The following is a 55,876-nucleotide window of genomic DNA, read 5'->3' as shown; positions in this document are numbered from 1 at the left end:
GAGTGAGGCGGTGGGGGTCAATGAAGGGCTGGAGCAGTATCGCCACCTCAACCCCGATCTGGTGATCCTCGATCTCGGTCTGCCTGACGGCGATGGCATTCAGGTGTTGCAGGCCATTCGCGAACACCACCCCAATCCGGTGCTGGTGTTGTCGGCCCGCGATTCGGAGCAGGAGAAGGTGCGGCTGCTGGATGCCGGCGCCAACGACTACATGAGCAAGCCGTTCGGCATCGGCGAGATGATGGCTCGCATTCGCGTGCTCTTGCGCCAACGAGCTGGCGTCAGCAGCGGCGAGCGGCGCCACTTCCCCCAATGCGGCCTGACGCTGGATATCAGCAGCCACAAGGTGACCATGAAGGAGGAGGAGATCCCCCTCTCCCGCAAGGAGTTCGCCCTGTTGCAGGCGCTGGTGTGCCACCCCGGCAAGCTGGTGATGCAGACCCAGCTGCTCAATGACATCTGGGGGCCGAGCCACAAGGAGGACACCCACTACCTGCGCATCGTTATCGCCAGCCTGCGCAAAAAGCTGGGGGATAACCCCCAGCAACCAACGCTTATCGAGACCGAATCCGGTATTGGCTACCGCTTTATCGGCAACTGACGTTTCACGTGGAACGACGCCCGCAGCAAATCAGCGCCAACAGACCACAGCCACTCAGCAACAGGCCGAGATCCTGCAATCCGGCCGCCACCGCCAACCCCAGACTGAGCAGCAGGTAGTAGCCAAGCCCGAACAGGGCGCCAGCGCTGCCCGCTACTTCGCGATAGGCCAGCAGCGCCTGACTCAGCACATTGGGGATAGCCAGCCCGAAGGCCACCACCACACCCATCATGGGCAACAGGAACCAGAGGCTGGCCTGAGTCGCCCATACCAGCAGCCCGGCAACCAGCGCCAGAGCGCAAGCCAATCTGACCAGAGATGACGGCAGCCACCCCCTCCCCAGCAGATGCTTGTTGAGCAAGCTGCCGAGCAGAGTCGCCAGCGCCAGCAAGATCCCCGAATAGCCAAACTCGCCGGTGCTCAATCCCAATCCGGCAAACAGGAATGGGGCCAGACTGTAGTAGCCAAACAGCATAGTGTTGAACAGGGCGACCAGCATGGTACTGCGCCAGAGCCCGCCATCCTTCATCATCCGGCACGCCAGCGGCCAGAGTGCGACTTGCCGGGTGGTGGCCGGGCGGGTTTCCGGCAGCTGCCAGCAGGCAACCAGCAGCAAGCCTACCGCCAGGACCAGCAGACCGCTGAACACCCCGAGATAGCCGAACCTGCTCACCAGCTGGCCGCCACTGAGCAACCCCAGCACCGGACTGAGTGAGAGCGCAATGCCCATCACCGAGAAGACCCGCGCCAGATCGCTGCCCTGATAGCTGTCGCGCAGCATGGTCTGGGTCACCACAGATCCCGCCGCGGCGCCAAAAGCCGAGATGACCCGGGCCAGCAGCAGGGTTTCAAACTGGTTGGCCAGCAGCGCCAGCAAGGTGCCGACACCATAGGTGAACAGACCCGCCAGCATGGTGGGACGCCGCCCAATCAGATCGCAGAGCCGTCCCCAGCAGACCACGCCCACCGCAAACGCCAGAAAATAGACCGACATGGTCTGGGATGCCTGCCCCTCGCTCACCCGAAACTGGGTGGCGATGTGGGTCAGTACCGGGCTGTAGATGGTCTCCACAATTTGGGGAAACATCATCAACCCCACCACCAGCCAGAGCGGTGGCAACTTGTTGTTCATGACAAACCTCCTTCACAAGAGGTCGCCATTCTAGAGAGATGCCGATTGTCTGATTACAATAAGCAGGACTATAAACATCAAAAATCGGACATATGGCCTTTATTCTTCCCGATCACCCTTTTGACCCCGACCAGCTGACCGGCAGCGTGATCGGCATTGCCTCCGCCCTCGGCTGGCACGACTCTGGCCTGCATCAACATCAACGCCATCAGCTGCTGTTCGCTCAATCCGGCTGCATGACCATGGAGCTGGAAGGTCGGGTCTGCCTGCTGCCACCCACCCGCGCGGCCTGGCTGCCAGCAGGCACAGCCCACAGGATCTTGATGCGTGGCGTGGTGGCCTACCGCTCTCTCTACTTCCAGCCGCACCCCGAGTTGCCCGGCACGGTGGAGGTGCTGGCGGTCAATCCGCTGCTGCACGAACTGATCGAACGGATGGCGCTCTGGCCGTGGGACAAACCGCAAGAGCAGCAGCAACGGACGGTGGCACTGTTTATGGAGGAGTTGGAGCAGGCACCGCGGGAGTCGTGGCAGTTGCCGCTGCCAACCGATCCCAGACTGGGCGGCTGGCTACAGCAGTTGAAACGGGGGGATGCCCTGCCCGATCGGCTCAACCGGCTGGCCGAACGGGTGGGTGCCAGTGACAAGACCATTGGCCGCATCTTTATGCGGGAGACCGGCATGAGCTATCAGGCGTGGCGCCAGCAGTGGCGGCTGTTGCGCGCCATGGAGCTGCTGGCAGAAAGCGAGTCCATCAGCCGGATTGCCGCTGCGCTGGAGTTCTCCAGCGACAGCGCCTTTATCAGCTTCTTCAAACAACATACGGGACAGACCCCCCTGCGCTACCTCAGCTCTCGGGGTGAGTCGCCACAGCCTGACTCGCCTCCACCACCAGGGTATCCAGCGCCAGCGGCTTGAGATTGTGCAGCGCATCCTGCACCACGGCATGGGATGCCTGTTGCAACTCGCTCTGCACATCCTGCTCCAGCTGGGCACTCTCCAGCTCGGGCCGCGGGTTTTCGTTGGCCATCACGTTCAGGCTCAGGGCACTCACAATCAGGGTGGCGATCAGGCTTTTCATCTGGTTTGCTCCGGTATGGTTGAGATGACCAGATAGCTATTCCAATAGTTGTGCCAATCCTCACGCAATTCATAACATGATGATTTTATTTAAATTAACTATATATCGATACCAAATTGAGTCGCAAAATGCATCCCGCTCGGTCATTTTTAAACCAACAGTTGGTGCTTTTAACCACGCTTGATTTTTGCACCATGTTCCACGTGGAACGTCCCATCTTTTTGATCGACACCCGCTTTTAAACTGAGCTATGGTGCTACATCCCCGTAACTCAATTCTGGATCTGTCACTGAATGGAATTTTCCTTGTTCGGCGAGAAATTCACTCGCCACGCCGGTATTACCCAACTCATGGATGACCTCAATCAGGGGCTGACCAATCCGGACGCCATCATGCTGGGTGGCGGCAATCCGGCCCCCATCCCCGCTATGCTGGAACGCTTTCAGGCCGAGGCCAAGAGCCTGCTCGACAACGGCGAGCTGGTCAAAGCGATGGCCAACTACGATGGTCCGCAAGGCAAAGACAGGTTCACCAGGGCGCTGGCCGGACTGCTCAGCAAGGAGCTGGGCTGGGATATCTCGGCCCGCAATATCGCTCTGACCAACGGCAGCCAGAATGCCTTCTTCTACCTGTTCAACCTGCTGGCCGGTGAATTTGCCGATGGCCGCAAGAAGAAGGTGCTGTTCCCGCTCGCCCCCGAATACATCGGCTATGCCGACTCGGCGCTGGCCGACGACTACTTCGTGGCCTACAAGCCCACCATTGAGAAGCTGCCCGACGGCCAGTTCAAGTACCATGTGGACTTCGAGAGCCTGCAGGTGGGTGACGATATCGGGGTGATCTGCGTCTCCCGCCCGACCAATCCCACCGGCAACGTGCTGACCGACGAAGAGATCGAACACCTCGATCAGATCGCCCGCGACAAGGGGATTCCGCTGCTGATCGACAACGCCTACGGCGTGCCCTTCCCGGGCATCATCTTCAGCGAGGCCAAGCCGTTCTGGAACGCCAATACCATCCTCTGCATGAGCCTCTCCAAGCTCGGCCTGCCGGGCACCCGCTGCGGCATCGTCATCGCCGACGAGAAGATCATTCAGGCCATCACCAACCTGAGCGGCATCATCAATCTGGCACCGGGCAGTCTGGGCCCCGCCATCACCATCCCGATGATCGAGAGCGGCGAGATCATCGCCCTCAGCGAACAGGTGGTGAAGCCCTTCTATCAGCAGAAGGCGGAGCTGGCGGTGCAGCTGCTGCGCGAAGCGATCCCCGACCCGCGCTTCCATATCCACAAGCCTGAAGGGGCTCTCTTCCTCTGGCTCTGGTTTGAAGGCTTGCCGATCCACTGTCAGGAGCTGTACGAGCGGCTGAAGGCGAAGAACCTGCTGATCGTGCCGGGTCACTACTTCTTCCCCGGCATCGATGACCCCGAGTGGCGCCACAGCCAGGAGTGCATCCGCCTCAACTACTCCCAGAGCGAGGAGCTGGTGCGCCGCGGCATCGCCATTCTGGCCGACGAGATAAACGCCCTCTACGCTGGTTAATCCAATCCAGCGATACAAAAACAGAAAGGCCTGCAGATGCAGGCCTTTGTTGTTTATCGCGATCCGGTTTGCTTAGCCGGGCAGCGCCAGCTGCTCGGGTTTGCCGATGGGGATGGCTCGGGGCTTGAGCGCCTCCGGCAGTTCGCGCGCCAGATCGATGGTCAGCAGACCATGCTCCAGCTTGGCACCCTGCACCTCCACGTGCTGGCTCAGCTTGAAGGCGAGCTCGAAGTCGCGCTCGGCAATCCCCTGATGGAGGAACTGACGCTCACCGGCCGCAGCCCCTTTGCGCCCCTTCACCTTGAGGGTGCCGTTTTCGGTCTCCAGCTCCAGCTCTTCGCGCTCGAAGCCAGCCACGGCGACCGTAATGCGATAGCCATCCTGATCGCGCTTTTCAATGTTGTACGGGGGGTAAGCGGCGGTCTTCTGCTCGAACAGACCTTCCAGCTCACGGGCCATCCGCTCGAAGCCGACGGCATTGGAATAGAGATGAGAAAAATCGAGGTTACGCATAATCCTATCCTTCTAATAAGCAACAGGTTCAACTCTCCACAGGCCCGTTATCGGCACCCGGGAAATTTTAAAATTTCAGTGAATTCAGGCTATCAGCCGTTGATCTCGATCTTGCGCGGCTTCATCGCCTCGGGCACTTCACGCACCAGCTCGATGTGCAGCAAGCCGTTTTTCAGGTCGGCCCCTTTCACCCGCACATAGTCGGCCAGCTGGAAGCGGCGCTCAAAACCACGCTCGGCGATCCCCTGATAGAGATAGTTGCGCCCGGTATCGGCCTGCTTGTTGCCCTTCACCGTCAACAAATTTTCCTGGAAGCTCAGCTCCAGCTCTTCCTGGGTAAAGCCCGCTACTGCCATGCTGATGCGGTAGTCGTTGTCACCCAACTGCTCGATGTTGTAGGGGGGATAACCGGCATTGCCATTGCTGGCCGCAGATTCGATGAGATTGGCCAGACGATCGAAACCGATGGCAGAACGATAGAGCGGAGAAAAGTCGATAGAACGCATAGTATTACCCTCTTATGAGCGATAACGGATTGTTTGCCCTCCTTATGGACGGGCGCCTGGTCGAAACCTCTGTCGAGCGTTCCGGCCTTGTTACCTATATAGGGGCTCACTTTTTCCTTTCAAGGGGATTTTTTCAAATTTTTTAAATGGCCGCACCGGCCTGTAGAACATCAACCTGTTGGCCCGATAGTGATGATAATCGACCCGTGGGCCACTGATGGAAATGCGCTCCTCACCCCATAATTGGTTGCATATCCACCAGCCAACATGGAGCCATCTCATGAAGATTACCCAGGTTCGCAACGCCACCTTGCTGCTCGACTATGCCGGCACCCGCTTTCTGATCGACCCCATGCTCTCGGCCAAGGGAGACTTCCCCGGCTTTGAGGGCACCGCCAACAGCCATCTGCGCAATCCGCTGGTCGATCTGCCGCTACCGATCGATGAGCTGGTCGATGTGGATGCCGTTATCGTCACCCACGACCATCCCGACCACTGGGATGACGCAGCCAGAGCCCTGCTCCCCAAGCATCTGCCGCTCTTGGTGCAACATCAGAAAGATGCCGATGCCATTCGTGCCAGTGGCTTTGAGGATGTGCGGCTGCTGAGCGACCAGCCCGAGTTTGCCGGCATTCGCCTGCAGCAGACCGGTGGCCAGCACGGCAGCGATCAACTGATGGCGGTACTGAGCGAGCGAATGGGAGAGGTATGCGGCGTGGTCTTCTCCCACCCCGATGAACAGAGCCTCTATCTGGCCGGTGATACCATCTGGCATCCCCGGGTCGAGCAAGCCCTGCAACAGCATCAGCCCGAGGTCATCATCCTCAACTGTGGCGATGCACAGGTGCTTGGACTCGGTTCCATCATCATGGGCAAGGAGGATGTCACCGCCGTTTATCAGGCCGCACCGCAAGCCACGCTGATCGCCAGCCATATGGAGGCGGTCAATCACGCCGTGCTGTCACGCCAGGAGCTGCGCGACTATCTGGCGGAACGGGGCATGACGGATCGGGTACGGGTGCCAGAAGATGGCGAGGCGATATCACTGTGACCCGCAGGAGGGCCATGCCGAACAGCGCGCATGGCCCTTCGGCTTTCACTGCCAAACGCTTATGATGAGAGGTCTGCGCGTAGAGAGGAGCCAACACCATGACCACCCCGATCGTTGCCGTGGTGACCTTCGATCACTTCAGCCTTTTTCACTGCGCCGTCCCCTGCCTCATCTTCGGAGACATCCTGCCGGGCCAGCCGCTGTTCGAGCTCAAGATCTGCTGCGGCGATGGCAACCGCCACGCACACTCGGCACAAGGCTTCACCATTCAGGCCTCCTATGGGCTGGAGGTGCTGGCCGAGGCGGAGATCATCGTCATCCCCTTCTGGCACGACCCGGCAGCACGGCCACCCGCAGCGCTGCTCGATGCCCTGATTGCCGCCAGAGCCAGAGGTGCCAGGCTGGTCGGGCTCTGTCTTGGCACCTATGTGCTCGCCTACGCCGGACTACTTAATGGTCGCAAAGCATCGACCCACTGGGAGTACGAACAGGATTTCTGTCGCCGCTTTCCTTGCGTGCAGCTCGATACCAACGCCCTCTATGTGGATGACGAGGGGCTGGTCACCTCGGCAGGTACCGCCGCCGGACTGGACTGCTGCCTCTATCTGGTACGCCAGTACCACGGCTCGGCCATCGCCAACAAGGTGGCGCGGCGGCTGGTGATCCCGCCTCACCGGGAAGGGGGCCAAGCCCAGTTTATCGAACAGCCGGTGCCCGCCTCCACCCGCGATGTCAGGATGAACCAGTTGCTCGATCACCTGCGTGCCCATCTGGCCGAACCCCACACCCTGGATTCTCTGGCGGCCCACACCCTGATGAGCCGCCGCACCTTTACCCGCCGTTTTCATCAGGCTACCGGCCTCTCGGTGGGTGAATGGCTGCTGGCGGAGCGGCTCAGGCGCAGTCAGGAGCTGCTGGAGGTAAGCGGCCATTCAATCGATCGCATTGCCGAGCTGGTTGGCTTCAAGAGTGCCACCTCTTTGCGCAACCACTTCCGCGGCCGCTTTGCCATCTCCCCCAGCGAGTGGCGACGATCTTTTCGTGGCCAAAACCCCTGATACCAAAGCACGATGTTTCACGTGGAACGTGCAACTTCTTTCGCCCAAAAACAAAAAGCCGCTCACAGGGAGCGGCTTTTTTTATATCGAGCTGACAGCGTCGATTAGACGTCGAGGTTGGCTACGCGCAGGGCATTGGTCTCGATAAAGTCACGACGGGGCTCAACGGCATCACCCATCAGGGTGGAGAAGAGCTGGTCAGCACCGACGGCGTCGTCGATGGTGACGCGCAGCATGCGACGAGCTTCCGGATCCATGGTGGTTTCCCACAGCTGGTCAGGGTTCATCTCACCCAGCCCTTTATAGCGCTGGATGTAGATGCCGCGTTTGCCTTCACCCATCAGCCACTCGACGGCTTCGACGAAGTTGGCAACCGGTTTGACCTTCTCGCCACGCTTGATGAAACCACCTTCCTCGATCAGGTTGGCGATCTCCTTGCCCAGCGAGACCAGTTGACGGTACTCACCGGACTGCAGGAAGTCGTAGCTGAGCGGATATTCGCGGTCGACACCGTGCTGACGTACCACGGCGTGCGGCACGTACAGGCTGCGCTCTTCATCACGACGAACCTGGATCTGGTACTGGATACCGTGGTTGCTCTCGTTGAGCACGGCTTCCATACCCTGACACCAAGCCAGCAGATCGCTCTCGCTGTTCAGCAGCGCTTCGTTCAACTCCGGCTGATAGATCAGCTGGGTCAGCACGGCTTCCGGCGCACGACGAGACATGCGGGTGATCAGGTGAGTCACCGAGCGGTGCTGGTTGACCAGACGCTCCAGCGCCTCGCCACCGATGGCCGGAGCAGACTCGTTGACGTGCAGGGTAGCACCGTCCAGCGCCATGGCGGTCTGGTACTGCAGCAGCGCGTCTTCGTCTTTCAGGTACTGCTCCTGCTTGCCCTTCTTCACTTTGTAGAGCGGCGGCTGGGCGATGTAGACGTAGCCACGTTCGATGATTTCCGGCATCTGACGATAGAAGAAGGTCAGCAGCAGGGTTCGGATGTGCGCACCATCGACGTCCGCATCGGTCATGATGATGATGTTGTGATAACGCAGCTTGTCCGGATTGTACTCGTCGCGACCGATACCGCAGCCCAGTGCGGTGATCAGGGTGCCCACCTCTTGCGAGGAGATCATCTTGTCGAAACGGGCCTTCTCTACGTTCAGGATCTTGCCCTTGAGCGGCAGGATGGCCTGGTTCTTCCGGTTGCGACCCTGCTTGGCGGAACCGCCAGCAGAGTCCCCTTCCACTATGTAGAGTTCGGAGAGAGCCGGGTCTTTTTCCTGACAGTCAGCCAGCTTGCCGGGCAGACCGGCGATATCCAGCGCGCCTTTACGGCGGGTCAGTTCGCGGGCTTTGCGGGCCGCTTCACGGGCACGGGCCGCATCGATGATCTTGTTGACCACGATCTTGGCATCGCTCGGGTTTTCCAGCAGGAAGTCCGCCAGCTTCTCACCCATCGCCTGTTCAACGGCGGTCTTCACTTCGGAAGAGACCAGCTTGTCCTTGGTCTGGGAGGAGAACTTGGGATCCGGCACCTTGACGGAGATAACGGCAATCAGACCTTCACGCACGTCGTCGCCACTGGCGGCAGACTTGGCCTTCTTGCTGTAGTCCTCTTTGTCCATATAGGAGTTCAGAGTACGGGTCAGCGCGGTACGGAAGCCAACGAGGTGAGTACCACCATCCCGCTGCGGGATGTTGTTGGTGAAGCAGTAAACCCCTTCCTGATAGGCGTCGTTCCACTGCATCGCCACTTCAACACCAATCCCATCCTGCTCGGTGGTGAAATGGAACACCTTCGGGTGGATCGGGGTCTTGTTCTGGTTCAGGTATTCAACGAACGCCTTGATGCCACCCTCGTAGCAGAAATGCGCCTCACGGCCGTCACGCTCATCCATCAGACGGATGGAAACACCGGAGTTGAGGAAGGAGAGCTCGCGCAGGCGCTTGGCCAGAATCTCGTAGTGGAACAGGGTGTCGCTGAAGATGGTCGGGCTCGGCCAGAAGCGAACTTCAGTACCGGTGCCGGTGCTATCGCCAATCTGCTTGAGCGGCGCTTGCGGCTCACCCAGATGATAGGTCTGCTCGTAGACGTGGCCGTTACGACGAATGGTCAGCAGCAGCTTGTCAGAGAGGGCGTTAACAACGGAGACGCCGACGCCGTGCAGACCACCGGAAACCTTGTAGGAGTTGTCATCAAACTTACCGCCTGCGTGCAGCACGGTCATGATGACTTCGGCAGCGGAGCGGCCCTCTTCCGGGTGAATATCGACCGGAATACCACGGCCGTTATCGCGCACGGAGACGGAGCCATCGGAATGGATCTTGACCTGAATATCGGAGCAGTAGCCAGCGAGCGCCTCGTCAATGGAGTTATCAACGACCTCGAACACCATGTGGTGCAGACCCGAGCCATCATCCGTATCGCCGATATACATCCCCGGGCGCTTGCGGACCGCATCCAGGCCCTTCAGCACCTTGATATTCGAGGAGTCGTAAGTATTTTCACTCATAGCTTACTCTCTGCCTTCTCTAACGTTTCGGAGATTTTACCCTGTTCCACGTGGAACAACTTACAGTCATTCGCATCCATCATGTCTGCGAGCTGACCGGTGTCGATGGCGGTGATAAACACCTGGGACGCACACTGCTTCAGCCTTGCGGCCAGCAAGCGGCGCTTGTCGACATCCAGTTCAGAGGCAAAATCGTCAATTAAAAAAATACAGCCACGGCTGCTATGTTGATTCAAATAGAGCCCTTGGGCCAGTCGCATGGCGCAGACCAGCAACTTCAGCTGACCCCGGGACAAAATATCCTGAGCGGGTACCCCGTTCGCCTTGAGGCGCACATCGGCTTTCTGTGGACCGACACCGGTATAGCCCAGCGCCCGATCCCGCTCAAACCCCGCCTCCAGCAAATCGCCGAGGGGAGTATCTTTCTCCCAGCCCCGGTAAAAGCCGAGACTGATATCGAATTCCGGCAGAAAATCCGCCGTCATCTCCTTGATCAGGGGCGTAATGGCCTGACAATAACTGGCGCGAAACTCGGCCAGCTCACCACCCAGCCGCACCAGCTCCTGATCCCAGAACGCCAGCTGGCGGTACTGGGTGCTCTGGCGCAGTAGCGCATTGCGCTGTTTCAGCAGCCGCCGCACTCGTCCCCAGAGGGCAAAGAAGGTCGGCTCCTGATGGAAAACACCCCAATCGAGCCAGGCGCGGCGAGCCTGAGGCCCGCCCGTCAGCAGGTTGAAGCCATCGGGATGGATCAACTGCACCGGCAACAGCTCCGCCAAATCGGCCAGCCGCTGGGCCTGTGCCCCGGCAATCTTGAGCTGGGTCTCGCCACTCTTGTCTTTGGCAAGACCGATCGGTACCTGACGCCCCTCCAGCTCGCACTGGGCAAACAGGGTAAATGCCCTCTCCCCCTGGCGGATGACCCGCCCGGTCAAATGAGTGCGAAAGGAGCGCCCCAGACCAAGGTAGTGAATGGCTTCCAGCACGCTGGTCTTGCCGCTGCCATTGCACCCGACCAGAATGTTGAGGCCGGGCGACAGCTTGAGACTGGCTTGCTGGATATTGCGAAAGTCGCTGAGCTGGAGTTTGACCAGGGACACGACTAGATCCGCATCGGCATCACCACGTACTGAGCATCCTGATGTTCAAAATCCTCAATAATGGCACTGCTGATGGAATCGCTCAGGCTAATCCGAATTTGGTCACATTTTAACGTATTCAGCACGTCCAGCACATAAGAGACGTTAAAGCCGATCTCCATCTCGCCAGCGGCATATTGTACGTCAAGCAGCTCTTCGGCTTCTTCCTGTTCCGGGTTGTTGGCGGTGATGCGCAGCAGGTTTTCCTGCAGATTGAGACGCACCCCACGGAATTTCTCGTTGGAGAGGATGGCGGCGCGGGCAAACGCCTGACGCAGATCCTCACGGCCGGCGATCAGGGCCTTGTCGCTGTTGCGCGGAATGACGCGGCGCCAGTCCGGGAAGCGGCCATCCACCAACTTGGAGGTGAAGATGAAGCCGTCCAGCGCAGCCCGCAGGTTGCTGCGACCGATCTGCAGACGTACCGGCTTGTCTTCCGCTTCCAGCAGACGCACCAGCTCCAATACCCCTTTGCGCGGCAGGATAACCTGATGATCGGGCAGCGATTCCCCTACTACCTCACGGCGGCAGGTGGCCAGACGGTGACCGTCGGTCGCCACGGTGCGCAGACCGTGACCTTCGCTCTCGAACAGCATGCCGTTCAGGTAGTAACGCACATCCTGGCTGGCCATGGAGAACTGGGTCGCATCGATCAGCTTCTTCAGCTCCAGCTGGCTGATATCGAACTCGAGCACGGATTCCCAATCCTCGATGTTCGGATACTCGGTCGCCGGCAGGGTCGAGAGGTTGAAGCGGGAGCGACCGGACCGGATGATCAGGCGCTCGCCTTCGGTATTGAGACGGATCTCGGCGCCTTCCGGCAGACCACGGCAGATATCCAGCAGCTTGCGCGCCGGTACTGTGGTGCGGCCATCTTCGCTGGCCCCGTTCAGATAGACCTGACCGATCATCTCTACTTCGAGATCGGTACCGGTCAGTGACAACAGACCGTTGCTGACATCAAGCAGCACGTTGCCGAGGATCGGCAGGGTCGGTCGGCCGCCGAGGGCGCCGGACACCAGTTGCAGAGGACGTAACAGGGCCTCACGGCTAATTTCGAGCTGCATCTGTGCTCTCCGTTATGATTAGGAGGAAAAGATTCGGATCAGGTTGGAATATTCGCGCTGCATCTGTCCACTCGATTCCGTTATCAGGAAGAAAGGGTACGGATCAGGTTGGAATAGTCCTCCTTGATGTCGTGACTCTCCTCCTTCAGCTGCTCGATCTTGCGGCAGGCATGAAGAACGGTAGTGTGGTCACGGCCACCAAAGGCATCACCTATCTCCGGCAAACTGTGGTTGGTCAGCTCCTTGGCCAGTGCCATCGCCAGCTGGCGCGGACGGGCAACGGAGCGGGAACGACGCTTGGAGAGCAGATCCGCCAGCTTGATCTTGTAGTACTCCGCCACCGTCTTCTGGATATTGTCGATGGTGACCAGCTTCTCCTGCAGTGCCAACAGGTCGCGCAGCGCTTCGCGCACGAAATCGATGTTGATGGCACGGCCGGTGAAGTTGGCGTTGGCGATCACCCGGTTGAGGGCGCCTTCCAGTTCACGGACGTTGGATCGCAGACGTTTGGCAATGAAGAAGGCCACTTCGTCCGGCAGATGGATCTGGTTCTCGTCTGCCTTGCGCATCAGGATCGCGACGCGGGTCTCCAGCTCCGGCGGTTCGATCGCCACGGTCAGGCCCCAGCCGAAGCGGGACTTGAGGCGATCCTCGACACCGTTGATCTCCTTCGGATAGCGATCCGAGGTCAGGATGATCTGCTGGTTACCTTCCAGCAAGGCATTGAAGGTATGGAAGAACTCCTCCTGGGAGCGCTCCTTGTTGGCGAAAAACTGGATGTCATCGATGAGCAGGGCATCGACGCTGCGGTAGTAACGCTTGAACTCTTCAATGGCGTTGTTTTGCAGCGCTTTCACCATGTCCTGAACAAACCGCTCGGAGTGCATATAGATGACTTTGGCATCTTTTTTACTCTCCTTGATGGCATTGCCAACGGCGTGCAGCAGGTGGGTTTTACCCAGGCCGGTGCCGCCATAGAGGAACAGCGGGTTGTAAGCACCACCCGGATTGTCCGCTACCTGACGGGCAGCCGCACGCGCCAACTGGTTGGACTTACCCTCGACGAAATTCTCGAAGGTATAGTTCACGTTGGTGTTGCTCTTGTGGTTCGGCTCGGGCTTGGCTTCAGCCTTGCTTTCCCAGCTCTTCTGCAAGTTATTCACAGGCGCGGCACCCTGTACCGGCGCTCTGGCGACAGCAACAGGATGGGGACGATTGCCTATATCAAAACGCAGGGCGGGGCCGTCGACCCCGCAGAGTTCGTTGATGATGCCGTTAACCCGGATGAGATACTTGTCTCGTACCCAGTCCAGAACAAAGCGATTCGGTGCATACAGGGTCAGAGTATTGTCACTCAACTCCGCTTGAAGCGGCCGGATCCACATGCTGAATTCTGCCGAGGGCAACTCATCTTGCAGCCGGTTAAGGCACTGCTGCCATAGCGAAGCAGTCACTCTAAACTCCTGTCGATTGATTAACTAAAGACCGGCTATTCTACGTTTTTAGCCGCCGGATCTCCAGCCATCGCCCGGTGGATCCAGCAAATAAGATCCTTGACTTTCAAGGATCCAGCGCCTTTGGATCGGATTTCATCCCCAAAGTTACCCACAGCTTGATCCACTGCTGCAACTGGCGGATCTCGTGCTGCACTCCTGTTATTTCATATAACCAAATGTCATTTATTTTTTAAATTTTATTCCAATAACATCAGCGCCAAAGCAGTTATTACAACTACAAATACAAGACATTGAGAGAGAGAAACCCCATGAAAACTTCCATCAAGCTTATTTCCGGCGCAGCCATCCTGTTAGCTACCCTGTCCGGTCAGGCCATCGCCCAGGAGACCATCAAGGTCGGCATGTCTGGCAAATATTTCCCGTTCACCTTCGTCAAACAGGACAAGCTGCAAGGCTTTGAAGTGGATATGTGGAACCAGATCGGCGAGCGTACCGGCTACAAGGTCGAATTCGTGACCGCCAGCTTCTCCGGCCTGTTCGGCATGCTGGAAACCGGCCGCATCGATACCATCTCCAACCAGATCACCATCACCGACGAGCGCAAGGCGAAGTACGACTTCTCCCAGCCTTACGTCTATGACGGCGCCCAGATTGTGGTACGCAAGGGCAACAGCACCATCCACGGCATCAAGGATCTGGAAGGCAAGAAGGTGGCCGTGAACCTGGGTTCCAACTTCGAAGAGCTGCTGCGCAAGAATGACCCGAACAAGAAGATCGATATCCGCACCTATGACTCCGCCTTCGAGCAGGATGTCGCCCTGGGTCGCATCGACGCCTTCGTGATGGACCGCGTCTCCACCGCACAGCTGATCAAGGAGTCCAAGCTGCCGCTGCAACAGGCTGGCGCACCGTTCGAGACTATCGAGAACGCCCTGCCCTTCCTGAAGACCCCGGAGAAACAGGCGCTGCTGAAGAAGGTCGACGAGGCCCTGACCGCCATGCGCAAGGATGGCTCCCTGCGTCAGATCTCCGAGAAATGGTTCGCTTCCGACATCACCGACAAATAAATGATGGAATTTGACCTCGAATACACGCTGGGGCTGTTTCCCATCCTGCTCAAATACCTGGGCACCACGATGGAGATGGCCCTGTGGGGATTCGTGCTGGCACTCGTACTCTCGCTGGCCCTGGCGATAGTACGGGTGTTTCGCATCCCTGCGATTCACTGGCTGGCGATGCTCTATATCTCGTTCTTTCGGGGTACACCGCTACTCGTTCAGCTGTTCCTGCTCTACTACGGACTGCCGCAACTGTTCCCGATCTTCGTGGGAATGGATGCCTTTACTGCCGCCATCGTCGGTCTGACCCTGCACTTCGCCGCCTATATGGCCGAGTCGATCCGCGCAGCTATCCTCGGCATTCACAAAAGCCAGATGGAAGCGGCGCTCAGTATCGGCATGAGCCGTTATCAGGCGATGCAGCGGATCATCCTGCCGCAGGCGGCCCGTATCGCCACTCCGTCGCTGATGAACTACTTCATCGACATGATCAAGAGCACCTCGCTGGCCTTCACCCTGGGGGTGGCCGAGATCATGGGCAAGGCGCAGATGGAAGCCTCCTCCTCCTTCAAGTTCTTCGAGAGCTTTATGGCGGTGGCGCTGATCTACTGGGTGGTGGTGATCTTCTTTACCCGCTTGCAGCATCTGCTGGAAGTCCGTCTCAACCGTGCCTATTAAAGGAGGGCGTTCATGATCAAGCTAACCGGCCTCTCCAAGGCATATCACGGCAATCAGGTGCTCAACGGTATCGATCTGGAGGTAAAAAAGGGGGAAATTGTCGTCATCATCGGCCCCTCCGGCACCGGCAAGTCTACTCTGTTGCGCTGCCTGAACCTGCTGGAGACCCCGGATGCGGGCACCCTGGCCATCGACGATCTCGAGCTGAATCTGGCCAAGGCCAGCGAACAGCAGGCGATCGAGCTGCGCAAACGGGCCTCCTTCGTGTTCCAGAACTACGCCCTTTTTGCCAACAAAACAGCGCTCGACAACATCGCCGAAGGGCTGATCACCGTCTGGAAGCAGCCAAAAGCGGAGGCCCGCGCCACAGCGCTCGGCATCCTCAAGGACATTGGCCTCGCCGACAAGCAGGATGCCTATCCGGCCTCCCTCTCCGGCGGCCAGCAGCAACGGGTCGGCATTGGCCGCGCCATGGCGGCCCACTCCAAGGTGATCCTGTTTGACGAGCCCACCTCGGCCCTCGATCCCGAGTGGGTCGACGAGGTTTTGGGACTGATGAAAGAGTTGGCCCGCCAGCACCAGACCATGGTGGTGGTGACTCATGAGATTGAATTTGCTCGTGATGTTGCCGATCGGGTGATCTTCATGGAAGGGGGGCGGATCGTCGAGCAGGGCCCGCCGGATCAGATATTGGTCGATCCCAAGGATCCCCGTACCCGGGAGTTCTTGCGGAAAGTCCTTAAATAGCTCTCTCTTTGGCGGCCTGGCCGCCTTTTTTATTGAGGGATCCCTTGTTTAACCCCGGGTTGCCAGTATAATCCGGAGCCCTTGATCCTCTGGATCCTCACGCTCGGCAGTGGCCTTTTCAAGACCATGGCAGGATGAGAGGGAACGGCGGATTGACTAAAAGCCGAACTCTGTTTAGAATTCGGCCTCTTTTGCTAGTCGTCACACGCTATAGCTGGCGCGTCGGCTAAGTGTGACAATCAAAACTGTACAGAAATACGGAATCGAATCATGAAACGTACTTTTCAACCGTCCAACCTGAAGCGCAAGCGCTCTCACGGTTTCCGCGCCCGCATGGCAACTGCCAACGGTCGTAAAGTTCTGGCCGCTCGTCGTGCCAAGGGTCGTGCCCGTCTGGTAGTTTAATGCCTACCCAGCACACCTTCTCTCGGGAGTTACGTCTGTTAACTCCCGAACACTTCAAACGCGTTTTCGCCGAGCCTGTCCGGGCTGCTTCCCCGCAAATTACGCTTCTCGCCTGCCCCAATTCACTCGAACACTCTCGTCTTGGTCTCGCTGTGCCCAAAAAAGCACTCAAGCGTGCCGTCTGGCGTAACCGTGTCAAACGGGTGGTCCGGGAAAGTTTCCGCCTCAAACAACATCAGCTGCCCGCTATCGACATCGTGGTGATCGCCAAAGCCGGTGTGAAAGAGATGGATAACGAGGAACTGTTCAAGTTACTGGAAAAGCTATGGCGCACTCTGTCACGCCGTTGCAATGGGTAGCTATCAAACTGATACGCCTGTATCAGCTAATCATTAGCCCTCTGCTCGGGCCGCGCTGCCGTTTTACTCCAACTTGTTCCCAATTTGCGATAGAAGCCATCCGACTTCACGGTTTCATAAAAGGCGTTTGGTTAGCTAGCAAACGTCTATTAAAATGCCATCCCTTATCCGAGGGTGGTTATGACCCGGTTCCGCAACCAAAGCGAAGAAACTGAAGACTATGGAATCACAACGCAATCTACTCCTGATCGGTTTGCTGTTCGTGAGCTTTCTGCTCTGGCAACAGTGGGAGTCTGACAAGGCTCCGAAGCCGGCCCCGACTACCGTGGCCCAAACCGAACATTTCGTACCTGAAGCCGGTCAGACCGGTGATATTCCTCAGGTTTCCGAGCAAGCCAACGCGACTGCCGCACGCAAGCTGATCACCGTCTCCTCTGACGTGCTCAAGCTGACCCTGGATACCCAGGGTGGTGACGTCGTGTCTGCCGAACTGCTGTCTCACAAACTGGAAGAGGGCAAGGACCAACCGTTCGTGCTGCTGACCAGCAAGCCTGAGCACCTCTATATCGCCCAGAGCGGTCTGGTGGGTCGCAACGGTCCGGACAGTCAGGCCGAAGGTCGTCCTACCTATGAAGCCGCCCAGACCAGCTATCAGCTGGCCGATGGTCAGGATCAAGTCGTCGTTCCGATGACCTGGACCGACAGCAAGGGCGTGGTCTTCACCAAGGAGTTCATCCTCAAGCGTGGCGACTATGCCGTTGGCGTTGATTACAAGATCGACAACAAATCTGCCGAGCCGGTTCAGGTGCAGTTCTATGGTCAGCTGAAGCAGACCGTAGCAACGCCGAAGGATCAGGAAGGTCATGCCATGGTAGCCAGCGCTTACCGTGGTGGTGCCTTCTCCACTGAAGATACCCGCTACAAGAAGTACACCTTCGACGAGATGAAGGATGCCGACCTGAACAAGACCACCAAGGGTGGTTGGGTCGCCATGCTGCAACACTACTTCGTCTCTGCCTGGGCACCAAATGCCGACGATACCAACAGCTTCTACAGCCGTGTGATCCCGGGTAAAGGCCAGGCCATCATCGGTTACAAGGCGCCGCTGGTTGACGTGGCTGCCGGCCAACAGGCTGAAGTGACCAGCAAGCTGTGGGTCGGTCCCAAGCTGCAAGACCAGATGGCCAAGGTGGCTAACCACCTCGACCTGACTGTCGACTACGGCTGGCTGTGGTTCATCGCCCAACCGCTGCACTGGCTGCTGACCGTATTCCACGGTTTCGTCCAGAACTGGGGTCTGGCCATCATCATGCTGACCCTGCTGGTGCGCGGCATCATGTTCCCGCTGACCAAGGCCCAGTACACCTCCATGGCCAAGATGCGCATGCTGCAACCCAAGATTGCGGCTCTGCGTGAGCGCTTCGGCGATGACCGCCAGAAGATGTCTCAGGGCATGATGGAGCTGTACAAGAAGGAGAAGGTCAACCCGCTGGGTGGCTGCCTGCCGATCCTGGTTCAGATGCCGATCTTCATCGCCCTTTACTGGGCACTGATGGAGTCTGTTGAGCTGCGCCACGCGCCGTTCGCCCTGTGGATCACCGACCTGTCAGTGAAGGACCCCTTCTTCGTGCTGCCAATCCTCATGGGTGCCTCCATGTGGTATCTGCAGAAGATGAGCCCGACCACCGTAACCGATCCGATGCAGCAGAAAGTGATGCAGTTCATGCCGATCATCTTCACTTTCATGTTCCTCTGGTTCCCGGCTGGCCTGACTCTCTACTGGCTGGTGAGCAACGTCATCTCCATCATCCAGCAGACCATCATCTATCGTCAGCTGGAGAAGAAAGGACTGCATTCACGCAGCTAATCTTCCCGTGATGACAAAAGAGGCGGCCTTCGGGCCGCCTTTTTTATTACAATGTCTCCCACTACGTTTTCCTATCAGCGAACAAACGAGCCAAGCAAGATGACAACAGATACGATCGTGGCCCAGGCCACCGCGCCAGGCCGTGGTGGCGTCGGCATAGTCCGGGTCTCCGGCCCCGCCGCCGAACAGGTCGCCGGGATAGTGCTCGGCAAGCTCCCGCGGGTGCGCTACGCCGAATATCTGCCGTTCAAGGATGAGCAAGGCCAGGTACTGGATCAGGGCATCGCCCTGCTGTTCAAAGCTCCCAACAGCTTCACCGGCGAGGATGTGCTGGAGCTGCAGGGCCACGGCGGCCCCGTCATCATGGACATGCTGATCCGCCGCATTCTGAAAATCGATGGCATCCGCCCTGCCCGCCCCGGCGAGTTCAGCGAGCGCGCCTTCATCAACGACAAGCTGGATCTGGCCCAGGCCGAAGCCATCGCCGATCTGATCGAAGCATCCAGCGAGCAGGCCGCCCGCAGCGCCATGCACTCCCTGCAGGGGCAGTTCTCCAGCAAAATTCAGCAACTGGTGGAGAGCCTGATCCGGCTGCGCATCTATGTGGAAGCGGCCATCGACTTCCCGGACGAGGAGATCGACTTCCTCTCCGATGGCAAGGTGGCGGGCGACCTCTACGCCATCATGTCCGAACTGGACGACGTGCGCGGGGAAGCCAAACAGGGCGCCCTGCTGCGGGAAGGGATGAAGGTGGTGATAGCCGGTCGTCCCAACGCCGGCAAATCGAGCCTGCTCAACGCCCTCGCAGGCCGTGAGTCGGCCATCGTCACCGAGATTGCCGGTACCACCCGCGACGTGCTGCGCGAGCACATCCATCTTGATGGCATGCCGCTGCACATCATCGACACTGCCGGTCTGCGCGACACCCAGGACAAGGTGGAGCAGATCGGTATCGAACGCGCCTGGGCCGAGATCGAACAGGCCGACCGGGTGCTGTTTATGGTGGATGGCACAACCACAGACGCGGTTGACCCGCGGGAGATCTGGCCGGAATTTGTTGATCGGTTGCCAAAAAACATCGGTCTCACCGTCATTCGCAACAAGGCCGACCTGACAGGCGAGGATCTGGCTCCGAGTCAGGAGCTGGGCCACGCCGTCTACCGCATCTCCGCCAAGACCGAGCTGGGACTGCCTGCCCTGCGCGAGCACCTGAAAGCCTGCATGGGCTTCCAGGGCAACACCGAAGGGGGCTTTATGGCCCGTCGCCGCCATCTGGATGCGCTGGAGCGTGCTGCCGAGCGGCTGCTGGTGGCCAAAGAGCAGCTGGAAGTGTTCGTGGCCGGCGAGCTGGTGGCCGAAGAGTTGCGCCTGGCGCAAGAGTCCCTCTCCGAGATCACCGGCGAATTCAGCTCCGACGATCTGCTGGGCCGCATCTTCTCCAGCTTCTGCATCGGCAAGTAACGCCTCACGACAGACAATAAAAAGCCCGGGTTCATCCCGGGCTTTTTATTGTGCGTTTTTTGTCCACAAACCTAGAGGCGACGCAGGCACCACATGAAGTAAGCGCCCCCTAACAAGGTGGATACCAGCCCGACCGGCACCTCCTGCGGGAAGAGGATCTGCTGACCGACCCAGTCAGCCGATACCATCAACAGGGCGCCGGAAGCGGCGGCCCCAAGCAGGTGCCAGCGTGCCCGCACCAACCCCATCAGCTTGGCCATATGTGGCGCCAACAGGCCGACGAAGGAGAGCGGCCCCACCACCAGGGTAGCGCTGGCAGTGAGCACGGCCACCAGCAGCAGGATGGCGAGCTGGGCACGGTTGAGGCGAATACCGAGAGCAGTGGCTACCGCCGCCCCCATCGGTAGCAGATCGAGCCAGCGGCTCACCAGCAGGCAGGCGGCCAGCATCAACAGCGCCAGCCCCACCAGCCCATAGGCCACCGGCAGGGTGACGTAGTAGGTGGAGCCGGACATCCAGGAGAGCAGTTGCTGCACCCGCATGTCGCCGTTGGCCAGCGCGATGGCCTGCAGCGGCTCAAACAACGCTGTGATGGCGATACCTGAAAGCAGGATCCGCTCCGGCTGGAAGCCGTGCTTGCGATTGACCAGCACCAGCAGCAAGAGACAAGCGAAGGCCCCGAGCAGGCCACCGACCAGCATCAGCGGCAGGGGCAATGCAGGCAGCAACAGCGCCGTAGCTATCACCCCCATAAAGGTGCCGCCGCTCACCCCCAGCAGCTCCGGGCTCGCCATAGGATTGTTGCTGACCCGCTGCAACAGGGTGCCCGCCAGTGCCAGCAGCACACCAGCCGCCCCCGCCGCCAGAGTGCGCGGCAACCGCCACTCCAGTTGAGCCTGCCAGCGGAGCCAGCTCGGCCAGCTCCAGCCCGTCATTCCCTGTCCAACCAGCAGGGAGGCGACCATGGCCAGTAACAGCCCGACCAGCAACAGGCCGATAAGGCGAGCCGGTGCCGGATGGCGGGCCACCAGCAGGCCAGCGTTTGCCTTCGGCGTACCCGACTTGATGCCAAGGCGCGGGATCAACCAGAGCAGCAGCGGCGCCCCCAGCAGGGCTGTCATGGCGCCGGTGGGGATCAATACCGGCCAGAAGCGGCTCAGGCTCTGCAGCAGCAGATCGGTCGCCGCCAGCAGCAAGGCACCCAGTATGGGAGCCCACAACAACCGCTGGCCGAGCTGGCGGATCCCGAGCAGCCGCACCATAGCGGGTGCGGCCAGCCCGATAAAGCCGATCAGCCCCACCACGCTCACCACGCAAGCGGTGACAAACACCGCCAGCCCCAGTCCGGCAAAACGCAGATGCTGCAGGGAGACCCCCAGACTGCGGGCGCTGGCATCATCCAGCTCCAGCACCGCCAGCGGGCGCACCAGTACTGCGGCCAGCAAAGCGGCTGCCAGCAGGCGGGGCAACAGGTAACTCACCCCGCTCCAGCTGTTCTGCACTAGCGAGCCACTGCCCCACACCAGCAAGCCTTTCAGCTCCTCCTGAAAGAACAGCAAGAGCCCCATGCTGATGGCCGCCAGATAGAGGTTGATCACCAGTCCGGCAAAGACGATGACCACCGGATTGAGCTGGCGACGCCAGGCCAGGGCAAACACCAGTCCCATCGCAAGGCTGCCACCGGCCATGGCGATCCACTCCCGCCCCAGCAACAGCCAGGAAGGGGCAAACAGGGTCACCATCATCAACGCCAGTTGGGCGCCGGAGGCTACCCCCAAGGTGGTCGGTGATGCGAGCGGGTTGCGCAGCACCTGCTGCATCAGGGTACCCGCCAGCCCGAGCGCCGCCCCGGCCAGCAGGGTGACCGCCAAGCGGGGCAGACAGCTGAAATGCACCACCGCTTGGCTGACATCAGCCAGATTGGGGGCAAAGAGGCTCTGCCACCAGAGCGCAGCGGGCAGCTGGCGAGCCAGCTCCCAATACGCGAGCAAGAGGGTCAATCCCAGCAGGATCGAGACCGGCCGCAGCAGCGGCGATGTGAGCAGTCGCTTCATCGGCCAGCCTCCATACGCTCGGCATCTTGCAACAATGCATCGCTGAGCAGACCGGCGAAACGGCGGGCGGCCAATACGCCACCAAAACTCCAGACCGCAGGCAGATGCAACACGGGGGCTTGGCGTACCAGCGGCAGATGCTGCCACAGCCCAGGCTCCTGCAGCCGTTCGCTCACCCCTACCGGGATGGGATCGACCACCACCAACCGCGCGGTTGGCAAGGTCATAAACTGCTCGATGCTGACCACCGAGAAACCCCAGTCATTGGTCTGCTCCTGCCAGCCATTACGCAGCCCGAGCCGCGTCATCACCGCATCGAACAGGCTGTGGCGACCAAACACCCGCACATGACGCTCATCGATAAACTGCACCACCAGCAGGGGCGGCAGATCCGCAGGCAATCCGGCCTGCATGCTGGCGAGATCCCGATCCAGCCCGGCCAGCAGCCGTTCGCCCTCGGCGGTTTTGCCCACCATACGGGCGAGAGTCAGGGTCACCTCGTGCAGTCTCTGCCACAGATCGGTTTGCCCATCATAGAGGGCGATGGTGCTCACCGGCGCGATGCGGGAAAGAGTTGGCGCCAGCGGGGCCGCCAGCGGCGAGATGAGGATGCGCTCGGGTTTGAGTTCCGCCAGCAGCTCACGGTTGGGCTGGGTGCGCAGGCCGATATCTACCACTCCGGCGGGCAGCCGTGGCTCGCCGACCCAGGCCTGATAGGGACCAGCATCCCCCACCGCCAGCGGTGTCACCCCGAGTGCCAGCAGGGTTTCGGCAATGGTCCAGTCGACGGTGGCGATACGGGGTAGCGGCGCAGAAGATATCGGGGATGTATCGGCCTGCGCCGCAAGTGGCAGCAGCAGGCTAATAAGGCAGGGTGCCATCTTCTTCAATAAACGGTTCAAGAGAGCCCCCCGGTCAGACGATGGCGATGGGATGAGCATGGGCCGGGTGGCGAATGACCTCCATCGGGATGCCATAGATAGCGTGCAGGGTCTCGCTGGTCATGATCCCCTCAGGTTCGCCGTGGGTAAGCAGGCGGCCGGAGTGGAGCGCCACCAGCCGATCACAGAAGCGGGAGGCCATATTGATGTCATGAATGACGATGATGACCCCAAGGTTGAGCTGACGGCTCAACTGCTTGACGAGCGTCAGCACCTCCACCTGATGGGCCACGTCCAGCGCGGCCAGCGGCTCGTCTAGCAGGATAAAGCGGCTCTCCTGGGCCAGTAGCATCGCCAGCCAGACCCGCCCCCGCTCACCGCCGGAGAGGGTATCCACCAGCCGATCGGCAAAGCGTTCGGTATGGGTAAGGGCGATGGCCCGATCGACCTGACGGTGATCCTCCGCCCCCATCCGGCCCAGCAGGCCACGCCAGGGGTAGCGGCCCATCTCCACCAGCTCCCGCCCGAGCAGATTCTCGGCGCTCGGCAGATGCTGGGGCAGATAGGCCACCTGACGGGCAAACTCCCGATTGCCCCAGTCGGGCAGCGGCTTGCCATCAAACAGGATCTCGCCGTCGCTGAGAGGTTGCTGGCGTGCCAGCAGCTTGAGCAGGGTCGATTTACCCGACCCATTGTGGCCGATGAGGCCATAGACCTGTCCCTGCTCGAAACGCAGGTCTGTGGGGTGCAGCAGCGTGCGGTCATTGACCGTGAAGCTGGCTGATTTCATCTCGAACATAAGCAATTCCTGTGCAGGCTTGCCGCCAGTCTCATCGGTGCCGGCATCAAGCTGGCACCTCGCAATCCAGATGGGCGATCGCATCGCGGCTCACTTCGGCGCGGCGCGCCCCGGTCAGCTCAGTGAGCTGGCCCTGGCGCATCTCCAGCAGGCGATCGGCCAGCGGGAAGTAGTGATCGTCGTGGCTGATGGCAATCACCGTCTTGCCCATCTCCTTGAGGCGCGGCAACAGCACCTGATAGAAGATGCGGCGGAACTGGGGATCCTGATCCGCAGCCCACTCGTCAAACAGCATCACCTCGCGCTGCTCGGCCAGCGCCAGCAGCAGGGCGACCCGCTTGCGCTGCCCTTGGGAGAGATCGATATCGGCTATAAAGCCATCCTCGATGGTGAGCTTGCTGCCCATCTGCAACCGCTCCAGCCACTCGGCCACCAGCTCATCCTTGGGTTCCGGCCCCAGCAGGTGCTGGAACAGGTGATAGTCGGTAAAGATGGCGGAGAAGAGCGCCAGATAGCCATTGCGATCTGTGACCGGCTCACCATCCAGCAGGATCCGGCCCGATACCGGCTGGTAAAGGCCGGTCAACAGCATGGCCAGGGTCGACTTGCCGGAGCCATTGCCACCGATGATGAAGATCTGCTCCCCCTTTTCGATGACCAGATCGATGGGGCCAACGGCAAAACCGCCCTCCCCCTGATAGTGAAAACTCACCTGCTCCAACTCGATACGCTGCCAGGGACGGATGGCGGGCGGCAGCGGGAAGTCCGCATCCGGCTCGGCCAGATTGAGGGCGGCGATCTTGTCGAACGCCACCTGAGCGGCAAGCAGGGTCGGCAGGGCGCCAATCCCCTGCAACAGCGGGGTGCGCAGGAACAGCAGGGTCAGGGCGAAGGTGGCGGCTACATTGGTGTTGGCCCAGCCAAGGCCGTTGGCCAGAAAGAAGACCAGACCGATGGCCCCCAGCATCATGATATTCGACCAGTTCACCGCGCTCAGGTGATAGGTGTCGGCGCGGATGATCTGCTGGCGGTAGTCACGGGCATTCTGCTCATAGAGCTGGTGGTAAACGAAGTGAGCCCGCTCGCGGTTGAGCGCCAGCTCCTTGCTGCCCGCAATGATGGCCTGATAGTTCTGATAGAGCCGATCTTCGGCCTGACGCATGTGGGAGAGATGGCGATAAACACAGTTCACCAGCAACCAGCCCACCACCATAGTGACGGTGACCCAGAGCGCAGTAACCCCGAGCAATGCAGGAGAGAGCCAGCCAAGGTAAAGGGCAGAACCCAGCGTGAGCACCAGCCCCTGCACCAGCTCCGGCAGGCGCACGAAGGCGATGGTGATTTGGCCGATATCGCTGGAGAGGGAGGCCATCAGCGGCCCCTGACCAATCTGGCGGATGCGGGCGACATCGGTATCCAGCAACTGCTTGAGAAGGCGTCCACGCAACCGGTAGACAAAATGGTGACCGAGAGTGGTCAGGGCCAGCTGAGATCCGAGTGTGATCACCAGCAGCAGCACAATGAGGCCGACCAGCTGACCGAGGATCGGCAGCGGATCACCTATAGATTCGATAAGAGACTGATTGATAAAAGCAATGACGCCAATCCCGCTGACGGCACTGAGCAGACTGAGCAGGGTAATGGCGATAAAGGGCCAACGATATTGGCGATAAACCAGAGACAAGAGTTCCATAACGGACCGGTATTCCAGAGAGATCAGAACAACTGCGGGTGAAAAGAAGGGCGGGAACCCGGTTCCCACCCGACTTCGATTACCAGCGGTAGTTGATGCTGCCCACTACGCTGCGCGGCTCGCCGTAGTAGCAGTAGTAGTCACAACTGGCCACGTAGGTTTCACCCAGCAGGTTGTTGACGTTGAGCTGGGCACGCCAGTTCTTGGCAAAGTCATACCCGATCATCGCATCCCAGACGGTATGGGCCGGCACCTCGGCAGAGCCGTAGATGGGGGTATAATCCGCATTCACGGCGCCAATACCCACGCTGGAACCGATATAACGCACACCGGTCCCCAGCTCCAGACCCGAAGCCACCCCTTGCTGCACCTTGTAGTTACCCCAGAAGGAGGCCTGGTGGCGCGGGATCAGGCTGGCACGGCGATCGCCACTGCCGGTGTCGTTAGTTTTGGCATCGGTGTAGGTATAAGCAGCGGTCAGACGCAGTGCATCGGTCACCTGCACGCTCCCTTCCAGCTCAACCCCCTGAGAGGTCACTTCACCCGCCTGGGTCTGCTGGCCGGAACCGGTAGAGACCAGCGAGTTGGTCTGGGCCAAATCGAACAGCGCCAGATTGATGTAACCGTCGAGGAAGGCAGGCGCATATTTGACGCCTGCTTCATACAATTTTCCCTCACGGGATTTATATGAAGTTTTGGTATTCGGATCGATCCCGGGCAACATCAAGAACGACTCAGAATAAACAAGATATGGCGAGATGCCGTTGTCGGCCAGATACATCAAGCTGCCGGAAAGGGATAGCGCATGATCGTACTGCTTTTCATCTCTATCATATGTTTTGCTGATGTTATGGGTCTCGACATAGTCAAAGCGACCACCTCCTGTCAGCAACCAGCGATCGTCCCAACGGATCTGATGCTGGGCATAGATCCCCTCTTGAGCCATGGTTGTTTTTTGGTAAGTGGCCGTTGACTCATCAAATCCAGGGAAGCCGCTGTAATCCGGATTCTGGGTATCTATGGTTCCCATCCATGAATCCGCTTCCATCCCCTTGTTGACATGACGCTGCAGATCCACCCCAAGCAGCAGGGTCTGCTCGGTGCTGTCTGTGTTCCAGTAGCCCACCATCTGATTATCCATAGTGGCACTCTTGGTATTGCCATCCCGATAGATCATGCCACGGCCACGAACCGGCATATTTTCATCGGGTGTCGCGGGCCAGGCAGCCCAAGGATAGATATAGGTCTGGCGCAGCAGCAGATCGTTATAGTTGAACCGAACCTTCTGCTTGAACTCCCAGCTCTGGTTGAGTTGGTGGGCCAACTCATAACCGGTGGAAATCTGGGTGTTGCGGTTGCGATCGTAATCCGGTTGGCTCAGGTTGGTGGAGGGATCAATCTGGCCACCTGACGTATTCAGGGTGCCATAGACCGGGAAGAAGCCGTTGGTCGGGACCCCTTCGTCGTGCAGGAAACTGGCCAGCAGGGTCAGGCTGGTACGATCCGAAAGATCGAAGGTGACGCTCGGCGCCAGATAAACCCGATCGTTGTAGGTGCCGGTGAGCACCCCATCACGCTCTTTATAGAGAGCAACCATGCGGTAGCGGCTGCTGTCGGAGAGCGCGTCAGAGACATCCACCCCGACCTGACGATGATCCCGGCTGCCAAGCTGCAGATCCACCAGCCCTTGCGGCGTGGTGGTCGGTCGCTTGCTAATGGCATTGATCACCCCGCCCGGAGGCGCTACGCCATAGAGCATTGAAGCGGGCCCCTTCAGCACTTCCAGACTATCCAGGCCGAACGGTTCCGGCGTCCAAAGATAGTAACCAGAGCCAAACAGGATGCTTCCATCGAGATAGGAAGCAGCATCGAAGCCACGCACCTTGAACCAGTCGGTGTTGTTGTCGGAACCATAGAGGCCGGTCAACACGCCGGAACGGTAGCGAAGCGCCTCATCCAGCTGCAACACGGCGTGCTGATCCAGCTCCTCGCGATTAACCACGGAAACGGCGCGAGGGGTCTCGGCCATCGGTACTTCCACCTTCATGGCCGTACCGGTCACCACCATGGTTTCGCTGGCTTTGGGCAGCTCAGCAGTGGTTTGTTCGGCCATCAGCGGCAGGGATACGAGCAAACCGGAGAGCGAAAGCACGCCGAAGGCGCCCTTCTTGCCGGGTCCTGTAGTGTATTTTTGCGCAATCATATTAAAGTCTCGTTTATCAATGAGTTATGTTGTTTTAATTGTTATTTGTGGTCGTTTGTCACGACATCACCCTGTTCCATGGGCGAATAAAGCAGCGCAATCCTACTACAGGAGCCGTGATCGAATCGATTCAATAATTGCTAATCATTTGCATCTACATTGTTATCTAGCTGCATCGTTGGCAGGATTTCGCGGGGGATGGGCGTCATCAGGAGAGCTATTAGCGGAGAAGAAAATGGAGAGGAATATAAAGAAGCAGAAAAAAGATCGGCAGGATGGATCCGGTGGCATTATCTGACTGGATCCATTATCCCCAAGCTTTATCCATATTTATCCACACCCTTTGGCGGTAGAATCCGGCTTTCCGTTTCTTTGTCTGAAATCAGGATCCATTCCATGGCCAAACTCAATCTCGTCGTCGGCTCCATGCTGGGCGCCGCCGAATATGTCGCAGACCACGTCGCCAACCTGCTGGAACAGGCTGGCCACCAGACCCGGATCCACAACCCGGCCAAGCTGGCAGAGGTGCTGGATGATGCGGGATCCATCCTGCTGGTGGTCACTTCCACCCATGGTGCCGGGGATGTGCCCGACAACCTGCAACCCTTCGCCAAGGATCTTGCCGAGCAGCATCCGGATCTTAATTCATTGAAATATGGCGTGATCGCCCTTGGTGACAGCAGTTATGACACCTTTTGCCAGGGTGGCAAGACGCTGGATCGGCTGCTGGCCGAGTGCGGAGCCAGCCGGATTGGCGAGCGACTCGACATCGATGTGACCCAACACGAGATCCCCGAAGATGCCGCAGAAGTGTGGATCCGCGACTGGATGACGATGATCGCCTGATCAGCGTGCGGGAGATCCTGAAAAAAAGCTTGATCTCCCCACTTATCCCCAGATCGACTATCCACCATGTTATTAACAGATTGATCCGGGGGAGTTGTTCTACAAGGTTACCCACAACGCCCAGGGGTAATGTGCATAACTACGGTGTAAAGCTCTGCAAAACCTATAGTTATCCATGTATTAGATCCAGACCGACAGACCTCTGTGTATAAAAGTCCTGGTTATCCCCTCGTTCACCGGGCCAGGATCCAAGCTTTTCCACAAGCTAGGATCGTCCTTAAATTAATGATCTTTATGATCAAAAAGTGCTTATCAACAGAAAGGGCGGATCCTAATAAGAGATCCAGTAAAAGATCGATCTAAAGATCCTTAAGATCTAATTAGTGGATCCTCCCTTCATACTGAACGTTAAGTAGACGTTCCCCTCAGGACGCGAAACAGATAGAATGTTCCGCCCTTTAGCCCAGGCAAATAAAGATCTTCAGGCGTGCAGATCAAGGTGATCCCAATGCAATACCATGAACAATTTGATGTGATCGTCGTCGGTGGCGGTCATGCCGGAACCGAAGCGGCAACAGCGGCAGCCCGTATGGGCATGAACACCCTGTTACTGACCCACAATATCGATACGCTAGGACACATGTCCTGTAATCCGGCGATCGGCGGGATCGGCAAGGGACACCTGGTCAGGGAAGTTGACGCACTCGGCGGGATCATGGCGCGTGCCATCGATCTTGGCGGGATCCAGTTCCGCACCCTCAACTCCTCCAAGGGCCCGGCAGTGCGAGCCACTCGTGCCCAGGCGGATCGTCTGCTCTACAAGGCTGTCGTTCGCCAGATGCTGGAGAACTACCCGAACCTGAAGATCTTCCAGCAGGCTTGTGACGATCTGATCATGGACGGGGATCGTGTTGCCGGTGTGGTCACCCAGAGCGGGATCCGCATCAGCGGCAAGACAGTGGTGCTGACGGTTGGTACCTTCCTGAACGGGTTGATCCACATCGGGATGGAAAACTACAAGGGCGGCCGTGCCGGGGATCCTCCCTCGATCGCCCTGGCCCAACGCCTGCGTGAACTGCCGCTGCGCATCGATCGCCTCAAGACCGGCACGCCGCCGCGCATCGATGCCCGCAGCGTCGATTTCTCCGTCATGCAGGAACAGCACGGCGACGATCCGCGTCCGGTCTTCTCGTTTATCGGCAATGCCAGTCAGCATCCCCGTCAGGTGCCCTGCTACGTCACCCACACCAACGAGCGTACCCACGAGGTGATCCGCAATAACCTGGATCGCAGCCCCATGTACGCCGGGGTGATCGAGGGGATCGGCCCACGCTACTGCCCGTCGATCGAAGACAAGATCACCCGTTTCGCCGACAAGACTGCGCACCAGATCTTCGTCGAACCGGAAGGCCTGACCACCCACGAACTCTATCCGAACGGGATATCCACCAGCCTGCCGTTTGACGTGCAGGTGCAGATCGTCCGTTCTGTGCGCGGCTTCGAGAACGCCCACATCACCCGCCCCGGCTATGCCATCGAATATGATTTCTTCGATCCGCGGGATCTCAAGGCCAACATGGAGAGCAAGTGTATTCCAAACCTGTTCTTCGCCGGCCAGATCAACGGCACGACCGGTTACGAAGAGGCAGCGGCACAAGGCCTGATGGCCGGTTTGAACGCGGCCTTGCGTGCCCAGGACAAGGATCCCTGGAACCCGCGTCGGGATCAGGCCTACATGGGCGTGATGATGGATGATCTCTCCACCCTGGGGACCCGCGAGCCTTACCGCATGTTCACCAGCCGCGCCGAATATCGCCTGCTGCTGCGTGAAGACAACGCCGATATCCGCCTGACTGCCATCGGTCGCGAACTGGGTCTGGTGGATGACGATCGCTGGAGCAAATTCAACGCCAAGATGGAACAGGTCGAGCTGGAGCGTCAGCGCATGCGTTCAACCTGGATCCACCCGCAACATCCGTCACTGGAAGCGGTCAACGCCCTGGTCAACACCCCGCTGACCCGCGAACAGAGTCTGGAAGAGCTGTTGCGTCGTCCCGAGGTGACCTATGATGCGCTGATGGCCATCGAAGGTGTCGGTCCTTCCGTGACCGATCCTGCCGCGGCCGAACAGGTTGAGATCCAGATCAAATATGCCGGTTACATCGAACGTCAGCACGATGAAGTGGAAAAGCAGCTGCGCAACGAAAACACTCTGCTGCCGCTGGATCTGGACTATCGCGAGGTGAACGGCCTCTCCAACGAGGTGAAAGCCAAGCTGAACGATGCCAAACCGCAGACCATTGGTCAGGCTTCCCGCATCTCCGGCATCACCCCGGCGGCCATCTCCATCCTGCTGGTTCACCTGAAAAAACACGGCCTGCTGCGTAAAACCGCCTGAGGATTCTTACCGTTGGAAAATATGCTGGAAAGATTGAACGGCCTGCTCATGCAGGCCGGAATTGTTATCACCGATACCCAAAAGAGCCAACTGGTGCAGTTGGTCGAGTTGCTGCACAAGTGGAACAAGGCTTACAATCTCACCTCGGTGCGAGATCCGGACGCCATGCTGGTCAAGCATATCCTCGATAGCCTGGTGGTAAGCCCCCACTTGCATGGTGAGCGCTTCATCGACGTGGGGACAGGTCCCGGCCTGCCGGGATTGCCGCTGGCGATCATCAATCCGGACAAGCAGTTCGTCCTGCTCGACAGTCTGGGCAAGCGGATCAACTTCATCCGTCAGGTGATCCAGGAGCTGGGTCTGACCAATGTGACGCCTGTCAAATCCCGGGTTGAAGAGTATCAACCCGAGGTGGGATTTGATGGTGTACTGAGTCGGGCATTTGCCTCGCTGGAGGACATGCTGAGCTGGTGTCACCACCTGCCGTCAGAACAGGGCTGCTTCCTGGCGCTCAAGGGACAATATCCCGAGCAGGAGCTGGCCCAGTTGCCTGCCAATATCCGTCTGGTAGCCTGTCATGAGTTGCGGGTGCCGGAGCTGGAAGGCGAACGTCATCTGCTGGAATTCAAACATATCCAGCCCGAATAGGGTCGCAGTTTCATTTAGGGGATCGTGTGGGAAAAGTCATCGCCATAGCCAACCAGAAGGGTGGAGTGGGTAAAACCACCACCTGTGTGAATCTGGCCGCCTCCATGGCTGCCACCCGGCGCAAGGTGCTGGTGATCGATCTGGATCCGCAGGGCAATGCCACCATGGGCAGCGGTGTCGACAAGTATGACGTCGAGCGCACCGCCTATGAGCTGCTGATCGAGGATGCCCCCATCAGCGAAGTGATCATCCCCGAAACCACTGGGGGCTATCACCTGATCGCCGCCAACGCCGACGTGACCGCGGCCGAAATCCGTCTGATGGAATTTTTCGCCCGCGAAATCCGCCTGCGCAATGCGCTGGCTTCGGTGCGGGACAAATACGACTACGTCTTCATCGACTGCCCGCCCTCTCTCAACATGCTGACCGTGAACGCCATGGCCGCCGCCGACTCCGTGCTGGTGCCCATGCAGTGCGAATATTACGCGCTGGAGGGGCTCACCGCCCTGGTCGACACCATCAGCAAGCTGGCCGCCGTGGTCAATCCGGAGCTCAAGATCGAAGGGGTGCTGCGCACCATGTTCGATCACCGCAACCGGCTGGCCAATGATGTGTCCGATCAGCTAAAACAGCACTTTGGCGACAAAGTCTACCGCACCATCATTCCCCGCAACGTTAGACTGGCTGAGGCCCCGAGTTTCGGTGCCCCGGCCATGCACTATGACAAATCATCGGTGGGCGCCAAGGCCTACCTGGCACTGGCTGGCGAGATCCTGCGCCGCCAGGAGCAGGAACGTCAGGCGACCATCGCAGACCGAGAGAGCATATGACTCCGAAAAAACGTGGACTGGGCAAGGGGCTGGATGCCCTGCTCAGTACCAGCACGGCTGCCCGCCAGAAACAGGTGATGAGCGATCAACGTACTGAAGAGGCCATGGCCCCCACCAATCAGGGCGAGCTGCGCAAGCTGCCGGTGGAGTGGTTACAGTCCGGCAAGTACCAGCCCCGCAAGGACATGTCCCAGGATGCACTGGAAGAGCTTGCCAACTCCATCCGCGCTCAGGGGGTGATCCAGCCCATCGTGGTACGCCCTCTCAGCGAACAATCCTTCGAAATCATTGCCGGTGAGCGGCGCTGGCGCGCGTCCCAGCTGGCGCGGCTTGAGGTGGTGCCCTGCATCGTCAAGGATGTACCCGACGAGGCTGCCGTCGCCATCGCGCTGATTGAGAATATTCAGCGGGAAGACCTCAATGCCATCGAAGAGGCGGTCGCTCTACAAAGACTGCTGACCGAATTTGAACTCACCCACCAGCAGGTGGCCGAGGCGGTGGGCAAGTCCCGCACCACGGTGACCAACCTGTTGCGTCTCAACCAGCTCAACGACGACGTGAAGCGTTTCGTCGAGCATGGCGACCTCGACATGGGCCATGCCCGTGCCCTGCTGGCTCTGAGCGGCCAGGCCCAGTCCGAACTGGCCAAGCTGGTTGCCCAGAAAGGGCTGACCGTGCGCGATACCGAGAAGCTGGTGCAAAAAGCGCTCGAACCGGCAAAAGCCAGGGTCGAACCGGCCCGTGATCCGCAGATCGGCTACCTGGAGCGCCAACTGGCAGAAAAAATTGGCAATCAGGTGCAACTTCAGCCTGGCAAGCGGGATAGCGGGAAGTTAGTAATAAGTTACGAGAATTTGTCCGATTTGGACCGTATATTGGGCTATTTTGGCGTGTCGGAATCGTGATTTTTACGCTTTTTGTAGTAATAAAACATCCATTCCTTTTGATATGACCATAACCCTGATTTGCCGCGGAAAGCCGCAAAAATTAAGGATTTTTGTCATATTGCAATAGCTGCCCTCAAGGGTATAATTTGACCGGCTTTAAGAGCTGTTAACATGGGGTCTTCGGATCCCGATTTTTTACAGTTCTGTAATGTTCAGGGGTAGGTTGGTGAAGCAGAAAATAGCCTTGGAAGGTTTGACACTGGCCTTGGTTATGCTCGTTTGTCAGCTCATCCTGATCGTGGCGATGAGTGCCGTCTGGTTTTACCTGACTGGTGCCAGCGCCGGTTATTCCGCCCTCTACGGAGGGGGGATGTACTGGGTTCCTCAAGCCTTGTTTACTGTCTGGGTGCTGCGCCGCAAGGTGACAACCGAGAGTGTGGGCCTGGTTTTGCGGGACTTTTATGGTGGGGCAGGGATTAAGCTCATTTCTACAACAGGTCTATTCGCCCTGATGTTTGGTGCGGGAGTCGAGGTCGTTACCGTCTCGTTTTTCGCCACTTATATCCTCGCCCTCGTTGTACAGTGGATGGTTTCATTCACTCTTAACAACCACTATTAGGAAAACTCATGTCTGCAACCGGAGAAGTCCTGACTCCTCAGGGATATATCTCCCACCACCTGACCCACCTTCAAGTCGGGTCTGGGTTCTGGACGGTCAATATCGACTCAATGGTATTTTCCGTCGTGCTAGGCGCCCTGTTTATCCTGCTGTTCCGCAAAGTAGCCGTTAACGCTACCAGCGGGGTGCCGGGTAAGCTGCAGTGCTTTGTGGAGATGCTGGTCGAGTTTGTGAATGGTAACGTCAAAGACATCTTTCACGGTCGCAACAAGGTCATCGCACCTTTGGGGCTGACCGTGTTTGTGTGGATCTTCCTGATGAACTTCATGGATCTGATCCCTGTTGACTTTATCCCTCACGCTGCACAATTGATGGGTATTCCCTATCTGCGTGTGGTTCCCTCTGCTGACGTTAACATCACCATGTCCATGGCTTTGGGCGTGTTCTTCTTGATCCTGTACTACAGCATCAAGGTCAAGGGTATCGGCGGGTTTGTGAAGGAGCTGACGCTTCAGCCTTTCAACCACCCGGCGGCCATCCCGGTTAACCTCATCCTGGAAACTGTTACGCTGATTTCCAAACCTGTTTCTCTGGGTCTTCGACTGTTCGGCAACATGTATGCTGGCGAACTGATCTTTATCCTGATTGCGGGTTTGTTACCCTGGTGGTCACAGTGGATCCTGTCCGTGCCTTGGGCAATTTTCCACATCCTGATCATCACTTTGCAGGCATTCATTTTCATGGTTCTGACCATCGTCTATCTGTCGATGGCGCAGGAAGACCATGGTTGATGCAACTCAAATAATCCTTTTTATACAATCAATTACATCTAAATAACTGGAGATCCTCATGGAAAACTTGAACATGGACCTGCTGTACATCGCTGCTGCAATGATGATGGGTCTGGCTGCTATCGGCGCTTCCATCGGTATCGGTATCCTGGGTGGCAAGTTCCTGGAAGGTGCTGCTCGTCAACCGGATCTGATCCCTGTTCTGCGTACCCAGTTCTTCATCGTAATGGGTCTGGTGGATGCGATCCCGATGATCGCCGTTGGTCTGGGTCTGTACGTGATGTTTGCGGTTGCTGGCTAAGTCGTTACGACTCTCCAGGCATAACCCATTAACTAACTTAAGAGGACATCGGCTGTGAATATCAATGCCACCCTCCTCGGCCAAGCTTTTGCTTTTTTCTTCTTCGTAGTGTTTTGCATGAAGTACGTATGGCCGCCGCTGATTGCAGCCATCGAAGCCCGTCAGAAAGCTATTGCTGACGGTCTCTCTTCTGCCGAACGTGCCAAGAAAGATCTGGATTTGGCCAAGGCCAACGCCACCGATCAGCTGAAAGAAGCCAAGCTGCAGGCTGCTGAAATCATTGAGCAGGCTAACAAACGTAAAGCCCAGATCATTGATGAAGCTGCCGCTGGTGCCCAGTCTGAGCGGGAAAAAATCCTGGCTCAGGGCCGTGCCGAGATCGAAGCTGAACGTCATCGTGCCAAAGAAGAACTGCGTAAGCAGGTTGCTGCTCTTGCCATTGCTGGTGCAGAGAAGATCCTGGCGCGTCAAATCGACCAGGCTGCCAACAGCGACATCGTCGACAAACTGGTAGCAGAACTGTAACGGGAACGGGGCTATGTCTGAACTGACTACAATCGCTCGCCCCTACGCCAAGGCTGCTTTCGAGTTTGCCGTTGAGCACAAGGCGGTTGACCAGTGGCTGGGTATGCTCGGTTTCGCTGCGCAAGTAGTGGAAAACGAGACCATGCACAACCTGGTTAACGGCTCTGTGGCTGCCGACGAGCTGGCAAAACTGTTTGTCAGCATCTGCGGGGAGCAACTCGACGAGCATGGCCAGAACCTGATCCGGGTAATGGCAGAGAATGGTCGCTTGGGTGTGCTGCCGGCGGTCGTTGCCGAATTTGTGGTGTTCAAGTCTGAACTGGACAAAGAAGTTCAGGCTGACGTGATTTCGGCGATTGCACTGACCGACCAGCAGAAAGCCAATATTCAGGCTTCTCTGGAACAACGTCTCGCGCGCAAAGTGAAGCTGAATTGCAGCATCGACGCGTCCTTGATGGCCGGGGTGCTCATCAAGGCCGGTGATCTGGTTATCGACGGAACTGTCCGCGGCAAGCTGGATCGCATGGCTGACGCGCTGCAATCTTGATTGGGGTATTAGAGCATGCAACTGAATTCCACTGAAATCGCCGAGCTGATCAAGCAGCGCATTGCGCAGTTTGATGTAAAGAGCGAAGCGCGTAACGAAGGTACCATCGTCTCCGTGAGTGACGGTATCATTCGTATCCACGGCCTGGCCGATGCCATGCAGGGTGAGATGATCGAGCTGCCGGGCAACCGCTACGCTCTGGCATTGAACCTGGAGCGTGACTCCGTTGGTGCCGTAGTGATGGGTCCCTATGCCGATCTGGCCGAAGGGATGAAAGTAAAAGGTACTGGCCGCATTCTGGAAGTGCCGGTTGGTCGTGGTCTGTTGGGCCGGGTGGTCAACACCCTGGGTCAGCCTATCGACGGTAAAGGTCCGGTCGAGCACGATGGCTTCTCTCCGGTAGAAGTGATTGCCCCGGGCGTTATCGAGCGTAAGTCTGTTGACCAGCCTGTCCAGACCGGTCTGAAAGCCATCGATGCCATGATCCCTATCGGTCGTGGCCAGCGTGAGCTGATCATCGGTGACCGCCAGGTAGGTAAAACTGCCATCGCGATCGACACCATCATCAACCAGAAAGACTCCGGCATTAAGTGTGTCTACGTTGCGATTGGCCAGAAGGCCTCCACCATCGCCAACGTGGTGCGCAAGCTGGAAGAGCACGGTGCTCTGGCCAACACCATCGTGGTGGTTGCCTCTGCTTCCGAAGCTGCTGCCCTGCAGTATCTGGCTCCGTACTCCGGTTGCTCCATGGGTGAGTACTTCCGTGACCGCGGTGAAGATGCCCTGATCATTTATGATGACCTGTCCAAGCAGGCCGTTGCATATCGTCAGATCTCCCTGCTGCTGCGCCGTCCACCAGGACGTGAAGCATTCCCGGGCGACGTATTCTATCTGCACTCCCGTCTGCTGGAGCGTGCTGCTCGCGTCAACGACGAGTACGTAGAGAAGTTCACCAAGGGTGAAGTGAAGGGCAAAACCGGTTCTTTGACCGCGCTGCCGATCATCGAAACCCAGGCTGGTGACGTATCCGCGTTCGTTCCGACCAACGTGATCTCCATCACCGATGGTCAGATCTTCCTGACTTCCCAGTCTTTCAACGCCGGTATTCGTCCTGCGGTTGATCCGGGTATCTCCGTATCCCGTGTGGGTGGTGCCGCCCAGACCAAGATCGTCAAGAAGCTGTCCGGTGGTATCCGTACCGCGCTGGCTCAGTACCGCGAACTTGCTGCGTTTGCCCAGTTCTCTTCCGACCTGGACGATGCGACTCGCAAGCAGCTGGACCACGGTCAGAAAGTGACCGAGCTGATGAAGCAGAAGCAGTACTCTCCGATGAGCGTTGCTCACCAGTCTCTGGTGCTGTTCGCCGCGGAAAAAGGCTATCTCTCCGATGTCGAGCTGAACAAGATCCTCGATTTCGAAGCCGCTCTGCTCTCTTTCGCCGATACCCAGCATGCCGAGCTGATGGCTGAAATCAATGCCAAGGCTGACTACAACGACGCGATCGTTGGCAAGCTGACTGCGTTGCTGGACAACTTCAAGGCAACCCAGACCTGGTAAGCGTGTGTGGCAGCGCAAGCTGCCACCTGATGGAGAGAAGAGATGGCCGGCGCAAAAGAGATACGTAACAAGATCGGGAGTGTGAAAAACACTCAGAAGATCACCAGCGCTATGGAAATGGTGGCAGCAAGCAAGATGCGCCGTGCGCAGGATCGCATGTCTGCCAGCCGTCCGTACGCTGAAACCATGCGCAAGGTGATCGGCCATATCGCTCAGGGGAACCTGGAATACAAGCACCCCTACCTCATCGAACGTGAGGTCAAGCGAGTGGGTTACATCGTCGTCTCCACCGACCGTGGCCTGTGTGGTGGTCTGAACATCAACCTGTTCAAGGCTGCCCTCAATGATATGAAGCAATGGAGCGCGAAAGGTGCCAAGGTTGACCTGGCTCTGATCGGCAACAAAGCCTCCAACTTCTTTGAACGGCACGGCGCCAAGGTGAAAGCTCACGTCGCAGGACTGGGCGATAATCCGAGCGTCAATGACCTGATTGGTTCAGTCAAGGTCATGCTGAAGGCTTACGACAACGGTGAGATTGACAAGCTGTATCTGGTGTACAACAAGTTCGTCAACACCATGGTGCAGCAACCACGGGTCGATCAACTGCTGCCTTTGCCCGTAACTGAAGACAGCAAGCTCGCCAAGAAACACCACTGGGATTACCTCTATGAGCCGGATCCCAAGAAGCTGCTGGATACCCTGCTGGTTCGCTATGTCGAATCTCAGGTTTACCAGGGTGTAGTGGAAAACTTGGCCAGTGAACAGGCAGCCCGAATGGTTGCCATGCAAGCCGCGACTGACAACGCCGGTAACCTGATTAACGATCTGCAACTGGTATACAACAAGGCCCGTCAGGCCAGTATTACCCAGGAGCTGACAGAGATCGTATCCGGTGCTGCTGCGGTGTAAGGCAAGGGTTATCAAAGGTTTAGAGGATTTGACATGAGTAACGGTTTCATCGTCCAAATCATCGGCGCTGTAGTGGACATCGAGTTCCCGCAGAATGCCGTGCCCCAGGTGTACGATGCACTGAAGGTCGTTAGCGAAGGTCAAGGCCAGGGTCTGGTGCTGGAAGTTCAGCAACAGATCGGTGGCGGCGTCGTTCGTTGCATCACCATGGGTTCCTCCGACGGTCTGCGTCGTGGGTTGGAAGTAATGAATAGCGGTAAATCCATCCAGGTTCCGGTCGGTACTGCGACTCTGGGTCGGATCATGAACGTACTGGGCGAGCCAATCGACGAGAAAGGCCCGATCGGTGAAGAAGAGAGCTGGTCAATCCACCGTGAAGCCCCCAGCTACGAAGATCAGTCCAACAGCACCGAGCTGCTGGAGACCGGCATCAAGGTTATCGACCTGGTATGTCCGTTCGCCAAGGGTGGTAAAGTGGGTCTGTTCGGTGGTGCCGGTGTAGGCAAAACCGTAAACATGATGGAGCTGATCCGTAACATCGCGATCGAGCACAGTGGTTACTCTGTGTTCGCCGGTGTAGGTGAGCGTACCCGTGAGGGTAACGACTTCTACCACGAGATGATGGAGTCCAACGTACTGGACAAAGTATCTCTGGTTTACGGTCAGATGAACGAGCCGCCCGGAAACCGTCTGCGCGTTGCGCTGACCGGCCTGACCATGGCCGAGAAGTTCCGTGACGAAGGTCGTGACGTACTGTTCTTCGTAGATAACATCTACCGTTACACCCTGGCCGGTACTGAAGTATCCGCACTGCTGGGCCGTATGCCTTCCGCAGTAGGTTACCAGCCGACCCTGGCCGAGGAGATGGGTGTTCTGCAAGAACGTATCACCTCCACCAAGACCGGTTCCATCACCTCCGTACAGGCCGTTTACGTGCCTGCGGATGACTTGACTGACCCGTCTCCGGCGACCACCTTCGCCCACCTGGATGCGACCGTGGTACTGTCCCGTCAAATCGCGGCACTGGGTATCTACCCGGCCGTTGACCCGCTGGACTCTACCTCTCGTCAGCTGGATCCGCTGGTGGTTGGCAAAGAGCACTACGAGACCGCTCGTGGCGTTCAGACCGTACTGCAGCGCTACAAAGAGCTGAAGGACATCATCGCCATCCTGGGTATGGATGAACTGTCAGAAGAAGACAAACTGACCGTAGCCCGTGCCCGTAAGATCGAGCGTTTCCTGTCCCAGCCGTTCTTCGTAGCAGAAGTGTTTACCGGTTCTCCGGGTAAATACGTGCCGCTGAAAGAGACCATCCGTGGTTTCCAGGGCATCCTGAAAGGCGAGTATGACGATCTGCCCGAGCAGGCGTTCTACATGGTTGGCGGTATCGACGAAGTCGTCGAGAAATCCAAGAAACTGTAAGCCTCGACAGGAGGGCCCATGGCAGAGATGATCTCCTTTCACCTGGACGTGGTGAGCGCCGAAGGAAAACTGTTTTCCGGTCGCGTGCAATCCGCTCAGGTATCAGGCTCCGAAGGTGAGTTGGGTCTCCGCCACGGTCATGCTCCGTTGCTGACTGCCATCAAGCCGGGTCTGGTCCGCTTGGTGAAGCAGAACGGAACTGAAGAGGTGCTGTACATCTCCGGCGGTATGCTGGAAGTACAACCTGAATCCGTGACCGTGCTGGCGGACACCGCGATTCGTGCTGACGACTTGGATGAGGCGAAAGCCCAGGAAGCCAAGCGCGCAGCCGAAGAGCGGATCCACAGCTCCCATGGTGATATCGACTACGCCCAGGCCGCCACCGAGCTGGCCAAGGCGATGGCTCAACTGCGAGTTATCGATATCGTCAAAAAGAATTACCGCTAATAACGGTGATGTAAAAAGCGACCTTCGGGTCGCTTTTTTTTTACCCGTTGGATAGACTCCGCCGAGTATTTCTCATGTTCCAAAGGTCAATTTATGTCCCTCAACGTCGTGATCCTGGCTGCGGGTAAAGGTACCCGCATGCGCTCTTCCCTGCCCAAGGTACTCCACCCGGTAGCCAACAAACCTATGGTTTCCCATGTGATCGATACTGCACGTCAGGTCGGTGCCGAGCAGCTGCATCTGGTCTATGGCCACGGTGCCGAGCTGCTGAAAGAGCGGATCGTGGCGGCCGATGTGAACTGGGTGCTGCAGGCGCAACAGCTGGGGACCGGTCACGCCGTCGCCCAGGCCATCCCGTTCTGGAAGGATGAAGACGATGTGCTGGTGCTGTACGGCGATACCCCGCTGATCCAGCCAGAGACCCTGCAGCGACTGCTTGCTGCCAAGGCTGAAAACGGGATGGCACTGCTGACCGTGGTACTGGACAACCCCACCGGTTATGGCCGTATCGTCCGTGAAAATGGTCAGGTAGTCGGCATCGTCGAGCAGAAGGATGCCAACGCCGAACAGCTGGCGATCCGAGAGGTGAACACCGGCGTGCTGGTGGCCAATGGGGGCCAGTTGCGTCAATGGTTGTCTCGTCTCGACAACAAGAATGCCCAGGGCGAATTCTATCTGACCGATGTGATCGCCATGGCTCACGTCGATAATTGCCCGATTGCCGCTGTGCATCCAGAGCGTGCCGCTGAAGTTGAAGGGGCCAACAATCGGGTGCAATTGGCCCAACTTGAGCGCAGCTATCAGCAGATGCAGGCCGAGAAGCTGATGATCGCTGGTGCAACCATGATCGACCCCGCACGCTTTGATTTGCGTGGGGTTTTGGAAATTGGTGAAGAGGTTGTTATTGATGCAAACGTCATCATTGAGGGCAAGGTGACTCTCGGCAATCACGTTCGTATCGGAGCCGGTTGCGTACTGAAAGATTGTGTCATTGGCGATCATACTGAGGTGAAACCCTACTCGGTTATCGAGGGGGCACAGGTGGCAGATCAGTGCTCAGTGGGTCCGTTTACCCGCTTGCGTCCGGGGGCGGTTCTGGAGCAGGATGCGCACGTTGGTAACTTCGTCGAGATGAAGAAGGCCCGTCTTGGGGTTGGTTCCAAGTGCGGTCATCTGACCTATCTGGGTGATGCCGAGATCGGAGCTGGGGTGAATATCGGTGCCGGTACCATCACCTGCAATTACGACGGCGTGAACAAGTTCCAGACCATCATCGAGGATGACGTGTTCGTCGGTTCTGATACCCAGCTGGTGGCGCCAGTGCGCATCGGCAAGGGTGCGACCTTGGGGGCGGGTTCTACCATCACCAAGGATGTGGCTGAGAACGAGCTGGTGATCACCCGGGTGCCCCAGCGTCACATCAAAAACTGGGCTCGCCCGGTCAAGAAGAAGTGATGCCCGATCAATAAAATAGAACCGGCGCCTGATGGCGCCGGTTTTTTTGGCTTATGACTTATGGCTGGTGTCACTGGTCGATGGCTGGGGGGCCGCCCATGTGGTCGCGGGTGCGCTGTAGTCCATCACCTGATACCAGTCGAGCTTGCGGGTCAGCATCATGATCAGCGCCAGGGTGGCGAACAGCAGCAGGGCGCCGAGCAGCAGAGCAATCTCTTCGGCTTGCAGCAGGCTGTAGAGGATGGCATAGACCAGCCCGAGCAGTGCCGCGAAACCGATCCCCTGCTTCGGGCCGCCCAGCACATGACTGAGATAGAAGCCGTTGAGCAGCACGCTGGCCAGCGCGGCTACCAGATAGGCCCAGCCAAAACCGAGGTGCTCGGTCAGTGCCAGCAGCACCAGATAGAAGATGGCCAACCCCATGCCCACCAGCGCGTACTGGATCGGGTGAACCCGCAGCCCCTTGAGCAGCTCGAACATAAAGAAGCTGATAAAGGTGAGGCCGATGAAGAGCAGGGCATATTTGGCCGCCCGTTCGTTGAGCTGATAGTGATCCACCGGCTGCATCAGACTGACGCTGAAAGTGGGCAACACGTCCTCCCCGCCGTTCATCGCCCGGTTGAAGCGGGTCTCCATGTCGCTGGCGAACCAGCTGGTCTGCCAGCTGGCGCTGAACCCCTCCTGATTGAGGCTGCGACTGGCCGGCAGGAAGTCGCCGATAAAGTTGGGATGGGGCCAGTTGCCCGCCAGCTGCAGGATGCTCTCCTTGCCCAGCGGGACTATGTCGAGGGCGTTCATCCCCTGCAGATTGAGCTCCAGATGGAAGGTGCCATCCTGTTGCGGCAGGCTGTCGAGCGGGGCATGGATACCCGCGAGCGCATCACCGAGGCGGGCGCCGGGGGCAAACGGGATCCGCTGTGTGCCGAGTTGCAGTTCGGGGACGCTGTTGATACCGCGGGCATCGGAGAGCACCAGGCTCAGGTAGGGTTTGCCCGCCACCAGCTCGGCCGTTTCACCGAGCGGTGAGGTCGCGTCATTCAGCAGACTCTGCCGGGTTGGCAGGCGGCCCGAGAGGGAGAGCCGGGTCTGATAGACCTGCGCCTGATAGATGCCCAGCTTGCGCGGGGTCACCTCCATGTTGGCCCTGATATCCAGTTGCTCCGGCAGCAGGTAGCGGTAGATCTGCTCCTGACGGACGAAGCGCTTGCCCTCCTGCTCGACCGTCACCGAACGGGTATAGGGCTGCACGATAATGGGCCCCATCAGTCGTTGCGGGCCGCTGCTGCTGGCCATGATGCTGTGAATGGCCTGACTGCGGTAAGCCTGACGCTCCCGGTTGAGCTCCATGATGGATTGCACCGGCACCATCAACAACAGGCTGAGCAACAGCAGCAGAAAGATCTTGTGGGTGAATATCTGTTTGACCATGACACGTCTCCTTGTTGGATGGAGTGAGTCTGTCAGTCCGGCGTGAAGTGGTGATGGGCTTGTGTGAAGTGGCGGTGAACTGTTGAAAAACGGCGCCATCAGGCGCCACGGGATTGTTCAGGGGCGGGAGCGCACCAACCGAGCGGCTTGGGCGAAACGATCTGTATGGCCGTCGATGAGCCCGTGTATAAAGTCGATGTAGTAGACCAGTTCCGGCATCTCCTCAATGGAGCTGGAGGTCCAGTAGGGGGCTGCATTTTCCCCGTTGTCATGGATATCGGAGAAGAAGCGCGGGTCTGTCATCGGCGCCCGGCAATTTTCGTCGAGCAGGGTGAAGAGCTCCTCGATGGTGGGGAGTCGCCACCCCTCGCCAAGGCGGGCTGCTTCATCCTTGGCTTCAAGCAGTGTCAGCAGGGCCGGTGTGCCCACGCACCCTTTCCCCTCCAGCCACTGGCTGCCGAGGCTGCACGCCTGCCATTCGAGCTGGCTGAGCCGATCATGGATGACTTCTCCCTGCCGCGTCAGGCGGTCGGAGAGATCACAGGCAGCCAACGCCATGCTGGCCGGAAGCCAGAGCAGCAATAGAAATAATTTCATGTTTGTCTCGTTTACGAATGGCGGTCAGCCCGTCGCTGGTGGGCTGACAGTGGTTATCGGGGTTTATCTGGCGGGAAGCGAGATCACTGCTTTTTAAGTTGTGCAGGCAGGACGGCCAGCACCTCCTCTTTCGCCTTGAGGGAGGCGAACTGCTTGCCGGGCTTTTGCACCACGGTATGGACGAAGATCAGCTGTTTGCCCGGTTTGCTGGCCCAGCCGACGAACCAGCCGATCTGCTGATCGCGGTTGAGGCTGCCATCCAGCTTTTTCGGGTAGCCCATGCCGGTCTTGCCGTGGATCTGCCAGCCGTCGATCTCGCTCACCTTGAGGATATTGGCGGTGTACTGCAGGGTCTGCGCCGAGACCGGCAGCTTGCCGCTCAGCATCTTGCCGAGGAAGCGGGCCTGTTCCTCCGGACTGATGGCGAGGCTGGAGCTGAGCCAGGCCTGGGTCAGGCCGTCATGTTTGCCCGGATTGCCGGAGAGATCCCGATTGCCGTAGTCGAAGCGGTCGACATATTGCTGGAAGCGCTTCATCCCCAGCCATTCGGTGATCTGCTGGGAAAACCAGACCACCGAGTAGGTTTCCCAGCGGCGCGGGGTGGTGGTTTCACGCCAGGCGGGCAGCCAGCCGTCATAGCTCGGTTTGTAAGGCAGTGCCGGATGCTCTTCATCCACCAGATAGCCACTGTCGTAACCCATCAGCGCCAGCGGGATCTTGAAGGTGGACGCGGGCGGCAGCTGGCTGGAGCAGTCCCCTTCGCTGGAGAGGGTCTGGCCGTTGCCGTCAGCATAGAGAAAGCAGCCGCTGGCGGCGGAGGCTGGCAGGTCTGCGAGCAGACCGGCAGCCAGCAGGCTGGAGAGAAGCAGGCGGGACATAGCATTTCCTTGAGCAAATGGATGAGAGAAAGCGGCAGTCTAATGCCGCTTTGTGTGGGGAATGTGAAGTTGCGGGGGGACTAGGTGAATGGCAGCCAGAGTTCCGCCAGCGCGCCTCCCTCTGGCCGGTTGCTCAGGGTCAGACGGCCGCCATGCTGGTGGGCCACCTCATGGGCGAAGCTGAGCCCCAGACCACTGCTCTTGCCCTTGTCCGGGCGCGGCAAGGAGTAGAAGCGCTCGAAGATGCGCGGCAGGGCGTAGTCGGGAATGCCGGGGCCGCTGTCGGTGACCCGAAAACAGTAGCCCTCTTCCTGCTGGCTGCCGCTCAGGGTGACCAGCCCGTAGGCGGGAGAGAAGTCGATAGCGTTATCCAGCAGGTTGCCGATGGCCTGCTCCACCAACAGCGGATCCCACTTCTGTTTCGGCGCGCTGGTCAGCTCGGCCACCAACTCGACCTGACGGCGCTGGGCGATGATCTGGCGGGCATCGAGGGTGAGCTTGCCCAGTTTTGCCGGTTCCACCGACTGGCGATCCAGCCCCTGCCCCGACTCCAGCCGCGCCAGTTGCAGCATTCGCTCGATCAGCTGCTGCATGCGGGCGGTTTCCAGATTGATGTTGCCGATAAAGCGTTTGGCAACTTCGGGGGGCGGCGTTTCGGCCAAAATCTCCCCTGCCCCGCGAATGGCGGCCAGCGGGCTCTTCAGCTCGTGGGTCAGGCTGTGAACATAGGCTTCGATGTAGCTTTTGCCATCGAGCTGGTGGCGCATGGTCTCCAGTGAGCGGCCGAGCCGATCCAGCTCGACGGTGTGCAGCCGTGGCAGCGGTGCCGCCTCCCCCTTGCTGACCGAGTCGGCGTAGTGCACCAGCTTGCCGATGGCGCGGTTTAGCCACCACACCAGCAGGCTGCCGATCAGCAGCGAGATGAGCAGCATCTGGCCGCCGGCCTGCAGCAGCTCCTGTTCCCCGCGCTCGATGGCAGGCATCAGGGTGCGGTTGGGCTTGGCGACGGTGAGGGAGCCGATGATCTCGGCCCCTTCCCGCAACGGCGCCGCCACATACATGGTCGAGCTGGCGGCATCGTCGGGATCGGTGCGGGTGCTGCGGGCGCCATACTGGCCGCGCAGAGTGCGGTAGACATCGTTCCAGCGGGAATAATCCTTGCCCAGATCCGTGCCGTCGGAGTCGTAAATCACCATACCCTTCTGGTCAGTGACATAGATGCGGTACTCCGCCTGCTGCTTGAGGTGGCCATCGATCATCGCATTGATGGGATTCTGGTTGAGGCGGGCGAAGGCGCTGGCCAACCGCCCGTTCATCATATTGCCCTCTTTCAGATCATCGAGCGCCAGCGGTGCCAGCAGCTGGGTCATGTCTACCAGAGTATCCTCGGTGGCGCTGCGCACCCCGGGTTTTATCTCCTCGACGAAGATCTCCAGCACGAACCAGGCGGCCAGCGCGAAGATCAGCAGCAGGCCGCACAGCAGTTGCAACCCGAGTCTCATGCCAGCTCCAGGCTGTAGCCCAGCCCGCGGTGGGTGAGGATCAGGTTGGCCTCGGGATCATGTTCGCGCAGCTTGGCGCGGATGGTCTTGATATGGGTATCTACGGTGCGATCCAGACTCTCCTCCGCATCCTGCCACACCAGATCCATCAGCTGCTGGCGGGAGTAGACCCGCCCCGGCGCCTGCATCAGGGTCTTGAGCAGCAGATATTCGTAGCGGGTGAGGGCCAGCGGTTGGCCGCGAAAATGGATGCGGGCACGCTCCTCATCCAGTACCAGCAGGGCGCTGGGCTGGGGGGCGACGGGCTGGCTGCGGCGCAGGATGACCCGCACCCGGGCACACACTTCCCGTGGCGAGAAGGGTTTGGCCACATAGTCGTCGGCACCGATCTCCAGCCCGATCAGCCGGTCTATCTCCTCGCTGCGGGCGGTGAGGAACATCAGGGGAATATCGGTCAGCGCCCTCACCTGCTTGCAGAGTTCGAAGCCGCTGATGTCGGGCAGCCCCACATCGAGGATCAGGAAGTCGGGTCGCGTCTGTTCCAGTCGTGTCAGCAACTGCTGGCCCAGCATGAACCACTCCACCTCGAACCCGTCGGTCTGCAGGGCGTAAATCAGGGTGTCGGCGATGCTGGCCTCATCCTCCACCAGCCAGATGACTCTCTTTTGCATGGCATCCTCGTCGCAAATTGGCACCCCATTCTGGCATCGAACCAAATAGGATCCTATTTGCTGTTTTATTTTTCCGAAAAAGGGGCTAATATTTCGATGTTCTTTCGAATCGAAACTTAAAAATGACCAAACGTAATACTCAACAACGCCGCCACACCATAGTGACCCTGGTACAAGAGCAGGGTGAAGTGAGTGTCGACGCCCTCGCCAAACACTTTTCTACCTCCGAAGTGACCATCCGTAAAGATCTGGCTGTACTGGAGACCGGTGGTCTGCTGCTGCGCCGTTACGGTGGCGCCGTCCCTTTGCCGAGCGAGATGGTGGTCGAGATCAACCCTGAACAAGTTTCGAACCGAAAGTTAGCCATTGCCCGTGCGGCGGCCGAGCGGCTGCGTGATCACAACCGCGTCATCATCGACAGCGGCAGCACCACCAGCGCCATGATCCCCATGCTGGGCAACAAGCGCGGCCTCATCGTGATGACCAACTCCCTCAATGTGGCCGGTGCCCTGCGCGAGCTGGAAAATGAGCCTACCCTGTTAATGACCGGTGGCACTTGGGACCCTCACTCCGAATCCTTCCAGGGGCAGGTGGCGGAACAGGTGCTGCGCTCCTACGACTTCGACCAGCTCTTTATCGGTGCCGACGGTATCGACCCGGAACGTGGCACCACCACCTTCAACGAGCTGGTGGGCCTGTCGCGGGTCATGGCCGAGGTATCGCGGGAGGTCATTGTGATGGTCGAATCGGAAAAGATCGGCCGCAAGATCCCCAATCTCGAACTTCCCTGGTCGAGCATCCATACCCTGGTGACCGACGAGCGGCTGGCCAGCGAGGCCAGAGAACAGATTCAAGCCCAGGGGGTGACGCTTATCTGCGCCCCGGTCACTTGCTGACATCGAGCTCTGAACCATCCAACTGACTTTACGATTTGCATCTCAAGGAGAAGTGTATGTGTGGCATCGTCGGGGCTGTCGCCCAACGTGATGTGACTGAAATTCTGGTAGAGGGCCTGCGCCGTCTGGAGTACCGCGGTTATGACTCAGCCGGTGTGGCCGTGTTCAGCGCCAACCAGCCGTTGCAGCGGGTTCGCCGTCTGGGCAAGGTGGCCGAGCTGGCCAAGGCGCTCGACGAGCAGTCCGTCCACGGTGGTACCGGCATCGCCCATACCCGCTGGGCCACTCACGGCGAGCCCTCCGAGCGCAACGCCCACCCCCACGTCTCCGAGCATATCGTGGTGGTGCACAACGGCATCATCGAGAACCACGAAGAGCTGCGGGAAGAGTTGAAGGCGCTAGGCTATGTGTTCAGCTCCGACACCGATACCGAGGTGATTGCCCATCTGGTCCATCACGAGCTGAAGAGCGCCGGCAGCCTGCTGGCCGCCATGCAAACTGCGGTGAAGCAGCTGCGCGGTGCCTACGGTACCGTGGTGATGGACAGCCGCGACGACAGCCGCGTGGTGGTGGCCCGCTCCGGTTCACCGCTGGTGATCGGCCGCGGTATCGGCGAGAACTTTATCGCCTCCGACCAGATGGCGCTGCTGCCGGTGACCCGTCGTTTCATCTTCCTGGAAGAGGGTGATGTGGCCGAAGTGACCCGTCGCGATGTGCATATCTTCGATACCAACGGCAACGCCGTGGTGCGCGAAGAGCAGGAGTCCGAACTCTCCCACGATGCCGGTGACAAGGGTGAATACCGTCACTACATGCTCAAGGAGATCCACGAGCAGCCCAAAGCGATCACCAACACCCTAGAAGGGCGTCTGGGCAGTGATCACGTAGTGGTCGAATCGTTCGGTAACGGCGCGCGCGCCATCTTTGACAAGGTGGAGCACGTGCAGATCGTCGCCTGTGGCACCTCCTATCACTCCGGCATGGTGGCTCGCTACTGGTTCGAAGAGATCGCTGGCGTCTCCTGCGATGTAGAGATCGCCTCCGAGTTCCGCTATCGCAAGTCGGTAGTGCGCCCCAACAGCCTGCTGGTGACCCTCTCCCAGAGTGGCGAGACCGCCGATACCCTGGCCGCCCTGCGTCTGGCCAAGGAATCCGGCTATATGAGCTCGCTGGCTATCTGCAACGTGCCGGGCTCCTCGCTGGTGCGTGAATCGGATCTGGCCTTTATGACCCGTGCCGGTGCCGAGATCGGCGTAGCCTCCACCAAGGCGTTCACCACCCAGCTGGCTGGCCTGCTGATGCTGGTGGCCTCGGTCGGTCACTGCCGTGGCCACCTGAGCGCCGCTGCCGAGGCCGAACTGGTCAAGGCGCTGCAAGCCCTGCCGCTGCGTATTAAAGAGAGCCTGGCGCTGGCCAAGGATATCGAAACCCTGGCCGAAGAGTTTGCCGACAAGCAGCACAGCCTGTTCCTCGGCCGTGGCAGCCAGTACCCCATCGCCATGGAAGGGGCGCTCAAGCTCAAAGAGATATCCTACATCCACGCCGAAGCCTATGCCGCTGGTGAACTGAAGCATGGCCCGCTGGCGCTGATCGATGCCGAGATGCCCATCATTGTGGTGGCGCCGAACAACGATCTGCTGGAGAAGCTCAAGTCCAACGTGGAAGAGGTGCGCGCCCGTGGCGGTATCCTTTACGTGTTCGCCGATGCCGATACCGGCTTCAAGAGCGACGAGACCATGCGGGTCATGAACCTCAACCATGTGGAAGAGGTGATCGCCCCCATCGTCTATACCGTGCCGCTGCAGCTGCTCTCCTATCACGTTGCCCTGATCAAGGGGACTGACGTCGACCAGCCGCGCAACCTGGCAAAATCGGTGACCGTTGAGTAAGTCACTTTCTGAAATGACAAAGAGCCGCAATTGCGGCTCTTTTTGTTGCTGCTGAGGGTTACGACAGCCGCAAGTTGGTGATGGTGACCTCGTCGAGGGAGGGCACTATGATGCCGCTGGTGATCCCCTTGGCGATGGCCTGACTGCGGTTCTTCGAGTCGGTCTTGTTGGTCACCTGGGTCAGGTGAAAGTTGACCGTCCGCTCACTGATACCGAGGATGGTGGCGATCTCCCAGGAGGTCTTGCCCTCGCTGGCCCAGAACAGGCACTCCTTCTCCCGATCCGACAGTTCGGTCAGGTATTTCATCATATCCGGTCTGCTTTTGATCAGTTGCAGTGCGGAGTTGAAGATGTAGCTGGCACAAAACGACAGCAGCGGAACATTTTCAAACATCAGATCGGAGTTGGATTTGTCCTTGGTGATGAAAGAGAGGATGCCGTGCTCCCCCTGCGGGGTGTGCAGCGGAAAGGAGACGCCATTGCGTACTCCGAAATCAGCGGCCAGGTTCATCACGTCGCGGCTGGCGCTGGGCAGCCAGGGCGAGTCGCAGTCGAGCTTGTTCCAGAAGATCGGCTGGGTCTGTTTCAGCCCCAGATAGACCACCGGATCCTGGGTCAGATACTGGTTTTCGCTATAGGCGTCAAACCAGGTGGTCGGACAGTTGTTGAACAGTGCCACGTGGGATTTTTGCATGCTGATGGGGAAAATAATCAGCAGCCGAAAGTAATCAAAGCCCATTTGATGACTGAAGCGCTCCAGCAGTTGCTGGATATCGCTGGTTTTTGTTGCCTTGGTGAACTTGTCGATATGTTCCCAGATCGCATCGTTGAGCATTACTTTCTCCTTTTTCGATCTCTATCACACTGATCGAAAAGATTTTTTATCGTTATTTATATTTGTGCGGTGGCTATTGGCGCCACTTATTCCGTGCGTGCTTAAAAATTATCCTGTTTTTGTGCATAAAGGCCAAGAAAATCCTCTCGTTGCCAGTCCGCCCTGCATTTGAGATAATGATAATAGTTATCATTAGTAAGATGTATTTCAATGAACAAATTATGGGGTGTGGCCCTGCTGCCACTGTCAGTCCACTTTGCTGCCATCGGGGATGAGCTGGTTGCTCCCGCCCTCAAGAACAGCATAGCTGCCGGGAAAGCCTCCCAGCAGCGGGTGGAAAAAGCCGCCGATGCCGCCGTTGCCGCACGACTGGAGCTGCAAAATGCCCAGCTGCAACTGCGTGACCTCGAAGCCTACAACCGCTACATGCAATCTCTGGTGGCCGATCAGCAAAATGAGCTGGGTAAATTGAGCCAGCAGCTGGAAGCGGTGCAAGAGACCCGTCAGGGCTTGATCCCGCTGATGTTGCAGATGCAGGCAGATCTGGAACAGCTGGTGCAAAACGACATCCCGCTGCGCAAGGAAGATCGTTTGGCGCGGGTTGAACAGTTGAAAGCGACCCTGGCTCGAGCAGACGTTAGCGAGGCGGAGAAATTCCGTCAGCTGCTACAGGCCTATCAGATTGAAGCCGAGTACGGCAGCCGGATGGACAGCTATTCCGCCGAGCTGGAGTTGGATGGTGCTCCGCGTCGGGTCGATGTGCTGGCGCTGGGTCGGGTCTCCCTGCTGGCGATGACGGCCGATCGCAGTCAGGCATGGCGCTGGTCTGCCGAGGCGAAGCAGTGGCAAGCCCTCGATAGCCAGTGGCTTTCCCCCATTGCCGAGGCGATGGATGTGGCCGCCGACAAGAAAGTTCCCCAGTTGCTCAATATCCCCCTCTCTGTCAGCCGCAGTCAGGAGGCCCAATCATGAGAGTCACCATGAAGTGGTTCCCCCTCCTTATTGCCCTCTCCTGCGGTACCAACGCCGCTGCCGCCGATGAGTGGCAGCAGCAGGAACAGGCTCGTGAACAACAGGCTCAGCAAGATCTGGCGACCGTTGCCAAGGAGCTCGGCACTGCCCGCGCCAGACTGGCCGAGGCCCAGCGCCTGAGCAAGGAGTTGGCTGGCAAGTTCGCCAGCAACGAGAAGCAGCTGGTCGAGCTCAACGCCCAGTGGGAACAAGCCTCCGGCGACATGAACGAGATCTTCGCAGTCACCCGTCAGGGCGCCAGCGATGCGGTCAAGCTGCTGAGCGAATCCGCCGTCGAGGGCCAGTACCCGGAACGTCTCGCCCCGCTGAAAGCCATGGCACAGGATAAACAGGTGCCGGATCGCGCCGCCCTCGCCCTTCTACCCACCACGCTGCTGCAGGAGATCAGTGAATCTGGCCGGATTGCCCGGTTCAACGGCAAGGTGCTCGATGCCCAGGGGGCTGCCAGCGAGCAGTCGCTGACCCGGGTTGGCAGTTTTGCCCTGCTGGGGAGCGAAGGCTTCCTGCAACCGACCGCCGAAGGCTTGAGCCCGGTACTGGGTCTGCCCGGTAGCGTGCTCTCTGCCGTTGCGGCTTATCAGGGTCAGGAAGGGGAAGCGCTGCCGCTGGATCCTTCTCATGGCACTCTGCTGGCGATGCTGGCACAGGCGCCCACCTTCTGGCAGCAGGTACAGCAAGGCGGTCAGGTCGGCGCCATTATCGTGCTGCTGGCTGCCATCGGTTTGGGTATCGCAGCGGTACGGTTGTGGAGCCTCTCTCGTGAACTGGGTCGGGTTCGTCGCCAGCTCAAGAGCGGCGAGTATCATGCCGACAACGCCCTCGGTCGGGTGCTGACGGTGGCAGACAAACACCCCGAGCTGAGCATGGAGACCCTCGAGCTGCGTCTTGATGAGGCGATCCTGCAGGAGACTCCTCGCATGGAGCGCGGCATCGGCATGGTCAAGGTAATCGCGGCCATCGCCCCCATGCTGGGTTTGCTCGGTACCGTGACCGGGATGATCGGCACCTTCCAGGCCATCACCCAGTTTGGTACCGGCGATCCCAAGATCATGGCTGGCGGCATCTCCATGGCGCTGGTTACCACGGTACAGGGTCTGGTGGCAGCCATTCCGCTGATCCTGGCCCACAGCCTGCTGCAATCGCGCTTCACCGAGCTCTCCAATGTACTTGAGCAGCAGGTGGCCGGCATTCTGGCCGAGCGCGCCGAGAGCAATAACGGCGGGATGGAGCGAGCAGCATGATGCTCGACATCTGGCAACAGCTGCAGAGCTTCATGGGCCGTGGCGGCCCTGTGCTCTGGGTCATTCTGGCCCTGCTGGTGCTGATGTGGATTTTGATGATCGAGCGGTTGCTCTACCTCAATCTGGGTTTTGGCCCCTTGCAGCAACAGCTGCTCGGCCGCTGGCAGGCCCGCAGCGAGCGCCACAGCTGGCACGCCCGGGCGATCCGCAGCCGCTGGCTGGCGCAGGCGGAGCTGGAACTGAACCGTCATCTGATCTTCATCCGCACCCTGGTGGTGCTCTGCCCCATGCTGGGGCTGCTGGGCACTGTGACCGGCATGATCGGCGTATTCGATGCGTTGGCTGCGGCCAACCGCTTTAACCCGGAGAGCATGGCGGGCGGGATCTCCCGCGCCACCATCCCCACCATGGCAGGCATGGTGGTGGCGCTCTCCGGCGTGTTGTTACTCAGTCGGCTCGAGAGTCAGGCCAAGCGTGCGCTGGCCAAGACCCGGGACGGCCTGCGAGAAGAGAAGGTAATGCAATGAGACGGCAATCCAAACGCCAGCGTGACGAAGTGCAGATCGACATGACCCCCATGCTGGATATCGTGTTCATCATGCTGATCTTCTTTATTGTCACCACCTCCTTCGTGCGCGAAGCCGGGCTCGAGGTGCACCGGCCCCAGGCCAGTCAGGCCAAGGCGCAGAAATCCTCCAGCATCATGCTGGCGATCGGGGCTCAGGGTCAGATCTTCCTCGACCGCAAGCAGATCGATGTGGAGCGGGTACAGGCCACCATCGCCCGTCTACTGGCGGAGCAACCTGATGCCAGCCTGGTGATCCAGGCCGACGAGAGGGTGCCCCACGGCAAGGTGGTGCGGGTGATGGATGAGGCCAAGGCGGCGGGTATCGCCAATATCGCTGTGGCGGTGGCGCCGAAATGAAATACAAGTTGATGAGCCTGGGGCTGGGGATCGCCCTCAGTCTGGGCATCCTGCTGTTTATGGCCACGCTGGTTGAACCGCCCCGGGGCGAGAAGGTGGCGAGCGAACAGAAGCCCATCGTCATCAATATGCAGAACGAGGTGACCGAGGTGCAGGTGCGTGAGCGTCCGGTACCGCAGGAGCCTGAACCTCTGCCAGAGCCTCCCGCCGCATTGGCCTCGACACCGCTGCCGATGCCTGCCGCGGCCCCCTTGGCGGCCGTTGAGCCGAGTCTGGATCTGGTTTCCAGCCTCAGCGCGGTGCAGGTCTATGCCCCCGGAGTGGCGACCAGTACCGCACCGGTATTGAGTGGCAACTACCACGGCCAGCAGCAGGGAGCGGGTATCGGCGCAGGTGACATGCTGATGCCGCTGCAACGGATCGAGCCGGTCTACCCCTATCGTGCCCAGCAGTCAGGGATCGAAGGATTCGTCACCCTGCGCTTTAGCGTGAATGCCGAAGGTGGCGTGCAGGATGTGGAAGTGGTCGAGGCCAAGCCCAAGCGTCAGTTCGAGCGGGCGGCCATTCAGGCGATCAACAAGTGGCGCTATCAGCCGAGACCGGGCGCTACCGACAAGCTGGTGCAAGTCATCACGCTCAAATTCAAACTGGAGTCATAACTATGTTGCGGATCTGGATCTGTCTGCTGGCCCTGGTCGGCCAAGCCTGTCTGGCGATGGAGGTCAGCCCTCACTTCTCCCGTCAGCTTGAACCCGTGATGAAGCTCTATCAGTCCGGTCAGTGGCAACAAGCCCAGAGCAAGGCGTCCGGCCTCAAGCCAAATTGCGATGCCGAGCGTGCCTGGCTGGCGCAGTTGCAAGCCTCGCTGGCGGCCAATCTGCAACAGACCGCCCAGGCGAGCCGTTATGTCGAACAGGCTCTTGCCTATAAAGAGTGGCCCGAGCAGCAACAGCTCCAGCTGTTGCGACTGCGCGGCGATATTCAGGCCCAGCAATCCAACTGGTCTGGCGCCATCGCCAGCTACAAGGCGGCACTGGCACTCAAACAAGACGATGGGCTGCGCCTGCGTCTGGCCGGCCTCTATTACCACAACAAACAGTACGGTGACGCTGCCAGCCAGAGCGAACAGTTGTTGAAGAAGGGTTGGCAGAAGCAGGCCGCTATCATTCGTCTCTCCGCCCTCACCGCTCAGCAACGTTATGGCGTGGCTGCTGATCAGGCGGCCGAGTTGATCAGCCATGAACCCAAAGAGAGCAAATGGTGGCAGCAGGCTGTGTCGCTCAACCTCTCCGCCAAACGTGGGGATCAGGCGTTGGCGCTGCTGCAGACTGCCATCGACAGAAAACTGATGGATGACGCGTCAGCCCGCAACCAGCTGATCCGCCTCTATGCCTGGCAAGGGCTGCCTTATCGTGGTGCCCGTCTGCTGGAGGCGGCCATGGCCAAGGGACAGATGAAGCAAAGTGCTGAAAACCGCCAACTGCTGGCCCAATTGTGGGAAGGTGCCCGGGAGTGGTCACAAGCAGTTGATAGCTGGCAGCAGCTGGCCAGCCTACATGGTCAGCCCAAAGCTGCCATGCGCGCCGCCGAACTGATGCTGCAACAGGGCAAGACTGATGCTGCCATGATCCAGCTCGCCGCCATCAAGTCGGTAAAAGGCGAGCAAGGCAATCGTGCCAAAGCGCTGCTGGTGCAGGCACACCTTAATAAGGAGCAGTATGCCCAGGCGCTGGAACTGGCCCGTGAGCTGCAGCAACAGGATAACTGGCAGCAGAAGGCAACCAGCTGGGTCAACTATATCCGGGCACAAAGCGAAGAGTTGAGTAAAAAAGCGGCGTAAAAGAGGTGCCAAGGGGCTGTTTTGGGGCGTTCAGTTCGCTTTTTCAGCAAACGAACGCATTTTTGCAAAAAGCCCTTGTCATCCCGGCGCG

Annotated in this window: 55 protein-coding genes (1 of these 55 cut by a window edge); 36 read left to right on the top strand and 19 right to left on the bottom strand. The window is 58.9% G+C overall.

The window, feature by feature from the left end; genetic code table 11:
* On the top strand, window positions 1-601 hold the 3' portion of the coding sequence (locus ACW5XC_RS16030; protein ID WP_005355774.1) for a response regulator. The gene continues 83 nt to the left of window position 1, outside the view; only the last 601 of its 684 coding nucleotides appear in the window; the start codon falls outside the window, past its left edge; its stop codon occupies window positions 599-601.
* Between the two features lie 4 nt (window positions 602-605).
* Here ACW5XC_RS16030 and ACW5XC_RS16025 read toward each other — a convergent pair whose 3' ends face one another.
* Window positions 606-1,733, bottom strand: coding sequence for a multidrug effflux MFS transporter (locus ACW5XC_RS16025; RefSeq protein WP_042054359.1), 1,128 nt, complete (start codon window positions 1,731-1,733; stop codon window positions 606-608).
* Between the two features lie 92 nt (window positions 1,734-1,825).
* Between ACW5XC_RS16025 and ACW5XC_RS16020 the strand changes: the two genes are divergently transcribed.
* Window positions 1,826-2,650 carry an AraC family transcriptional regulator gene (locus tag ACW5XC_RS16020; protein ID WP_042054358.1) on the top strand — a complete coding sequence of 275 codons (825 nt, stop codon included), beginning with the start codon at window positions 1,826-1,828 and terminating at the stop codon, window positions 2,648-2,650.
* Here the strand turns inward: ACW5XC_RS16020 and ACW5XC_RS16015 are convergent.
* On the bottom strand, window positions 2,580-2,813 hold the full coding sequence (locus tag ACW5XC_RS16015; protein ID WP_005342304.1) for a hypothetical protein: 234 nt from the start codon (window positions 2,811-2,813) through the stop codon (window positions 2,580-2,582). The genes ACW5XC_RS16020 and ACW5XC_RS16015 overlap by 71 nt on opposite strands.
* A gap of 293 nt (window positions 2,814-3,106) precedes the next feature.
* Here ACW5XC_RS16015 and ACW5XC_RS16010 point away from each other — a divergent pair, with 293 nt between their 5' ends.
* Complete coding sequence (locus ACW5XC_RS16010; RefSeq protein WP_042054357.1) at window positions 3,107-4,357, top strand: valine--pyruvate transaminase; 1,251 nt, start codon at window positions 3,107-3,109, stop codon at window positions 4,355-4,357.
* Between the two features lie 72 nt (window positions 4,358-4,429).
* On the opposite strand, the gene ACW5XC_RS16005 is transcribed toward ACW5XC_RS16010, so the two are convergent.
* Both ACW5XC_RS16005 and ACW5XC_RS16000 read right to left on the bottom strand, forming a co-directional pair.
* A complete protein-coding gene (locus tag ACW5XC_RS16005) occupies window positions 4,430-4,870 on the bottom strand; it encodes an Hsp20 family protein (protein ID WP_005339297.1) in 441 nt (146 codons plus the stop codon).
* Between the two features lie 92 nt (window positions 4,871-4,962).
* Window positions 4,963-5,376, bottom strand: coding sequence for an Hsp20 family protein (locus ACW5XC_RS16000; RefSeq protein ID WP_005339298.1), 414 nt, complete (start codon window positions 5,374-5,376; stop codon window positions 4,963-4,965).
* 280 nt (window positions 5,377-5,656) lie between these two features.
* On the opposite strand from ACW5XC_RS16000, the gene ACW5XC_RS15995 reads away from it, so the two are divergent.
* Window positions 5,657-6,427, top strand: a complete 771-nt coding sequence (locus tag ACW5XC_RS15995) for an MBL fold metallo-hydrolase (RefSeq protein WP_042054356.1) — start codon at window positions 5,657-5,659, stop codon at window positions 6,425-6,427.
* Between the two features lie 98 nt (window positions 6,428-6,525).
* On the top strand, window positions 6,526-7,485 hold the full coding sequence (locus ACW5XC_RS15990; RefSeq protein ID WP_042054354.1) for a helix-turn-helix domain-containing protein: 960 nt from the start codon (window positions 6,526-6,528) through the stop codon (window positions 7,483-7,485).
* A gap of 104 nt (window positions 7,486-7,589) precedes the next feature.
* Here ACW5XC_RS15990 and gyrB read toward each other — a convergent pair whose 3' ends face one another.
* The 4 genes from gyrB to dnaA all read right to left on the bottom strand — a co-directional run bounded on the left by gyrB (window position 7,590) and on the right by dnaA (window position 13,661).
* A complete protein-coding gene (gene gyrB / locus ACW5XC_RS15985) occupies window positions 7,590-10,001 on the bottom strand; it encodes a DNA topoisomerase (ATP-hydrolyzing) subunit B (protein ID WP_042054352.1) in 2,412 nt (803 codons plus the stop codon).
* The gene (gene recF, locus ACW5XC_RS15980) at window positions 9,998-11,101 is read right to left on the bottom strand and encodes a DNA replication/repair protein RecF (RefSeq protein WP_005339305.1); all 1,104 of its coding nucleotides are present in this window, start codon (window positions 11,099-11,101) and stop codon (window positions 9,998-10,000) included. The genes gyrB and recF overlap by 4 nt, the downstream gene beginning before the upstream one ends.
* 2 nt (window positions 11,102-11,103) lie before the next feature.
* Complete coding sequence (gene dnaN / locus ACW5XC_RS15975; protein ID WP_005339306.1) at window positions 11,104-12,207, bottom strand: DNA polymerase III subunit beta; 1,104 nt, start codon at window positions 12,205-12,207, stop codon at window positions 11,104-11,106.
* An 83-nt stretch (window positions 12,208-12,290) separates the two neighbouring features.
* A complete protein-coding gene (gene dnaA, locus ACW5XC_RS15970) occupies window positions 12,291-13,661 on the bottom strand; it encodes a chromosomal replication initiator protein DnaA (protein ID WP_005339307.1) in 1,371 nt (456 codons plus the stop codon).
* A 311-nt stretch (window positions 13,662-13,972) separates the two neighbouring features.
* Between dnaA and ACW5XC_RS15965 the strand changes: the two genes are divergently transcribed.
* From ACW5XC_RS15965 to mnmE, 8 genes are all read left to right on the top strand, one after another.
* The gene (locus ACW5XC_RS15965; protein ID WP_005339308.1) at window positions 13,973-14,731 is read left to right on the top strand and encodes an amino acid ABC transporter substrate-binding protein; all 759 of its coding nucleotides are present in this window, start codon (window positions 13,973-13,975) and stop codon (window positions 14,729-14,731) included.
* Window positions 14,732-15,400 carry an amino acid ABC transporter permease gene (locus ACW5XC_RS15960; RefSeq protein WP_085942985.1) on the top strand — a complete coding sequence of 223 codons (669 nt, stop codon included), beginning with the start codon at window positions 14,732-14,734 and terminating at the stop codon, window positions 15,398-15,400.
* 12 nt (window positions 15,401-15,412) lie between these two features.
* On the top strand, window positions 15,413-16,147 hold the full coding sequence (locus ACW5XC_RS15955) for an amino acid ABC transporter ATP-binding protein (RefSeq protein ID WP_005339311.1): 735 nt from the start codon (window positions 15,413-15,415) through the stop codon (window positions 16,145-16,147).
* Window positions 16,148-16,417: 270 nt separating this feature from the next.
* Window positions 16,418-16,552 (top strand): 50S ribosomal protein L34, encoded by a 135-nt coding sequence (rpmH, locus tag ACW5XC_RS15950; RefSeq protein WP_005307156.1) that lies wholly within the window; start codon window positions 16,418-16,420, stop codon window positions 16,550-16,552.
* Entirely contained in the window at window positions 16,552-16,911 is a 360-nt protein-coding gene (gene rnpA, locus ACW5XC_RS15945; RefSeq protein ID WP_005339313.1) for a ribonuclease P protein component, read from the top strand. The genes rpmH and rnpA overlap by 1 nt, the downstream gene beginning before the upstream one ends.
* The gene (gene yidD / locus ACW5XC_RS15940; protein WP_010672280.1) at window positions 16,878-17,126 is read left to right on the top strand and encodes a membrane protein insertion efficiency factor YidD; all 249 of its coding nucleotides are present in this window, start codon (window positions 16,878-16,880) and stop codon (window positions 17,124-17,126) included. Before rnpA ends, yidD begins: the two co-directional genes overlap by 34 nt.
* Window positions 17,127-17,131: 5 nt before the next feature.
* Complete coding sequence (gene yidC / locus ACW5XC_RS15935) at window positions 17,132-18,778, top strand: membrane protein insertase YidC (RefSeq protein ID WP_005355794.1); 1,647 nt, start codon at window positions 17,132-17,134, stop codon at window positions 18,776-18,778.
* A gap of 99 nt (window positions 18,779-18,877) precedes the next feature.
* Window positions 18,878-20,239 carry a tRNA uridine-5-carboxymethylaminomethyl(34) synthesis GTPase MnmE gene (gene mnmE / locus ACW5XC_RS15930; protein ID WP_042054350.1) on the top strand — a complete coding sequence of 454 codons (1,362 nt, stop codon included), beginning with the start codon at window positions 18,878-18,880 and terminating at the stop codon, window positions 20,237-20,239.
* A gap of 71 nt (window positions 20,240-20,310) precedes the next feature.
* On the opposite strand, the gene fhuB is transcribed toward mnmE, so the two are convergent.
* The 5 genes from fhuB to ACW5XC_RS15905 all read right to left on the bottom strand — a co-directional run bounded on the left by fhuB (window position 20,311) and on the right by ACW5XC_RS15905 (window position 27,869).
* Window positions 20,311-22,293 carry a Fe(3+)-hydroxamate ABC transporter permease FhuB gene (gene fhuB, locus ACW5XC_RS15925; RefSeq protein ID WP_042054348.1) on the bottom strand — a complete coding sequence of 661 codons (1,983 nt, stop codon included), beginning with the start codon at window positions 22,291-22,293 and terminating at the stop codon, window positions 20,311-20,313.
* The gene (locus ACW5XC_RS15920; protein WP_042054346.1) at window positions 22,290-23,174 is read right to left on the bottom strand and encodes an ABC transporter substrate-binding protein; all 885 of its coding nucleotides are present in this window, start codon (window positions 23,172-23,174) and stop codon (window positions 22,290-22,292) included. The genes fhuB and ACW5XC_RS15920 overlap by 4 nt, the downstream gene beginning before the upstream one ends.
* Before the next feature lie 34 nt (window positions 23,175-23,208).
* Complete coding sequence (locus ACW5XC_RS15915; RefSeq protein WP_021230438.1) at window positions 23,209-23,973, bottom strand: ATP-binding cassette domain-containing protein; 765 nt, start codon at window positions 23,971-23,973, stop codon at window positions 23,209-23,211.
* A 46-nt stretch (window positions 23,974-24,019) separates the two neighbouring features.
* On the bottom strand, window positions 24,020-25,666 hold the full coding sequence (locus ACW5XC_RS15910) for a multidrug ABC transporter permease/ATP-binding protein (protein WP_042054344.1): 1,647 nt from the start codon (window positions 25,664-25,666) through the stop codon (window positions 24,020-24,022).
* 79 nt (window positions 25,667-25,745) lie between these two features.
* Entirely contained in the window at window positions 25,746-27,869 is a 2,124-nt protein-coding gene (locus tag ACW5XC_RS15905) for a TonB-dependent siderophore receptor (RefSeq protein ID WP_042054343.1), read from the bottom strand.
* 396 nt (window positions 27,870-28,265) lie between these two features.
* Between ACW5XC_RS15905 and mioC the strand changes: the two genes are divergently transcribed.
* From mioC to glmU, 15 genes are all read left to right on the top strand, one after another.
* Window positions 28,266-28,715, top strand: coding sequence for an FMN-binding protein MioC (gene mioC / locus ACW5XC_RS15900; protein ID WP_033138545.1), 450 nt, complete (start codon window positions 28,266-28,268; stop codon window positions 28,713-28,715).
* A gap of 508 nt (window positions 28,716-29,223) precedes the next feature.
* A complete protein-coding gene (mnmG, locus tag ACW5XC_RS15895; RefSeq protein ID WP_005339326.1) occupies window positions 29,224-31,113 on the top strand; it encodes a tRNA uridine-5-carboxymethylaminomethyl(34) synthesis enzyme MnmG in 1,890 nt (629 codons plus the stop codon).
* A 21-nt stretch (window positions 31,114-31,134) separates the two neighbouring features.
* A complete protein-coding gene (gene rsmG / locus ACW5XC_RS15890; protein WP_041202839.1) occupies window positions 31,135-31,761 on the top strand; it encodes a 16S rRNA (guanine(527)-N(7))-methyltransferase RsmG in 627 nt (208 codons plus the stop codon).
* 26 nt (window positions 31,762-31,787) lie between these two features.
* The gene (locus ACW5XC_RS15885; protein ID WP_005357226.1) at window positions 31,788-32,591 is read left to right on the top strand and encodes a ParA family protein; all 804 of its coding nucleotides are present in this window, start codon (window positions 31,788-31,790) and stop codon (window positions 32,589-32,591) included.
* Complete coding sequence (locus ACW5XC_RS15880) at window positions 32,588-33,496, top strand: ParB/RepB/Spo0J family partition protein (RefSeq protein WP_042054341.1); 909 nt, start codon at window positions 32,588-32,590, stop codon at window positions 33,494-33,496. The genes ACW5XC_RS15885 and ACW5XC_RS15880 overlap by 4 nt, the downstream gene beginning before the upstream one ends.
* Window positions 33,497-33,686: 190 nt before the next feature.
* Entirely contained in the window at window positions 33,687-34,097 is a 411-nt protein-coding gene (locus ACW5XC_RS15875; protein WP_042054339.1) for an ATP synthase subunit I, read from the top strand.
* An 8-nt stretch (window positions 34,098-34,105) separates the two neighbouring features.
* Window positions 34,106-34,888, top strand: coding sequence for a F0F1 ATP synthase subunit A (gene atpB, locus ACW5XC_RS15870; protein ID WP_005339335.1), 783 nt, complete (start codon window positions 34,106-34,108; stop codon window positions 34,886-34,888).
* Window positions 34,889-34,946: 58 nt separating this feature from the next.
* On the top strand, window positions 34,947-35,189 hold the full coding sequence (gene atpE, locus ACW5XC_RS15865) for a F0F1 ATP synthase subunit C (protein WP_005307205.1): 243 nt from the start codon (window positions 34,947-34,949) through the stop codon (window positions 35,187-35,189).
* Between the two features lie 54 nt (window positions 35,190-35,243).
* Window positions 35,244-35,714 (top strand): F0F1 ATP synthase subunit B, encoded by a 471-nt coding sequence (atpF, locus tag ACW5XC_RS15860; RefSeq protein ID WP_040068442.1) that lies wholly within the window; start codon window positions 35,244-35,246, stop codon window positions 35,712-35,714.
* 13 nt (window positions 35,715-35,727) lie between these two features.
* A complete protein-coding gene (gene atpH, locus ACW5XC_RS15855) occupies window positions 35,728-36,261 on the top strand; it encodes a F0F1 ATP synthase subunit delta (RefSeq protein ID WP_042054338.1) in 534 nt (177 codons plus the stop codon).
* 15 nt (window positions 36,262-36,276) lie between these two features.
* Window positions 36,277-37,818: a F0F1 ATP synthase subunit alpha gene (gene atpA / locus ACW5XC_RS15850; RefSeq protein WP_042054336.1), complete on the top strand. Its 1,542-nt coding sequence runs from the start codon at window positions 36,277-36,279 to the stop codon at window positions 37,816-37,818.
* A gap of 42 nt (window positions 37,819-37,860) precedes the next feature.
* Entirely contained in the window at window positions 37,861-38,727 is an 867-nt protein-coding gene (atpG, locus tag ACW5XC_RS15845) for a F0F1 ATP synthase subunit gamma (protein ID WP_041210471.1), read from the top strand.
* A gap of 33 nt (window positions 38,728-38,760) precedes the next feature.
* The gene (gene atpD / locus ACW5XC_RS15840) at window positions 38,761-40,149 is read left to right on the top strand and encodes a F0F1 ATP synthase subunit beta (protein ID WP_026455856.1); all 1,389 of its coding nucleotides are present in this window, start codon (window positions 38,761-38,763) and stop codon (window positions 40,147-40,149) included.
* A gap of 18 nt (window positions 40,150-40,167) precedes the next feature.
* Entirely contained in the window at window positions 40,168-40,596 is a 429-nt protein-coding gene (locus ACW5XC_RS15835) for a F0F1 ATP synthase subunit epsilon (RefSeq protein WP_005339345.1), read from the top strand.
* A gap of 93 nt (window positions 40,597-40,689) precedes the next feature.
* Complete coding sequence (gene glmU, locus ACW5XC_RS15830; protein WP_042054334.1) at window positions 40,690-42,051, top strand: bifunctional UDP-N-acetylglucosamine diphosphorylase/glucosamine-1-phosphate N-acetyltransferase GlmU; 1,362 nt, start codon at window positions 40,690-40,692, stop codon at window positions 42,049-42,051.
* A 51-nt stretch (window positions 42,052-42,102) separates the two neighbouring features.
* Here the strand turns inward: glmU and creD are convergent, their stop codons facing one another.
* From creD to blrA, 5 genes are all read right to left on the bottom strand, one after another.
* On the bottom strand, window positions 42,103-43,479 hold the full coding sequence (gene creD, locus ACW5XC_RS15825) for a cell envelope integrity protein CreD (protein ID WP_042054333.1): 1,377 nt from the start codon (window positions 43,477-43,479) through the stop codon (window positions 42,103-42,105).
* A gap of 117 nt (window positions 43,480-43,596) precedes the next feature.
* On the bottom strand, window positions 43,597-44,076 hold the full coding sequence (locus ACW5XC_RS15820) for an Lcl C-terminal domain-containing protein (RefSeq protein ID WP_042054331.1): 480 nt from the start codon (window positions 44,074-44,076) through the stop codon (window positions 43,597-43,599).
* A gap of 83 nt (window positions 44,077-44,159) precedes the next feature.
* Window positions 44,160-44,954 (bottom strand): OXA-12 family class D beta-lactamase, encoded by a 795-nt coding sequence (gene blaOXA, locus ACW5XC_RS15815; RefSeq protein ID WP_042054329.1) that lies wholly within the window; start codon window positions 44,952-44,954, stop codon window positions 44,160-44,162.
* 80 nt (window positions 44,955-45,034) lie between these two features.
* Entirely contained in the window at window positions 45,035-46,456 is a 1,422-nt protein-coding gene (blrB, locus tag ACW5XC_RS15810; protein ID WP_042054328.1) for a beta-lactam sensor histidine kinase BlrB, read from the bottom strand.
* The gene (blrA, locus tag ACW5XC_RS15805; protein ID WP_033138557.1) at window positions 46,453-47,127 is read right to left on the bottom strand and encodes a beta-lactam response regulator transcription factor BlrA; all 675 of its coding nucleotides are present in this window, start codon (window positions 47,125-47,127) and stop codon (window positions 46,453-46,455) included. Before blrA ends, blrB begins: the two co-directional genes overlap by 4 nt.
* Before the next feature lie 122 nt (window positions 47,128-47,249).
* On the opposite strand from blrA, the gene ACW5XC_RS15800 reads away from it, so the two are divergent.
* Complete coding sequence (locus ACW5XC_RS15800) at window positions 47,250-48,023, top strand: DeoR/GlpR family DNA-binding transcription regulator (protein WP_042054326.1); 774 nt, start codon at window positions 47,250-47,252, stop codon at window positions 48,021-48,023.
* A 56-nt stretch (window positions 48,024-48,079) separates the two neighbouring features.
* Window positions 48,080-49,912 carry a glutamine--fructose-6-phosphate transaminase (isomerizing) gene (glmS, locus tag ACW5XC_RS15795; RefSeq protein WP_042054325.1) on the top strand — a complete coding sequence of 611 codons (1,833 nt, stop codon included), beginning with the start codon at window positions 48,080-48,082 and terminating at the stop codon, window positions 49,910-49,912.
* Window positions 49,913-49,970: 58 nt separating this feature from the next.
* On the opposite strand, the gene ACW5XC_RS15790 is transcribed toward glmS, so the two are convergent.
* Window positions 49,971-50,747: a helix-turn-helix transcriptional regulator gene (locus ACW5XC_RS15790; protein WP_005339360.1), complete on the bottom strand. Its 777-nt coding sequence runs from the start codon at window positions 50,745-50,747 to the stop codon at window positions 49,971-49,973.
* A 210-nt stretch (window positions 50,748-50,957) separates the two neighbouring features.
* On the opposite strand from ACW5XC_RS15790, the gene ACW5XC_RS15785 reads away from it, so the two are divergent.
* From ACW5XC_RS15785 to ACW5XC_RS15760, 6 genes are read left to right on the top strand one after another with little or no spacing between them, the layout of a single operon-like run.
* Entirely contained in the window at window positions 50,958-51,719 is a 762-nt protein-coding gene (locus ACW5XC_RS15785) for a DUF3450 domain-containing protein (protein ID WP_042054324.1), read from the top strand.
* Window positions 51,716-53,020, top strand: coding sequence for a MotA/TolQ/ExbB proton channel family protein (locus ACW5XC_RS15780; protein ID WP_042054323.1), 1,305 nt, complete (start codon window positions 51,716-51,718; stop codon window positions 53,018-53,020). The genes ACW5XC_RS15785 and ACW5XC_RS15780 overlap by 4 nt, the downstream gene beginning before the upstream one ends.
* On the top strand, window positions 53,017-53,547 hold the full coding sequence (locus tag ACW5XC_RS15775; protein WP_005339367.1) for a MotA/TolQ/ExbB proton channel family protein: 531 nt from the start codon (window positions 53,017-53,019) through the stop codon (window positions 53,545-53,547). Before ACW5XC_RS15780 ends, ACW5XC_RS15775 begins: the two co-directional genes overlap by 4 nt.
* Window positions 53,544-53,945, top strand: coding sequence for an ExbD/TolR family protein (locus tag ACW5XC_RS15770; RefSeq protein WP_005339369.1), 402 nt, complete (start codon window positions 53,544-53,546; stop codon window positions 53,943-53,945). The genes ACW5XC_RS15775 and ACW5XC_RS15770 overlap by 4 nt, the downstream gene beginning before the upstream one ends.
* Window positions 53,942-54,604 carry an energy transducer TonB gene (locus ACW5XC_RS15765; protein ID WP_005339371.1) on the top strand — a complete coding sequence of 221 codons (663 nt, stop codon included), beginning with the start codon at window positions 53,942-53,944 and terminating at the stop codon, window positions 54,602-54,604. Before ACW5XC_RS15770 ends, ACW5XC_RS15765 begins: the two co-directional genes overlap by 4 nt.
* A gap of 2 nt (window positions 54,605-54,606) precedes the next feature.
* On the top strand, window positions 54,607-55,785 hold the full coding sequence (locus ACW5XC_RS15760; RefSeq protein WP_042054322.1) for a hypothetical protein: 1,179 nt from the start codon (window positions 54,607-54,609) through the stop codon (window positions 55,783-55,785).
* Window positions 55,786-55,876: the final 91 nt, after the last annotated feature.

It is taken from the genome of Aeromonas sp. 25-AL00135 (genome assembly GCF_054052385.1).
Note: the sequence above shows the minus strand (reverse complement) of the source record. Positions and strands in the feature narration are given on the sequence as shown.

Excerpts from the sequence above, each read along its gene's own strand:
- ACW5XC_RS16025 (WP_042054359.1), bottom strand. The coding sequence starts at position 1,733 with ATGAACAACAAGTTGCCACCGCTCTGGCTGGTGGTGGGGTTGATGATG.
- ACW5XC_RS16020 (WP_042054358.1), top strand. The coding sequence starts at position 1,826 with ATGGCCTTTATTCTTCCCGATCACCCTTTTGACCCCGACCAGCTGACC.
- ACW5XC_RS16015 (WP_005342304.1), bottom strand. The coding sequence starts at position 2,813 with ATGAAAAGCCTGATCGCCACCCTGATTGTGAGTGCCCTGAGCCTGAAC.
- ACW5XC_RS16010 (WP_042054357.1), top strand. The coding sequence starts at position 3,107 with ATGGAATTTTCCTTGTTCGGCGAGAAATTCACTCGCCACGCCGGTATT.
- ACW5XC_RS16005 (WP_005339297.1), bottom strand. The coding sequence starts at position 4,870 with ATGCGTAACCTCGATTTTTCTCATCTCTATTCCAATGCCGTCGGCTTC.
- ACW5XC_RS16000 (WP_005339298.1), bottom strand. The coding sequence starts at position 5,376 with ATGCGTTCTATCGACTTTTCTCCGCTCTATCGTTCTGCCATCGGTTTC.
- ACW5XC_RS15995 (WP_042054356.1), top strand. The coding sequence starts at position 5,657 with ATGAAGATTACCCAGGTTCGCAACGCCACCTTGCTGCTCGACTATGCC.
- ACW5XC_RS15990 (WP_042054354.1), top strand. The coding sequence starts at position 6,526 with ATGACCACCCCGATCGTTGCCGTGGTGACCTTCGATCACTTCAGCCTT.
- gyrB (WP_042054352.1), bottom strand. The coding sequence starts at position 10,001 with ATGAGTGAAAATACTTACGACTCCTCGAATATCAAGGTGCTGAAGGGC.
- dnaN (WP_005339306.1), bottom strand. The coding sequence starts at position 12,207 with ATGCAGCTCGAAATTAGCCGTGAGGCCCTGTTACGTCCTCTGCAACTG.
- ACW5XC_RS15965 (WP_005339308.1), top strand. The coding sequence starts at position 13,973 with ATGAAAACTTCCATCAAGCTTATTTCCGGCGCAGCCATCCTGTTAGCT.
- ACW5XC_RS15960 (WP_085942985.1), top strand. The coding sequence starts at position 14,732 with ATGATGGAATTTGACCTCGAATACACGCTGGGGCTGTTTCCCATCCTG.
- ACW5XC_RS15955 (WP_005339311.1), top strand. The coding sequence starts at position 15,413 with ATGATCAAGCTAACCGGCCTCTCCAAGGCATATCACGGCAATCAGGTG.
- rpmH (WP_005307156.1), top strand. The coding sequence starts at position 16,418 with ATGAAACGTACTTTTCAACCGTCCAACCTGAAGCGCAAGCGCTCTCAC.
- rnpA (WP_005339313.1), top strand. The coding sequence starts at position 16,552 with ATGCCTACCCAGCACACCTTCTCTCGGGAGTTACGTCTGTTAACTCCC.
- yidD (WP_010672280.1), top strand. The coding sequence starts at position 16,878 with ATGGCGCACTCTGTCACGCCGTTGCAATGGGTAGCTATCAAACTGATA.
- yidC (WP_005355794.1), top strand. The coding sequence starts at position 17,132 with ATGGAATCACAACGCAATCTACTCCTGATCGGTTTGCTGTTCGTGAGC.
- mnmE (WP_042054350.1), top strand. The coding sequence starts at position 18,878 with ATGACAACAGATACGATCGTGGCCCAGGCCACCGCGCCAGGCCGTGGT.
- fhuB (WP_042054348.1), bottom strand. The coding sequence starts at position 22,293 with ATGAAGCGACTGCTCACATCGCCGCTGCTGCGGCCGGTCTCGATCCTG.
- ACW5XC_RS15920 (WP_042054346.1), bottom strand. The coding sequence starts at position 23,174 with ATGGCACCCTGCCTTATTAGCCTGCTGCTGCCACTTGCGGCGCAGGCC.
- ACW5XC_RS15915 (WP_021230438.1), bottom strand. The coding sequence starts at position 23,973 with ATGTTCGAGATGAAATCAGCCAGCTTCACGGTCAATGACCGCACGCTG.
- ACW5XC_RS15910 (WP_042054344.1), bottom strand. The coding sequence starts at position 25,666 with ATGGAACTCTTGTCTCTGGTTTATCGCCAATATCGTTGGCCCTTTATC.
- ACW5XC_RS15905 (WP_042054343.1), bottom strand. The coding sequence starts at position 27,869 with ATGATTGCGCAAAAATACACTACAGGACCCGGCAAGAAGGGCGCCTTC.
- mioC (WP_033138545.1), top strand. The coding sequence starts at position 28,266 with ATGGCCAAACTCAATCTCGTCGTCGGCTCCATGCTGGGCGCCGCCGAA.
- mnmG (WP_005339326.1), top strand. The coding sequence starts at position 29,224 with ATGCAATACCATGAACAATTTGATGTGATCGTCGTCGGTGGCGGTCAT.
- rsmG (WP_041202839.1), top strand. The coding sequence starts at position 31,135 with ATGCTGGAAAGATTGAACGGCCTGCTCATGCAGGCCGGAATTGTTATC.
- ACW5XC_RS15880 (WP_042054341.1), top strand. The coding sequence starts at position 32,588 with ATGACTCCGAAAAAACGTGGACTGGGCAAGGGGCTGGATGCCCTGCTC.
- ACW5XC_RS15875 (WP_042054339.1), top strand. The coding sequence starts at position 33,687 with ATGTTCAGGGGTAGGTTGGTGAAGCAGAAAATAGCCTTGGAAGGTTTG.
- atpB (WP_005339335.1), top strand. The coding sequence starts at position 34,106 with ATGTCTGCAACCGGAGAAGTCCTGACTCCTCAGGGATATATCTCCCAC.
- atpE (WP_005307205.1), top strand. The coding sequence starts at position 34,947 with ATGGAAAACTTGAACATGGACCTGCTGTACATCGCTGCTGCAATGATG.
- atpH (WP_042054338.1), top strand. The coding sequence starts at position 35,728 with ATGTCTGAACTGACTACAATCGCTCGCCCCTACGCCAAGGCTGCTTTC.
- atpA (WP_042054336.1), top strand. The coding sequence starts at position 36,277 with ATGCAACTGAATTCCACTGAAATCGCCGAGCTGATCAAGCAGCGCATT.
- atpG (WP_041210471.1), top strand. The coding sequence starts at position 37,861 with ATGGCCGGCGCAAAAGAGATACGTAACAAGATCGGGAGTGTGAAAAAC.
- atpD (WP_026455856.1), top strand. The coding sequence starts at position 38,761 with ATGAGTAACGGTTTCATCGTCCAAATCATCGGCGCTGTAGTGGACATC.
- ACW5XC_RS15835 (WP_005339345.1), top strand. The coding sequence starts at position 40,168 with ATGGCAGAGATGATCTCCTTTCACCTGGACGTGGTGAGCGCCGAAGGA.
- glmU (WP_042054334.1), top strand. The coding sequence starts at position 40,690 with ATGTCCCTCAACGTCGTGATCCTGGCTGCGGGTAAAGGTACCCGCATG.
- creD (WP_042054333.1), bottom strand. The coding sequence starts at position 43,479 with ATGGTCAAACAGATATTCACCCACAAGATCTTTCTGCTGCTGTTGCTC.
- ACW5XC_RS15820 (WP_042054331.1), bottom strand. The coding sequence starts at position 44,076 with ATGAAATTATTTCTATTGCTGCTCTGGCTTCCGGCCAGCATGGCGTTG.
- blaOXA (WP_042054329.1), bottom strand. The coding sequence starts at position 44,954 with ATGTCCCGCCTGCTTCTCTCCAGCCTGCTGGCTGCCGGTCTGCTCGCA.
- blrB (WP_042054328.1), bottom strand. The coding sequence starts at position 46,456 with ATGAGACTCGGGTTGCAACTGCTGTGCGGCCTGCTGCTGATCTTCGCG.
- blrA (WP_033138557.1), bottom strand. The coding sequence starts at position 47,127 with ATGCAAAAGAGAGTCATCTGGCTGGTGGAGGATGAGGCCAGCATCGCC.
- ACW5XC_RS15800 (WP_042054326.1), top strand. The coding sequence starts at position 47,250 with ATGACCAAACGTAATACTCAACAACGCCGCCACACCATAGTGACCCTG.
- glmS (WP_042054325.1), top strand. The coding sequence starts at position 48,080 with ATGTGTGGCATCGTCGGGGCTGTCGCCCAACGTGATGTGACTGAAATT.
- ACW5XC_RS15790 (WP_005339360.1), bottom strand. The coding sequence starts at position 50,747 with ATGCTCAACGATGCGATCTGGGAACATATCGACAAGTTCACCAAGGCA.
- ACW5XC_RS15785 (WP_042054324.1), top strand. The coding sequence starts at position 50,958 with ATGAACAAATTATGGGGTGTGGCCCTGCTGCCACTGTCAGTCCACTTT.
- ACW5XC_RS15780 (WP_042054323.1), top strand. The coding sequence starts at position 51,716 with ATGAGAGTCACCATGAAGTGGTTCCCCCTCCTTATTGCCCTCTCCTGC.
- ACW5XC_RS15775 (WP_005339367.1), top strand. The coding sequence starts at position 53,017 with ATGATGCTCGACATCTGGCAACAGCTGCAGAGCTTCATGGGCCGTGGC.
- ACW5XC_RS15770 (WP_005339369.1), top strand. The coding sequence starts at position 53,544 with ATGAGACGGCAATCCAAACGCCAGCGTGACGAAGTGCAGATCGACATG.
- ACW5XC_RS15765 (WP_005339371.1), top strand. The coding sequence starts at position 53,942 with ATGAAATACAAGTTGATGAGCCTGGGGCTGGGGATCGCCCTCAGTCTG.
- ACW5XC_RS15760 (WP_042054322.1), top strand. The coding sequence starts at position 54,607 with ATGTTGCGGATCTGGATCTGTCTGCTGGCCCTGGTCGGCCAAGCCTGT.